The organism is Nocardia sp. NPDC057440, assembly GCF_042802915.1.
Classification (GTDB): Bacteria; Actinomycetota; Actinomycetes; order Mycobacteriales; family Mycobacteriaceae; genus Nocardia.
The window spans coordinates 185831-235076 of sequence record NZ_JBHVDF010000010.1 but is presented as its reverse complement, the minus strand read 5'-3'; the positions used below and the strand labels follow the sequence as shown (position 1 = coordinate 235076).

The window sequence follows — 49246 nt, the reverse complement described above, 5'->3', positions numbered from 1 at the left end:
CACACTGGCGCGGGCCCGACCCTGCTGACACAGCAACACCCCCCCCCCCACACACGCCCCCCACACCGTGGTGTCGCGCCCGACTGCCCCCCCCCTCGATACCCGGGTCAGGCCGGGGTGGGATGCGCGGTGGGTGGCGCGGATTGATGGTCGTTCCGGCGGCCCGCCAGCGCGCGGCCGATCGCAACGCCGAGCAGCGCGGGCACGAAGATCAGCAGGATGATGAACGAGGCGGAGGCGGTCAGCTCGAAGAGCAAGCCATTGTCACCGAGGTCGAAGCGTGGCAGCCAGTCCAGGATCCAGGCGACGAGGCCACTGCCGAGGCCACCGGCCACCGCGGCCTTCAACCATAGGATGGTCAGGTCGGAGCCGCGCTCGGGGTCAGGGTGGGCGACGCGATCCTTGCGACCGTCCAGCACGCCCCAGAACACGACGACGCCGAGCAGGCCGACCAGCGCCAGCATCCGCATCCACCCGCCCTGGGTCGGCCAGTACACCATCGCAAATCCCAGCACGGTACGCAGCACGACAACCAGCGCACCGAGAAGTGTGGCTCGCACCACCCAAGCAATCATGGTCAACACCATAGCCTCGAGTCTGCAAAGGGTCGACCAGTTCACTGACTGCCCGTCGAGCTCAGGTCAAGCGGGAGCGGGCGTGAACTGGTTGGTGGCGACGCGGGCGGAGAGGGCTCGGCCGACACCGACGCCGATGAGGGCGGGGATGAAGATCAGCAGGACGATGAACGACGCGGCTGCGGTGAGTTCGAAGAGCAGGCCGTTGTCGCCGAGATCGAACTTGGGGATCCAGTCCAGCATCCAGGCGCCGAGGCCGCTGCCGAGCCCGGCCGCCGCGGCTGCCTCGAGCCAGACCAGCGCCGGGTCGGTGCCGCGTTCCGGATCGGGCCGGGCCGACCGTCGCCCGTCCAGCACACCCCAGTACAGAACGGCGGACACCAGAACGATCAGGCAGAACAGCCGCATCAACACCCCCCAGGTCGGCCAGTTCACCATCGCGAACCCGAGCATCGTACGCAGGAAAACAACCAGCGCACCGAGCGCCATCGCGCGCAACACCCAAGCATTCATGCCGACACCATAACCCCGACCAGGACAAAACTAGAACCCGTATCAGTTTTCGTAGCCGTCGCTCGCCAATGCCGCCGCCATGTCCGCACGCGGTGCCGGGCAGCCGGTAAACAGCTCGACCTGTCCGTATGCCTGGTTGAGCAGCATCTGCAAACCGCTGACCACCGTGTGTCCTGCGCGCGCCACCGCCTCGGCCAAGGGGGTCGGCCAGGGGTTATAGATCGCATCGAGGACCACCGGGGCCAGCGCAACCGCGTCTGCGATCTCCACGGCCGCCGTAGCCGGGATCGTGCTGACCACGGCACCGGCTCGCTCGCACAGCCCGGCGAGTGCGGCAGGGTCGAAACTGGTCACCGCCGCGTTGATGCCGAGCCGCTCGGCGAGATCGATCATGCCGCTTGCCCGCCCGGCGTCCCTGGCGATGACGGTCACCGTCTTCGCGCCGAGTTCGGCGAGCGCGAGCAGCGCGGGCCGCGCGGTGCCACCCGCACCGAGCACTACCGCCTCGGCCACATCGGTGACACCACCGCCGCGGAGCGCGCCGAGCACGCCATCCACATCGGTGCAGTCAGCCAGCCAGCCTGCGTCGGTGCGGACCAGGGTGTTGGCCGAGCCGACCAGTACCGCCCGCTCGGTGCGCTCGGCGGCGTAAGCGAGCGCGGCCTCCTTACCCGGCATGGTCACCGAGAGCCCGACCCATTCCGGCCCGAGCCCGTCGACCAACCCGGGCAGCTGCTCGGCCGTACATTCGATGCGCTCGTAGCTCCAGTTCAACCCGAGCGCACGATACGCGGCCAGGTGCAGCTGTGGCGATCGCGAGTGTGCGATCGGCTTGCCGAGCACCGCCGCCTTGCGACTATCGGCCACCGTTGTCCTTGGAACTGTCGAGAATGCCGCTGCGCTGCGCCCGTGCGATCAGGCGCAGATGCTCCTGGTAGTCGTCGGTGAACACGGTCGTACCCTGCTTGTCGACGGTGACGAAGTACAGCCACGGCCCCACGTCCGGATTCTCCATGGCACGCAACGCGTTCAACGACGGCGCGGCGATCGGGGTCTTGGGCAGGCCCCGCATCGCGTAGGTGTTCCAGGCGGTCTTCTGGGCGCGGTCGGCGTCGGTGGTCGCCACCTCGGTGCGGTCCAGCAGGTAATTCACCGTCGAGTCGAACTGCAGCATCTGATCGATCTGCAGCCGGTTCACGATCACTCGTGCCACCTTGCCCATATCCTGGGGTTTCGCCTCGCGTTCCACCAACGAGGCGGCGACCAGCGTCTGATAGGGCGTCAGTTTTGTGTCGGCGCCGGACTGCAGCAGTCCGGTGGATTCATAGCTCTTCGCGCTCGCAGTCACCAATTGCCGAAGGATCTGCTCCGGTGTGGCGCTGGGATCGAAATCCCATGTGCCCGCAGCGATCAGACCTTCCAGCTGCCTCGTCCGGTCCGGGCAGTCCTTCACCCCCTGTGCCGCCCACCCGGGCACCCCGAGCGCGGACAGGTCAAGGCTCGCGCCCGCGGCATCGAGCTGTTCGTAGGTCACACACTTCTGGTTGGCACCGATGCCGATGCAGCTGGCCTCCGCGATCTTGCGGTAGATGCCGTCATACCGCCCGTTGGTACTCATATCGTTTTGGTCGTGCAGCAGCCGCCCCTCGGAGACGACCAGGTTGCCGACGCGCGACTCCTTGCCGACCAGTGCTGTCACCGCCTGCATGGCGGGAACGTGGCTCGGTATCGCGTAGTAGCCGGGCTGCACCGCGTTCATGTTCGAATTCCGCACGGCCGCTTCGATGAACGCAGCACTGCTCGCGACAACGCCCTTGGCCACCATCGCATTCGCGATCTGGTTGGAGGTGTCGCCCGGCTGCACCTGCACCACCACCAGCGGTCCGGCCGGTCCCGCGTAATCCTCGGCGGGCCCGAAGGCGGATTTCACCCAGTTGTAGCCTGCGAAGCCCGCGGCGGCGACGAACAGCAGCACGAACACACTTGCGATGGCCCACAGATTCCGCCGACGGCGCTTGCGCTCGGCCGCCTTACGTGACGCGACACGGGTGCCCCGCCGCCGCGATCCACCACGCGAGTTCGCCGACCGCGACTCGGCCGCGCGGGGTTCCGAACGGCGGCCACGTGGCCGCCGTGGCTCCGGCAGTTCCTCGTCGTCATGCTCCGGCGCGGCGCGGCGCGCGCGCTGGCCACCGCCACGGGTCGGCGCCGGCGGCTCCAGCGGCTCCTCGTCGGTGTAGCGCGGGATGACCGTCGTGTCGTCCTCGTAGGCAGCCCAGGCGGCATCGTCTCGCTTATAGCGGCGAGACTCGACCTCACGCTGCCGAAAGCGTTCCTCGGCCTGCGTCCATCGATCCGTCATGCATCGTCCCCGGACGACGCGGGACGCACCGCTCCATGCCGCTGGTGCGGCACTTCAGACGCAGTTTCGACCGACCTCAACACCGCACTCCGTTCGTCCAACCATCCTTGCAGGATCGATACGGCCGCCGCCTGATCGATCACCTGCCGCTGGCCACGCGCGCGAACTCCACTGTCCCGCAATGCACGTGCAGCTGACACCGTAGTCAAACGTTCGTCGGAAAGTCGGATAGGCACGGGGGCAATCGTGGTCCGCAAATGATCCGCGAACGCCATCGCCAGGGTGGCCGCGGCGCCCTTTTCGCCGCGCAATGTGCGCGGCAGACCCACGATGACCTCGACGGCTTCGTATTCCCGCACAATTTCGGCAATTCTGGCTATGTCAGGCGCCAGACCGCCGCCGCGGGGATTCGGCTTGGCTCGAGGGACAGTTTCCACGGGCGTGGCGAGGATGCCGTCCGGGTCGCTGGCGGCGACGCCGATCCGGACACTGCCGACATCGACGGCAATACGCCTACCGCGACCGGGATCGGTCGCCGCGGCGGGCCGTTCGGCGCCGGGACTCTCCGAGTCGGACATCACCCGGCGAGTTCGACCACCCGGGCACGGACCGAAGCTAGGCCGACTTCGATACCCGAGGGATCCGAGCCCGCGCCCTGGGCCATCTCGGGCTTGCCGCCACCGCGTCCGGCGATGCTCGGCCCGAAGCTGCCGACCAGATCGCCCGCCTTGACACCGAGATCCTGGGCGGCCTTGTTGACGGTCACCACGAACGGCACCTTGCCATCGGCGTTGCCGAGCAGCACCACGACGGCCGGGCTGCTGCCGAAGCGGCCACGGATATCGGTGGCGAGCGTGCGCAGATCGCCCGCGGCGACGCCCTCGGGTGCGGCGGCGGCGACAAGCAGCACGCTGCCGACCCGCTCGGCCTCCTCGACGAACTTGCCCGCGGAGGACAGCACAGCGGCGACCTTGGTGCGCTCGAGTTCCTTCTCGGCCGCCTTCAACCGCTCCACCAGCTGCTCGACGCGACCCGGCACCTCTTCCGACGGCACCTTCAGCGACGACGCCACACCGGCGAGCAACGCCCGCTCCTTGGCCAGGTACTTGTAGGAGTCGAGGCCCACGAACGCCTCGACCCGACGCACACCGGAACCGACCGACGACTCACCGAGCAGCGTGATCGGGCCGATCTGCGAGGAATGCTCCACGTGGGTGCCACCGCACAGCTCCATCGAGAACGGGCCGCCGATCTCCACGACGCGCACTTCGTCACCGTAGTTCTCACCGAACAGCGCCATCGCGCCCATCTGCTTGGCCTTGGTCAGGTCGGTGACAAAGGTGTTCACCGGGAAGTCCGCGCCGACCGCGTCGTTGGACACGGCCTCGATGTCGTTCTTCTGCTGCTCGGAAAGCTGCCCCTGCCAATTGAAGTCGAAGCGTAGGTAGCCGGGCTTGTTCAGCGAGCCCGCCTGCACCGCGTTCGGGCCGAGGATCTGGCGCAGCGCGGCGTGCACCATATGCGTGCCGGAGTGGCCCTGGGTGGCGCCACGCCGCCACCCGGGATCGGCCTGCGCGAGCACGATATCGCCCTCGGTGAGCTGGCCCTGCTCGACGGTGGTCTTGTGCACCCACAGCTTCTTGGCGATCTTCTGCACATCGTTCACGCGCAGCTTGACCCCGGCGGCGGTGATCGAGCCGCGGTCGGCGATCTGGCCGCCGGACTCCGCGTACAGCGGGCTGCGATCGAGGATCACCTCGACGTCCTGCCCGACCGTGGCGACGGGAACCCGGACGCCATCGACGATCAACGCCAGCACGTGCGCCTCGGAGGTCAGCTCGTCGAAGCCGGTGAACTCGGTGGCGCCACGGTCGACGAGTTCCTTGTAGACCGACAGGTCGGCGTGCGCGTGCTTGCGGGCCTGCGCGTCGTCCTTGGCGCGCTTGCGCTGCTCGGCCATCAGCGAGCGGAAGCCGTCCTCGTCCACCGCGAGACCGGCCTCGGCGGCCATCTCCAGGGTGAGGTCGATCGGGAAGCCGTAGGTGTCGTGCAGGGTGAAGGCATCCGAGCCCGCAATGGTGTTGCTGCCCTTGGCCTTCACGGCCGCGGCCGTGTTGTCGAACAGGGTCGAGCCGGTGTTCAGCGTCTTGAGGAACGCGGTCTCCTCGCCGACCGCGACGGTCTCGATGCGGCGGAAATCGGTGGCGAGCTCCGGGTAGGACGGGGACATCAGGTCGCTGACGACCTTCATGAACTCGCCCATGACCGGCTTCTCCGCGCCGAGCAGCCGAGCCGAGCGCACGATCCGGCGCAGCAGCCTGCGCAGCACGTAGCCGCGGCCGTCGTTGCCGGGGTTGACGCCGTCGGCGATCAACATGGCGCCGGTGCGAGCATGGTCGGCGATTACGCGGAAGCGCACGTCGTCCTCGTGCGTGACGCCATAGGACCGGCCGGTCAGTTCCTCGGCCTTGTCGATGATCGGGCGCAGTAGATCGGTCTCATACACGTTGTCCACGCCCTGCAGCAGGAACGCGACGCGCTCGACACCCATGCCGGTGTCGATGTTCTTCTTGGGCAGCGGGCCGAGGATCTCGAAATTATCCTTGCCGGTGCCCGCGCCACGCTCGTTCTGCATGAAGACGAGGTTCCAGATTTCGAGATAACGGTCCTCGTCGGCCTCGGGACCGCCCTCGATGCCGTACTCGGGGCCGCGGTCGAAGTAGATCTCCGAGCACGGGCCGCACGGGCCGGGAATGCCCATCGACCAGTAGTTGTCGGCCATGTCGCGGCGCTGGATGCGCTCGGCGGGCACGCCGACCTCGAGCCAGATCTGCTCCGCCTCGTCGTCGTCGAGATAGACGGTGGCCCACAGGCGTCGCGGATCGAAGCCATAACCGCCGTCCTCGACGCTGCCGGTCAGCAGCGACCAGGCGAAGGTGATCGCCTCGCGCTTGAAGTAGTCGCCGAAACTGAAATTGCCCGCCATCTGGAAGAAGGTGTTGTGCCGGGTGGTGACGCCGACATTCTCGATGTCACCGGTCCGCACGCACTTCTGGACGCTGGTCGCGGTCGCGTAGGGCGGAGTCTGCTGCCCGAGGAAGAACGGAACGAACTGCACCATGCCTGCGTTGACGAACAGCAGGTTCGGGTCGGCCAGGATCAGCGAGGCACTCGGCACCTCGGTATGGCCGGCACGGACGAAATGGTCCAGGAAGCGCCGTCGAATCTCGTGGGTCTGCACAGGTATCCAGCCTACCGGTGTGCCGCATCCGAATTTTCAGGGACCGGGGTGGTCGGCGCCATCATCCGCCGATCCCGGCGAACCGGCGACCCCATCAGCGTTCGACCAGGTCCAGCGCGGCCCGCAGCACGGCTGACCCCTTCATCACCTCGCGGGCCTCGCGGGCCACCGACCGCTGCATCGAACGCGCTGATCATCGCCTCGAGGCTGTCGACCTGCATGTTCACCATGGTGAGTCGGGGCAGTGCGGCGGGTTGGAGAGTTTGCGCACGGAGTGCCGGCGCGGTGCGCGTGATGTCGAGGCGGGCCTGGCCGACGGCGGCTCGCGGTCGGCGATGTCGGAATACCCTCCACCCAGCCCGCGGGCGGGTCGGTGACCGGCTCCCGGCGCGGGGCGTAATGCTCCAGGAATACCTGGCCGACGAATTCGCCGCGGGTGCGGACGCTGGTCTTGGCGAAGATCGACTCGAAGTGATCCTGGACGGCGTCAGCGGATACGCCGAGCGCCCTGGCGATGTCTTCGGTGGCGCGGCCTTGGATGCGGAGCAGGGTCACCTGGCATCCGCATGGGCGACAATCCACAGGCGAGAGCGACGACGGGACCCACCTCCTGCGGTGTTGCGGGCTGGATGATCACCGTGGCACGGTCGTCCGCGCCGCCGGCACAGAGGTTGAGTGTTGTCGTCGCCACCGCGAAGTGAGCGGCCGGTTCTGGGACCGCCCCCGATCGAGCAGGGGCGCGCGGCTGGTCGCGGCACGACGACGAGGCCTACGCCACCGTGTGACTAGCCTCGTTTGCCTGCGCGTATGCCCCGGACGATCCGCCGGAGCCGGCCCACCCGAGCCTGGATGTCGCGCTCCACGCCGTGATCGGTCGGGTGGTAGTAGTCGACACCGACCAGTTCGTCCGGCGGATACTGTTGCGCGAGAACACCATCCGGATTGTCGTGCGGGTACTTGTAGCCCTGGGCGTTACCGAGCATCGCGGCGCCCGCGTAATGGCCGTCACGCAGGTGTGGTGGCACCGCGCCCGCCTTGCCCGCGGCGACATCGGCCATCGCCGCGCCGATCGCGCCGATGACGGCGCCCGACTTCGGGGCGGTAGCGAGGTGGATCGTGGCCTGCGCCAAGGCGAGTCGCCCCTCGGGGAGACCGACCAGCTGGACGACCTGGGCTGCGGCGGCCGCGGTCTGCAGAGCGGTGGGGTCGGCCATGCCGATGTCTTCGCTGGCGTGGATCATCAAGCGGCGGGCGATGAAGCGGGGATCCTCCCCCGCACTGAGCATGCGCGCGAGGTAGTGCAGGGCGGCGTCCACATCGGAGCCGCGGATGGACTTGATGAACGCGCTGATCACGTCGTAGTGCTGGTCGCCGGCACGGTCGTAGCGCACGGCGGCCTTATCGATGCTGGCCTCGACGAGATCCACGTCCACAGTGCCGTCCAGAGAGGACTCGGCCGACGCCTCCAGCGCGGTCAGGGCACGGCGGGCGTCGCCGCCCGCGATGCGCACAAGGTGATCGAGCGCGGCATCGGTCACCTTGTACTCGCCGTTGAGGCCGCGCTCATCGCCGATAGCGCGCTCCAGAACCAGCCGGATATCGGCCTCGGTGAGCGACTGCAGCTGCAACACCAGCGAGCGCGACAGCAGTGGCGACACCACCGAGAAGGACGGATTCTCCGTCGTCGCACCGACCAGCAGCACGATCCGGTTCTCCACCGCGGCCAGCAGCGCGTCCTGCTGGGTTTTGGAGAAGCGGTGCACCTCGTCGATGAACAGCACAGTCTGCTCGCCCGCGGTGAGCCTGCGCCGCGCCACGTCGATGACCGCGCGCACCTCTTTCACCCCCGCCGACAGGGCCGACAGCGCCTCGAAGCGCCGGCCGGTGGACTGCGAAATCAGCGAGGCGAGGGTGGTCTTCCCGGTGCCGGGCGGCCCGTACAGCAGCACCGACGCCGCGCCCGACCCCTCGATCAACCGCCGCAGCGGTGACCCAGGGCCGAGCAGGTGCTGCTGGCCGACCACTTCGTCCAGCGAGACGGGCCGCATCCGCACGGCGAGGGGCGCGCCCGCGTCGCGGCGCACCACACTCTCGATGGTGTGCTCCGCCGGCGCGGCATCTCCGGGCACGTCGAACAGGCCTTCGCTCACGCTGAGCAGGTTACCGAGACGCACCGACAACGCCACGGCGCAGCCGTTGCCGCCGATATTCGCCGTGACGCCGGGCGGTCCGATTTGCGTGTCGACCGGACATCGGATGTGATCACTACCCGTGGCTGAAAACACGGTCGTTTCAGACCCTGGCTCCCTCGGATCCCTCGCCCGGCGCACCCTGCTGAAGGGTGGCGCCGCGGCAGCGGCCGCCGCCACCACGCTGGTGGTCGCCGCACCGGCGCGCGGCGCTGCCGAACCGGTGTTCCGGCACGGCGTCGCCTCCGGCGATCCGCTGCCCGACGCCGTGATCCTGTGGACACGCGTCACCGTGTCCGATGCCGCGACACCGGGTTCCGGCGTCGGCGAAGCTGCCGCAGTGCGCTGGGAGGTCGCCGCCGACGAACGGTTCGCCTCGCTCGTCACGGCCGGAACCACCACGGCCACAGCGGATTCCGATCACACAGTCAAGATCGACGTGAGCGGGCTCGCGCCCGGCACCCGCTATTACTATCGCTTCACCGCGTTCGGGGTGACCTCACGGGTCGGGCGCACCCGCACCGCACCCGCCGCCTCGGCCACCCCCGACCGCCTGCGGTTCGGCGTGGTCTCCTGCGCGAACTGGGAGGCCGGATACTTCGGCGCCTACCGGCATTTGGCGGCGCGCACCGATCTCGATGCGGTCGTACACCTCGGCGACTACATCTACGAATACGGGCGCGGCGCGTACGGCGGCCGCAACGGCTCCGTCCGCCCGCACGACCCCGCGAACGAGATCGTCACACTGGCCGACTATCGGATCCGACACGCGCAGTACAAGACCGATCCGGACCTGATGACCCTGCACGCGCTCGTGCCGTTCATCTGCACCTGGGACGATCACGAGTCCGCCGACAACTCCTGGTCCGGCGGCTCCAGCCACCACAACCCCGCTCTGCAGGGCGACTGGCAGGACCGGCGCGCGGCGTCGGCGCGCGCCTACCTGGAATGGATGCCGGTCCGCACCAGCGGCTCCGGCGCCGACGTGCAGATCTACCGGCGGCTGCGTTTCGGCACTCTCGCCGAACTGTCGATGCTCGACCTGCGCAGCTACCGCGATCAGGAGTCCAAGCCCGGCGCGGGCTGGCGCGAGGTGGACAACCCGGCGCGCACCATCACCGGCAAGGCCCAAATGGAGTGGCTCACCGCCGGTTTGGCGTCCGCACCGGTGCGCTGGAAACTGGTCGGCAACTCGGTGATGATCGCACCGCTGGTCTTCCCGCCCCTGGAGCCGGCCACCACCGGGGCCGTCACGACCATGATGGGCGTACCGCAGGCGGGCATTCCGGCCAACAGCGACCAGTGGGACGGCTACACCGCCGACCGGCAGCGGCTGTTCCGCGCGATCACCGACCAGCAGGTCGGCGATGTGGTCTTCCTGACCGGCGACATCCACTCCTCCTGGGCCGCGGACCTGCCCGTCGACGCCGCGAACTACCCGGGCGGACCGACCGTCGGCGCGGAATTCGTCGTCCCCTCCGTCACCTCCTCCAGCCTCGGAGAAATCATGAAGGCGCCACCACGCACGGTCGCGGTTCCGGTGGAGGAGTCGATCAAGAGCGCCAACCACCACCTGCGTTACGTCGAACTGGATTCGCACGGTTACGGCGTGCTCGAGGTCAACCCCGACCAGACCCAGATGGACTGGTTTTATCTCACCGACGTCGCGGACCCTAATTCCGGCGTCCACCACGGCGCCTCCTACGCCGTCCGTTCGGGCGGCCGGATCGAACCGCGTCCGGCACTGCTGCCCTGACGACCGTCGTATCGAGATTCACCCGGCAAGTCGCGATACGCGAACCACGAATCGGGGCAGAATTCTTTCCGACGGTTGTCGATTTCCGTCGAACTCGCTCGTCGGGATGAGTACGGGACCCGAACGGCGGGTCCCGCTACCGAAGGAGCGTTGTCATGAGCCAGTATCTGGTGCTGATCTATGAAGACGAGAATGCCTACGCGACCGCCTCACAGGAAGTCATGGGCGCGGTCTACCAGGACCACGTGACGTTCCAGGAGATCGCGGGCGACGCGCTGCAAGGCGGAAACGCTCTGCAGCCGACCCCCACCGCCACCGCGATACGCAAGAACGGCAACGGCGATTTCACCGTGACCGACGCGCCGTTCGGCGAGGCCAAGGAGGCGCTCGGCGGCTACTACCTGCTCGAGGCTCCTGATCTGGATGCGGCGATCGCGCTGGCCAAGCAGGTGCCCGCCCGATTCGGCGGTGTCGAGGTGCGCCCGATCATGGTGTTCGAATAGACCGAGCGCGGGCAGGGAACGGGCGGTCGATGTCGATCCACCTCCCCGCGGCCGAGCGGGCGGCCGCGGCCGTCGAGCGGGCGCACCGTCGCGAATGGGCCTTCGTGCTCGCCGCGACGGTGCGGCTGGTCCGTGATTTCGATCTGGCCGAGGAGTGTGTGCAGGACGCCTACGCCAAGGCGCTCACGGAATGGGCGGCCGACGGCGTGCCTGCGAAACCCGGCGCCTGGCTCACCACCGTCGCCCGGCGGCGCGGCCTCGATCTGCTGCGCCGCAATTCGACCATGCGGCGCAGCCTGCCGCTGCTGGTCACCGACCACATCGAAGGCGACACAGCCGATCTCGCACTCGCCGCCGTCGACGCCGCCACCGATATCCCCGACGACCGGCTCCGGCTGATCAGCACCTGCTGCCACCCGGCGCTGGCCCGCGAAGCACAGGTGGCGCTCACCCTGCGCCTGGTCTGCGGCATCACCACCGCGGAGGTCGCGCGCGCCTTCCTGCTCAGCGAGCCGACCATGGCGGCGCGAATCACGCGCGCCAAGAAGAAGATCGCGCTGGCAGGCATCCCATACCGGGTACCGTCGGTGCGGGAACTGCCGCAACGCCTCGACGCCATCTGCGCTGTCATCCATCTGCTGTTCACCACCGGCCACACCGCGCCCTCCGGCGATGCGCTCGTCCGTTCCGATCTCGTCGAGCGCGCACTGCAATTGGCGCGGATGATGCACGCGCTCGTGCCCGACGATCCGTCGATGACCGGTCTGCTGGCACTGATCCTGCTCACCGACGCCCGCAGGGCGGCACGCGTGACCGTGGACGGCCAGCTGTGCACTCTCGCACATCAGGACCGTGCCCGGTGGGACCGTGCGGCCATCGCCGAGGGCGTCGCACTGGTGAAACACGCACTGCCGCATACCGACCGGTTCACGCTGCAGGCCGCGATCGCGGCGGTGCACGATGAGGCGCCGAGCTGGGAACAGACCGACTGGCGGGAAATCACCGGCCTGTATGTGCTGCTGCTTCGGGAATGGCCGTCCCCGGTGGTACGCCTGAATTATGCGGTGGCGGTGGGGCTTTCCGGCAATCCGAGCCGCGCGCTCGCCCTACTGGACGATCTTGCCGCCGAGCCCGCCCTGGCCACCTACGGCTACCTCGAGGCCTCTCGCGCGGCGTTCCTCGCCCGGCTCGGCCGGACCGCAGATGCCGTGACGGCCTATGAACGGGCGCTGCTGCTGACCGAGAACACCGTCGAACGCGCCTACCTCGAGAAACGTGCGGCCGAACTCGACCCGTGACCACGGCACCGTCCTCGAAGGCCGGCATGCACCCGGACGAATCCTGTTCGGTCCAGACCCTATTCGGACCGGTCGTTCACTCGGACCAGCGCTCTTCGAGCATGGCCGAGACGTCCTCGGCGAAGTCGCCGACGGCATCGTCACCCGTGCAGCGCGCGTCCTCGGCCAGCGCCGCCCAGCGGTTGATCAACGCCTCCGAGCGCGGCACCGAGAGCCCGTGCTCGCGAGCCGCGGCGATGCGGGCGTGATCCGCGGGCAGGAACCAATAGGTCGACAGCCACACCCAGATCAGTCGGGCCTCCAGGATGCGCTCGGCGAGCACGTCGTCGTCGGCCAATGACTGCCAGACGCCGACGACCTCCGAACGCCACGCCTCGACCATCTGCCGTGCGCGTTCGCGGGAGAGTTCGAAGTCGCACAGGCATCCGGGGAACGACACCAGCGCGTAGGCGATGTCGAGGGTGGCATCGCGGAAACCGCCCCATTCGTAGTCGAGGAACCGCGCGCCCTCTTCGTTCAGGATGACATTGTCCGGGCACAGATCCGACGGACTGAAGGCGCGGTAACGTCCTGCGGAGAACAGGCGGTTACCGCGCACGATCCGCTCGGCGATCTCACCGGGCACCTCGATGCCGAGTTCGCGCTGCAGCATGCCGGGCACCTCGGAGATGGCGGCCTCGGCCTGCTGCGCGATGCCGTCGACCCGGTGCACCACATCGACGCGGCGCAGCAGCGCGACAAAATCTGCTTCGCGCCCAACGGTTGCCGCGTGCATTCTGCCGAGCGCCTGCGCGAAGGCCATCAACCCGTTGCGGATCGCAGGCTCCGAGCCGGACTGCAGTACCGCGGTGATGCTGGCGTTGTCACCGAGGTCGCTGAGAATGAGCAACCGGTCGGGCAGACTGTGCGCGATCAGGTAGGCGCCGGGGCGTTGCTCGCGACTGAGCGCAGTCGTGAACTGGTAGGACACCGCTTCGCGAAGGAACGCGGAGTCGATGCTGGCCACACCCGGCGCTAGTCCTCCGGTGCGGCGATCCTCTGCGGAGCCACGGACCTGCTTGATAATCAGCGTCCGCGGCAACGAAAAGGCGTTCTCTGAAACACGTACGCGTAGGACTGTTGTCCTGCCACTGCCGCTGAGCTCGATCGGATCGCTCAGCTTCACCGGAGCACCCATTCGCTTGGTAAGCAACTGTTGCGCTGCGGACACGACTTCGGCGGCGCGTTCGGCTAATAGTGCGGTCATCGCCATTCAAGCTACTCGCACCGGGTCACTTCTAGCGAGCAGTTACACAACCTTTCCGCGTCGTTCGGCGTGTCTCGGTCGAGGTTGCGGAACGGGCGCTCCTTGCTTGACACCATTGCGCGCGTCCGGTTTTCTCATCGTCAACTGCCGTGCGCCACACCGCAAACCAGTTGCGTCGAAAGGTCTACGACAATGGCCGACACACCGTCTTCCACACCGAACGATCCAGCTGGCGAGTCTCCCGAGCACAGCGGTGGCGAGAAGTTCGCCGCGCAGCCGGGTCAGCACGAGAGCTCCGACCCGCAGTCGCCGGGCACCGGCACCGAGCACGCCCGCCACGAGATGGCGGGTTCCGCCGGGTACCCGCAGTTCGAAGGCCCGGGCGCGGCGCAGTACGGCAGCGAACCGGTGGAGCCACCGCTCGCTGTCGCTCCGATGCCGCAGGCCCCGCCTCCGCAGCAACCGCCTGCGCCGCAGCCGACCTACGGTCCGCCGGGAACCGGTCCGGTGGGTCCGCAGCCCGGCATGATGCCGCCGCCAGGGATGCCACCCTACCCCGGCGCAACGCCGCCACCGCCCAGCATCATGCCGCCACCGCCCGGCGGGCCGCTGCCGACCTACGGCTATCAAGCCGCCGACAACGTCCCGCGCAGTCTCGACGTCGGCAACGCGTTGAGCTACGGCTGGGAGAGGTTCCGGGCGAATCCGCTGCCGTGGCTGGGCACCACCGCGGTCGGCGTACTCATCTATCTCGCGTTCGTCCTCGTCGTCCGGGTCACGAACCCGACGTCCATGCTGCCCGTACTGCTGATCTTCCTGGCCGTGATGGTGGGGATCTGGCTGCTGCAGGCCGCGCTCGTCCGCGGCGCGCTGTATGAAACCGACGGCTACAAACCGGTTTTCGGGTCGTACTTCCACTTCGTGAACGCGGGCAATGTGCTGCTGACCGCGCTGCTGGCGTTCGTGCTCACGGGGATCGGTTTCGCGCTGTGTGTCCTACCGGGGCTCATCGCCGGGTTCCTGTGCATGTTCGCGCTGCATTATGTCGTGGATCAGGATCTTGGCCCGTTTGCCGCGATCAAGGCCAGCGCCACCCTTGTCGTCACCAATGCCGGGCCGGTCCTGTTGCTCGCTCTCGCGGTCATGGTGCTGACCGTCGTCGGCGCGATTCTGTGCGGTCTCGGTTTGTTCATCGCCGCCCCGGTGGCGACGATCGCGGTGACCTTCGCCTACCGCACCCTGACCGGCGGCATGGTCGCGCCGCTCTGACCGCCGGACCGTGCGGTCGCCAGCCAACCAGCGACCGCATTCCCCTGCACCCGCCATGCGTTCAGGACTGATTTGGGTCGGCCGCCACTGCGGGCACTTCCCGGCAGATCCGGCAATTCTGCCTTCTCGACGCGAGAAGTACCCGCTGAGTCCGTCACGGGCACGGGCTGAGCATCAGTCGGCGGACTACTCTGCGGCGGCCCCGCCGGTGGCGGCGTCGCCCTTCGCCTCGGGGGCTATCTTCTTCTCCGGTTTGAAGTCGAGCCCGGCTTCCTTGCGCTGCTGCGGGGTGATCGGCGCGGGCGCGTCGGTCAGCGGGTCGACGCCGCCGCCGGTCTTCGGGAAGGCGATCACCTCGCGGATCGAGTCGAGCCCGGCGAGCAGCGCGGTGATGCGGTCCCACCCGAAGGCGATGCCGCCGTGCGGGGGCGCGCCGAAAGCGAAGGCGTCCAACAGGAATCCGAACTTCTCCTGTGCCTCGTCATGGCTGATGCCCATCACCTTGAAGACGCGCTCCTGGACATCCCTGCGGTGGATACGGATGCTGCCGCCGCCGATTTCGTTGCCGTTGCAGACGATGTCGTAGGCGTAGGCGAGCGCGGAACCGGGATCGGTGTCGAAGGTCTTGATGGACTCCGGCTTCGGCGAGGTGAACGCGTGATGCACCGCCGTCCAGGCCGAATAACCCAGCGCCACATCACCGCTCGCGGTCGCATCGGCCGTCGGCTCGAACATCGGCGCGTCCACGATCCAGACGAAGGCCCACGCGTTCTCGTCGATCAGGCCGACCTTGCGCGCGATCTCCCCGCGGGCCGCACCGAGCAGCGCGCGCTGTGCCTTGGCCGGACCGGCCGCGAAGAACACACAGTCACCGGGCTCTGCGCCGACGTGCTTGGCCAGGCCATCGCGCTCGGACTCGCTGAGGTTCTTGGCGACCGGACCGCCGAGTGTGCCGTCCTCCTGCACCAGCACGTACGCCAGACCCTTCGCACCGCGCTGCTTGGCCCATTCCTGCCAGGCGTCGAGCTGCCGCCGTGGCTGGCTCGCGCCGCCCGGCATCACGACCGCGCCGACGTACTCGGCTTGGAACACCCGGAAGGGCGTGTCCTTGAAGTACTCCGCGCACTCGGTGATCTCGACGCCGAACCGGAGATCCGGCTTGTCGCTACCGAAGCGGCGCATCGCCTCCGCGTAGGTCATGTGCGGAATCGGGAAGGGGATCTCGTAGCCGACCAGCTTCCACAGCGCCGCCAGAATCTCCTCCGCGACCAGGATGACGTCCTCCTGGCGCACGAAGCTCATCTCGAGGTCGAGCTGGGTGAACTCGGGCTGACGATCGGCGCGGAAGTCCTCGTCGCGGTAGCAGCGCGCGATTTGGTAATAGCGCTCGATCCCGCCGACCATCAGCAGCTGCTTGAACAGCTGCGGGCTCTGCGGCAGCGCGTAGAAGCTGCCGGGTTGCAGCCGGGCGGGCACCACGAAGTCGCGAGCGCCTTCCGGCGTCGAGCGGGTCAGCGTCGGGGTCTCCACCTCGACGAATTCGTGGGAAGCCAGCACCGTGCGAGCGGCGGCGTTGACCTTCGATCGCAGGCGAATGGCCTTGCCCGGCGTCTCACGACGCAGGTCGAGGTAGCGGTACTTGAGGCGGGCCTCGTCACCCGGCTGTTCGTCGAGCTGGAACGGCAGCGGGGCGCTCTCGTTGAGCACCTCGAGCTCGGTGACGTTCACCTCGATGGTGCCGGTCGGCAGCTCCGGGTTTTCGTTGCCGTCCGGCCGCGGCTCGACCACGCCGGTGACCCGCACGCAGTACTCGGCGCGTAGCCGGTGTGCCTGCGCGGCGGGCTCGCCCTCACGGAACACCGCCTGGGCCACACCCGACGCATCGCGCAGATCGATGAAGATCACGCCACCATGGTCACGCCGCCGGGCCACCCAGCCGGTGAGGGTGACGGTCTGACCGGCGTGCTCGCTTCGCAGCGAACCAGCCAAGTGGGTGCGCAGCACGGGATTCCTTTCGACGAATGTGACACCGGAAAGGCCACCCGGTGCGGTTGCCATCGTAGTGAGACACATTCCCGGAGTGAAAACCGATATCGCCGGACCCGTGCCAAGCTATACCGGCGGGGTATGACCGAGGCGTACGGACGAGCAGAAAGCGACGGCGATGACCTTCAACGAGGGCATTCAGATCGACCCGGACGCAGTCAGGTCCGGTGGTCCAGGCATGGGTGGCAAGCTTGCCCTCGGCGGCGGCGCGGGCGGTCTCATCTTCCTGGTCATCACACTTCTGCTCGGCGGCGACCCCGGTTCGCTCTTGGGTGAGTTCACTGGCGCGCAGGACCCACAAACCCAGGTCAGTTCCGGCACCCCGGATCGGTGCAAGACCGGCGATGACGCCAACAGGTACGTCGACTGCCGGGTGGCCTTGACCGCGCAGAGCCTCAACGCCGTGTGGTCTGCCGAGTTGCCCAACCAGACCAATAAGAAGTATTCGAAGCCACAAGTAGTTCTCTTCTCCGGCGCGATAGCCACCGCCTGCGGCAACGCGACCTCGGCAGTCGGCCCGTTCTACTGCCCCGCCGACCGCACGGCCTACTTCGACACCAGCTTCTTCCAAGAACTGGTCGACCGCTTCGGCTCGAGCGGCGGACCGCTCGCGCAGGAATATGTCGTCGCTCACGAGATCGGCCATCACATCCAGAACCTTCTCGGCGATATCGGCCGGGCGCAGCGCGATCCGCGCGGGCCCGAGTCCGGCGCGGTTCGCACCGAGCTACAGGCTGACTGCTACGCCGGTATCTGGGCTCACTTCGCGGACAAGCTGCCGGCCCCAGGAAGTAGCCAGCCATTCCTCAAGCCACTGTCGGACAACGACATACGCGACGCGCTTTCCGCCGCCGCAGCGGTCGGCGACGACCGGATCCAGCGTGCCGCCCAAGGCCGTGTCAATCCCGAGGCATGGACGCACGGGGCGTCCGATCAGCGGCAGAAATGGTTCCTCACCGGATACAAGACAGGCCAGGTGCGCGCGTGCGACACCTATTCAGCACCGGACCTGAGCAACCCGCCGAACTTGCGATGACGAAGAGCCGCGACGACAGGGACTATCCCCGCGCCGATGCTACTGTCGTGCCTCTACGATGAAAATTGTCGAAACATGGGGAGGGTCAATGACATTCAACGATGGTGTCGAAATCGATCCGCGCCGGGCATCCCGCGTCATGTCACCCTTCGCGACCACGAGCGTCTACGACCCGCCGCGCGCCCGTCGATCCCCTGTACGCAAGGGGCGGGCCGGCTGAGGTTCGTCTCTGGACCTTGTTCGGCCGATATCCTCGGCAGGCCTCGGTCCAGGCCTTTCATCACACTCCAACCCTCCGTCGGGTAAGCGCCGGAGGGTGCGTATCTATGCTGGATAGGTTGATCGACGTCGCGCTGCGCGGGAATCGCTCGGAACCCGCGCAGCGCGATGTTCAATGGCAGATGTCCTGTGGCGCACAGTAGATGGGGATTTCATGCGGAGAACGAAGTCGGCACTGATGGTTCTTGTAGTGGCGCTCGCAGGCAGCTGGGGCACAGCCTCCGCCGACCCCGCGCCCGACGCGCCATCACCCGCGGCGCCTGCCGTCGCCCTGCTCACGCTGACGACCATGCCCAGTGGCTGGCAGAGCCGCATCGACCTGCGCCCGGCGCTGGAGGTGTACCCCGACGGCCGCGCGATCAAGACGCCGGACGCCACGGCCGCCGATCGGGTCCCCTCTACGCCGCCGCAACGACTGAACGGGACGGTCTCGCCGGATGTGCTGAACGCGGCGCTTGCCGAGATCAGGGCATTGGCGACGCTGGATCTCGGCATACCGAACGCCACCGATCAGGGCACCCAGATCATCGATGTCATGCCGCAGCAGCCGGACCAGGACGTGCACGTGATCCTGTACGCGCCGGAGCTCACCGAGGGCCTGACGACCGAGCAGCAGGCCGCCCGGCGGCAATTCGCCGACCTCTACCGCAAACTGCTGGAGTCCTTCGTGCAGGGTTGATCGCGGCACACGACGCTACCGGCCTCCCCGATTCTCGCGGCGGAGGCCGGTAGCGTTTCCGATGGCACACGAGTCTCCAGCCGGGCGACAGCGTGCGAGCGATCGTCGAATTCCGCTACGACACAGGCAAACTGCCGCATAACAGACGCAGTCAGAGCAACGCACCCTCACCTGGTTTCGGTCGGCCACCCAGCTCGTCGACAACCGTGCCTACCTCCCGCGGCCGGGAGGTAGGCACGATCGCGAGATGCCGTACCGGCGCTGGCTCAGAACTGATCCTGTTCATAGTCGGAGCTGACCATCTCGTCCGAATGCGTCGCACCGATGACGTCCGGCGTGGACTCACCGAGCGGTCCCGTGAGGTCGTCGTTGCCGGTGCGGCTCTGGTACGGGTCCACGTTGCGCGAGTGTTCCTCGTTGTCGTTGCCGCGCTGCCCGCCCGCGGCGGGAGCGCCGCCGCCCATGAAGCTGGAGTTGCCTGCTCCGGCGGGGGTGGTGCTCAGGCCGGAACCGAGCGACGAACCCGGCATACCCGCGACCGGCCGAAGCGCGGGCGGCATCGTGGCACCGGGCAAACCACCCGCCCGCGGCGTCGAGGGTGAGCTCGGGCTGCCCGGTGAGCCAGAACGGCTCGGACTGCCGGAGCGGCTCGGCGAACCGATCGCACCGCCCGGTGAGCCCGTTCCGCTCGGCGAACTCGGATTCGCCGAGGCCGGATTCGTCGAGGCGCCCAGACCTGAACCGCCTGTGTCGAGCGCGCTGGCCGCTTTGGTGCCGGTGTCCTGCGCGACTTCCTGGGCCTGAGCCATGATCGGCTCACCGATGTTCTGCATCACCGCTTGCGCCACTTCTTGCGGCTGCGGCAACCCGCCCGGTGCGATCAGCTGGTTCACCAGGCCGGTCAGCTCGGCCGTCTTGCCCGCCAGGTCGCCGCGGGTCATATTGGCAACGCCCACCGCTTGCCCGAGATGCTCGGTGGCGGTGGCGATCAGCGAAGCCTGCGCGGGCGGGGTCAGGATCAGCGGCGCGAGCGCGGCGGCCTGGGTGGCGAACGAGGTCGCGATCCCGGTCAGCTGCACGTTGCCCTGCTGCACCACCGCGGCGGCCTTCGTGGTCAGATCGGAGATGTCGAAGCCGCGCTGGCTGGTGTCCTGGCCCTCGGTGTTCGCCTCCTGGCCCGCGACCTGCGCATTGCGCGCGGCCTGCCCTTGCCACAGCTGGTCGACGGTCGCCATGCTGCCCTTGCCTACCTGCATCGCCGATTCGATGACCTTGGAAGACTCGGCCAGAATCTTGGTCGGGTCGATGGCGCCGAGGATGCCGGTGCCGAAACTGCCGAGCAGATCGAGGATCGGTTTGAACAGCATGTCGACGCCGGGCAGCGCGGGCAAGGACAATCCGCTCATCAATGCCGCGACCGGATCGGCGGGCAGTGCAGGCAGTGCGGCTATGTCCGGCACCGCCGCGGCAGCCGGAGTTGCGGCGGCCGCCGCACCGGCGCCACCGCCGAGCGCGCCCTGCGCCTGACCGAGCACGCCCTGCGCCGCGCCGAGGACGGGCGCCGCCGCGTGACCTATCGCCGCGTGGGCGCTGTCGAGCATGGTCGACACGTCCGACGGAATGCCGGCGAGAATATCGTTCGGGTCGGCTGCCGGATTGCCGGACAGGCCCGGCATCCCGGCCGGTGCGGCGCCGAGGGTCTGCGAGTCTTCGCTGATCTTGCGCGCGAGGTAGAACTCGGGCGCCTCGATCGGCGGCATGTCGGCGGGCAACTGCCCCAACGGCACGTCGATCAGGCCCGGTGACGGCGTGCTCTGCGCGGCGTTGATCGCCGACTGCTGTGCCGCGGCCGCGGTGTGGTCGACCGCGCTCGCGGTGTGGTCGGCGGGCGCGATGACACCCGAATTCGCCGTGTCCAGCGGCTTCATACCGCGCCGCCGATCTGGTTGCCGAGCGACGCCATCGAGCCCGCGTTGCCGAGATCGGTGCTGTTGATGGTGGCGACCGTGTTGAAGGTTGCCTCCGACAACTTGGCGTACTTCCCCGAGAGATCATTGATATCCCTGGCCTGCAACACCTGCGCGGCGGCGAACGCCACCAGATAGTCGGCGCCGATCAATCCGAAGACTGGCGTCATCGCGGCGACATTGCCGACCGCGTCCAAATTGCCCGCCCCCGCGATCTCGCCGGCGATCCCGGCATTCGTCGCGGCGAACGCCGCAACCCCTTCGGTATCCATCGAGAAATCACTCATCGAGCTGCCCCCCAATCATCCATCGTGAACATCAGTTTCGCGCACTTGGCTCGGTCATCCGTCAACTCCCTGCCCGAGCGGCAATGCCGCTCGGATGGGCTCAATATAGCGGACCCTACCGGCAAGTTTCGAGCCCAACAGGCCCCCTGAAACGAACCGATCGCCGCCGGGAAGGAACTGAAACGTGTTGCAAATTAGAACAAGTTCTATATTCTCGGTGCCATGAAGGTCGCAGTGACCGGCGCAGCCGGCTACCTTGGCACGAACCTGCTCAGCCTGCTCGTCGGGCGCGGGCACGAAGTCGTCGCCATCGACCGCGTGGTCCCCGAGGGCCCCGCGGATCCCGGCGTCACCTGGATGTCGGGCAACGTGCTGGATCCGGATTCGATGCGCACCGTGCTCGCGGGCGCGGAGATCGTGTACCACCTGGTCGCCGTGATCACCCTGGCCGAGAAAAACGACTTGGCGTGGAAGGTGAACACCGAAGGCGTCCGCGTAGTCGCCGAGGCCGCGCTCGACCTCGGCGTGCGCCGGATGGTGCATGCCAGCTCCATCCACGCCTTCGATCAGTACAGCTGCGGCGGCCGCATCGACGAGAGCTCACCGCGCTCCACCACGGACGGCCTGCCCGTCTATGACCGCTCCAAATGGGCGGGTGAGGTCGAACTGCGCAAGGTGATCGACAAGGGTCTCGACGCGGTGATCTGCAATCCCACCGGCGTGTTCGGCCCGGTCGACCACAGCACCCCGCTCTCGCGCATCAACCGCACCCTCAAGGACGCCGCGCGCGGGCGGGTACCCGCGATGATCGGCGGCGGCTTCGACCTCGTCGACGTGCGCGACGTGGCACAAGGCCTGGTCCTGGCCTCCGAACGCGGGCGCACCGGCGAGAACTATCTGCTCGGCGGATCGATGATCTCGATGCTCGACCTGTGCCGCCTCGCCGCGCGCCACGGCGGCAAAAAGGGCCCGAAGTTCACCATCCCGCCCCGCCTCGTCGGTGGCCTCATTCCGGTCCTGGAGCCGATCGGCAAGATGCTCGGCACCGACATCATGTCGCGTGCCGCACTCGGCGCACTGCTCTCGGCGCCCGTCGTCGACCACGACAAAGCGACGCGGGAAATCGACTACCAACCGCGCCCCATCGACGAAACCGTGCGCGATCTGGTGACCTTCTTCGCCGATCCGACCCAGCTGACGCCGCCCGACACCAGGCAGATCGCCTGACCCTCGCGGCTTGACAGGCATTAGAACGCATGTTCGACTGAAGGGGTGCGGTGGCAAAGCCAAACCCTGGACGCCGACGACGGCGCCTTGCCCGGTCTGGACCGGGCCGGGTTCGTGCGCACCGTGCAAACACCGGAATTCGAAGGCATAACCTTTCACGAGGTGCTGTGCAAAAGCGCACTGAACAAGATGCCCGAGGGCGCGAACCTGCCGTTCCATTGGACGATCAATCCGATGCGCGGTTGCTCGCACGCCTGCCGTTATTGCTTCGCGCGCGGCACGCACGAGTATCTGGAACTCGACGCGGGCCGCGATTTCGATTCGCAGATCGTGGTGAAGACCAATATCGCCGCGGTGCTGCGCAAGGAACTCGGTAGACGATCCTGGCATCAGGAACCGGTCGCGCTCGGCACCAATACCGACCCTTATCAACGCGCCGAGGGCCGATATCGATTGATGCCCGGAATCATTCGGGCACTCACCGATTCCGGCACGCCGTTCTCCATCCTGACCAAGGGCACCCTACTGCGCCGCGATCTGCCGCTGCTCACGCTGGCGGCGCGCCAGGTTCGGGTGAGTGTGGCGGTGTCCATCGCGATCCTCGACATCGATCTGCACCGCAGTCTCGAGACGGGTACGCCCCCGAAGGCGCGCCTGGACCTGGTGCGCGCACTGGCCGACGCCGGATTCGACGTGAATGTCATGGTGGCGCCGGTGATTCCGTACCTCACCGACAGCAAGGCCCACCTCGACGAGCTGTTCGGCGAGATCGCCGCGGCGGGAGCCGCTTCGGCCATCGCGTTCCCGATGCACCTGCGCGGCAGCACCCGCGGCTGGTTCCTCGGCTGGCTGGCCGAAGCCCACCCGGCGCTGCTGCGCCGCTACCGGCAGCTGTACGGCCGCGGCGCCTACGTCACGCCCGAGTACTCGACATGGCGAACGCACCCGGCCACTGCTGCAACAGCACGGCCTGAGCCGCGAACAACCTCCGCAACCGCAGGCGCCGCCGCAACGCCCGCCCATGGCCGACGAACAACTGTCGCTGTTCGCCTGAGCGCCATTCTCCTCGAGCACCTGGTCACCATGGCCGCACCGAACAATTCTCAACGGACCGCGCGCTTCACGTTCAATCGCCTGCGCAGCGGAGTAGGTTGGCCAATGGCACCCTCTCACCGACGAGGAAGTGAAGCAGGCATATGGTTTCGCACCAAAATGATGTCGGCACAGCGAAATTGGAAAAGGTCGTAATTCGGTTCGCCGGGGACTCCGGGGACGGAATGCAGCTCACCGGTGACCGTTTCACGCACGAAGCGGCCGCATTCGGCAACGACCTCGCCACCCAGCCCAACTTCCCCGCGGAGATTCGCGCGCCACAGGGCACGCTGCCGGGCGTTTCGTCCTTCCAGATCCAGATCGCCGACCACGACATCTTCACCGCGGGCGACCAGCCCGACGTGCTGGTGGCGATGAACCCTGCGGCCTTGAAGGCCAATGTAGAGGACCTGCCGCGCGGCGCCACCGTTATCGTGAACACCGACGAGTTCACCAAACGCACCCTCGCCAAGGTCGGCTACGCCACCGACCCCCTCGATGACGACTCCCTGTCGGACTTCGTCGTGCACCGGGTTCCGATGACCTCGCTGACCCTGGGCGCCACCGAGTCCACCGGCGTCGGCAAGAAAGACGGCCAGCGCGCGAAGAACATGTTCGCGCTCGGGCTGATCTCCTGGATGTACGGCCGCCCGATCGACGGCACCGAGCGGTTCGTCCGGGAGAAGTTCGCCGCCACACCCGACATCACCCAGGCGAACCTGCTCGCACTGCGCGCGGGCTGGAACTACGGCGAGACCACCGAGGCCTTCGCCACCACCTACGAGGTCGCCCCCGCGGCGCTGCCGCCGGGCACCTACCGGCAGATCACCGGCAACACCGCACTCGCCTACGGACTGGTGACCGCCGGGCAGCTGGCCGGCCTGCCCGTCTTCCTCGGCACCTACCCGATCACGCCCGCCTCGGACATCCTGCACGAGCTGAGCAAGCACAAGAACTTCGACGTCACCACCTTCCAGGCCGAGGACGAGATCGCCGGTATCGGCGCCGCGCTCGGCGCCGCGCTGGGCGGCGCCCTCGGCGTCACCAGCACCTCCGGCCCTGGATTGGCGCTCAAGAGCGAAACTGTCGGACTGGCGGTGATGACCGAACTGCCGCTGGTGGTCATCGATGTGCAACGCGGCGGCCCGTCCACCGGGCTGCCGACCAAGACCGAGCAGGCCGACCTGCTGCAGGCGCTCTACGGCCGCAACGGTGAATCCCCCGTCGCGGTGCTCGCGCCCCGCTCCCCCGCCGACTGTTTCGCGACGGCCGTGGAAGCCGCGCGGATCGCGCTCACCTACCGCACGCCGGTGCTGCTGCTCTCCGACGGGGCCATCGCCAACGGCTCCGAGCCGTGGTCGATTCCGAACGTGTCCGAGCTGGCGCCGATCGATCCGGCGTTCGAGCCGGACGCCGAGGAGGAGGGCGGTTTCCAGCCTTACGCCCGCGACCCCGGCACCCTCGCCCGGCCGCTTGCTGTGCCGGGCACCAAGGGGCGCGCCCACCGGATCGGCGGACTCGAAAAGGCGGACGGCAGCGGCAATATCTCCTACGAACCGGCCAACCACGAGCTGATGGTGCGCCTACGCCAGGCCAAGATCGAGGCGATCGCCGTTCCCGATGTCGAGGTCGACGATCCCGACGGGCGCGCCGAACTGCTGTTGCTCGGCTGGGGCAGTTCGTTCGGGCCGATCGGTGAGGCGTGTCGCCGGGCCCGCCGTCGCGGCGTCCCGGTCGCACAGGCGCACCTACGGCATCTGAATCCGTTGCCCGCCAACCTCGGCGAGGTGCTGCGCCGATATCGCACCGTCGTCACGCCGGAGATGAACGGCGGCCAGCTGGCGATGCTGCTGCGCGCGAAGTATCTGGTGGACGTGCAGCCCTGGACCAAGATCGCGGGCACCGCGTTCTCCGCCCAGGAGCTCGTCGGGGTGATCGATGCCGCGCTGGACGGCTCGATCGAGGAGATGGAAACCGACAAGGCCTTCGCCGCGCGAGCGCAGGCCACCTACCGCGCCACTAGCACCGGGGGCAACGAATGACCATCATGGAAACCTCGCTTGTCGGAACAGATCTGGGCCTGACCGGTCGGTCCGGCGTGCCGGCCGCCGACGGTCCGCAGAAGGTGAAGGAATTCACCTCCGATCAGGAGGTCCGCTGGTGCCCCGGCTGCGGCGACTACGTGATCCTGGCGACCGTACGCAGTTTCCTGGCCGAACTCGGGTTGCGCAGGGAGAACCTGATGTTCGTTTCCGGTATCGGCTGCTCCAGCCGCTTCCCCTACTACCTGGAGGCCTACGGCATTCACTCCATCCACGGCCGCGCACCCGCCATCGCCACCGGTCTCGCGGTGACGCGTCCCGATTTGTCGGTGTGGGTGGTCACCGGTGACGGTGACGCGCTGTCCATCGGCGGCAACCACCTCATCCACGCGCTGCGACGCAACGTGAACATGACGATCCTGCTGTTCAACAATCGGATTTACGGCCTCACCAAGGGCCAGTACTCTCCGACCTCGGAACCGGGCAAGATCACCAAATCCACCCCGATGGGGTCGGTGGACCACCCGTTCAACACACTGTCGGTCGCGCTCGGCGCGGAGGCCGGATTCGCCGCGCGCGCATTGGATTCCGACCGCCCCGGCCTCACCGAGGTATTGCGCGCCGCCGCCGAGCATCGCGGCACCTCGTTCGTCGAAATCCTGCAGGACTGCCCCATTTTCAACGACGGGTCCTTCGATGTACTGCGCCGCGGCGACGCCGAATCCCGGCTGATCCCGCTGCGGCACGGCGAGCCGATCCGCTTCGGCGCCGACGGCGAGTTCGCGGTGGTCCGCAACGGTTTCGCGCTCGAAGTGGCCGACACCGACGCCGTCGCGGAGTCCGACATCGTCGTGCACGATGCCTACACCGACAACCCCGAATACGCCTACGCCCTCTCCCGCCTCTCCGACCAGGACCTCGGCCACGTGGTCACCGGCATCTTCCGCGCCGTCACCCGTCCCACCTACGACGACGGCGTCCGCGCCCAGGCCGCGATAGCCCGCGAACGCAAACCAGTGGATCAGGATTCGCTGCAATCGCTGCTCAACGGCTCCGAGACCTGGACCATCGGCGAGTAGCGGACCAGCTCGGCAGGCGTCAGGCGCGCTTGGCGAAGCCGAGGTCGATGACCGCGTCGCGTTCCTGCTCGAGCTCGGCGACACTGGCGTCGATGCGGGCGCGGGAGAAATCGTCGAGGTCGAGGCGCGGCACGATGGTGTACTCGCCGTCAGTACAGGTGACCGGGAACGAGCTGATGACGCCCTCGGGCACACCGTAGGAGCCGTCCGACGGGACGGCCATGGACGTCCATTCACCGTCCGGGGTGCCCAGAATCCAGTCGTGGATGTGGTCGATGGCGGCGCTGGCCGCACTGGCTGCCGACGAGGCGCCGCGAGCCTGGATGATCGCCGTGCCGCGCTGCTGCACAGTGGGGATGAATTCCTCACGCAACCAGGCCCCATCATCGATGAGGTCGAGAGCGCGCCGACCGCCGACGGTGGCGTGGGTGATGTCCGGGTACTGGGTGGCCGAGTGATTGCCCCAGATCGCGACGCGGGCGATGTCGGATCCTGACGCGCCGGTCTTCTTGGCCAACTGCGCGATCGCCCGATTGTGGTCGAGCCGGGTCATTGCCGTGAAGCGCTCGGCGGGCACGTCGGGGGCGTTGCTCATCGCGATGAACGCGTTGGTGTTGGCCGGATTGCCGACCACGAGCACCTTCACGTCGTCGGCGGCGCTGGCATTGATGGCCGCACCCTGATCGGTGAAGATCGGCCCGTTGGCGTTCAGCAGATCCGAGCGCTCCATCCCGGCAGTCCGCGGTCGCGCGCCGACCAGCAACGCCACATTCGCGCTCTCGAATCCCACCCACGGGTCATCGCTGATGTCGATCGATTCCAGCAGCGGGAACGCGCCGTCCTCCAGTTCCATCGCCACGCCTTCCAGCGAAGCGACGGCGGCCGGAATCTCCAGCAATCGCAGCCGCACCGGCGTATCCGCCCCGACCATCGCCCCGGACGCGATCCGGAACAGCAGACCATAGGCGATCTGCCCCGCAGCTCCGGTAACAGCGACAGTGACGGGCGCGGTGCTCACGACGAACTCCTTGCGGTAGGCGGACACTCGACCCCACCATATCGAGTCTCACCGCTCCCGAACCCAGGTGGTGAGCTACCAGACAGTTGCCCTGCCGAGGCTCTGGGCGCCCTCGTCTGGTTCACCCTCCGCAATTCTCACCGCGGTCGGACAGGGGGTGCGAACGACGCCCCGGACTTCGCGGGAGCCGGCACCGGTCAGCACAACGCCGCGACCTCGGCGTCGGTCAGCACGATCGGCGACACATAGTCCTTCTCCCGCGCCGTCTGCACGGCCCGATACAGCGGCCGTTCCTCGAGCCCCGCGTCGCGCGCCTCGGCGCGGAGCTGGTGGACCAGCATCGACGAAACCGCAACGGCCGCAGCCAATGGGCACGAGGTAAGGGCGTCGGCCAGTTTGCGAAGGCCGATCAGGTGTAGTTCGCGGCCGCTGCCCGTGTCGGTGTACATCGCCAACGGAATGATCTGTGTGTCCGCTCCCGCGGTCACCCGCAGCACGATGCGGCTGAGCCGGGCCGGGAAGACGAGAATCTCGACACCGGTCGCGGCTGCGATGTCGACGCGCCGCGCACCGAACAGTCGCCGCGCGTGAATCGTGGTCCCGGCCAGCCACATTCGCCGCCGCCGCAACGCCATCGCGTACCCGACGGTGGGCGCGCCGACGACAAAGCCGATCAGCACCGCGATCGGCCAGCTCACCAGCAATGCCGCCAGCAGCGCGGCGCCGACCCCGACCCCGACCGCGGCGAGAGCCAGTCGGCGCAGCATGGGCGCATACGTCTCCGGCGCGACCAGGTCGAGTCCGACCGGTGAAGCAGGCTGAGAATCCCCAGGATTCGACGGTTCTACGGTCACGGCAGCACATTCGTACGGGTGGCGGTGTACCCGGGCACCGTACTACTCGGAGCGCGCGAGCGCGGCCGCGACGGCGGTAACCGTCTCGTCCAATGGGATCTGGCGTTGATCACCGGTCGCCATGTCCTTCAGGCCGATCGTGCCTTCGGCCAGGTCGCGGTCGCCGAGAACCAGGGTGAGCTTCGCCCCGGACTTGTCGGCCGCCTTCATCGCGCCCTTCACCCCGCGCCCGCCGTAGGCCAGATCCACCCGGATGCCCGCGGCCCGCAACTGCGCGGACAGCACCACGAGGCGCTGTTTGGCGGCGTCACCCAGCGGCACCCCGAAGACCTCGCAGCGCGCCGGATCGCCCACCGACTTGCCCTCGGCGGCCAGCGCGAGCACGGTGCGGTCGACCCCGAGACCGAAGCCGATGCCCGACAGCGGTTGACCACCGAGCTCGGCCATCAGGCCGTCATAGCGACCGCCGCCGCCGATGCCGGACTGCGCGCCGAGACCGTCGTGCACGAATTCGAAGGTCGTCTTCGTGTAGTAGTCGAGGCCGCGGACCATGCGCGGATTCACCACGTACGGCACACCGAGCGCGTCGAGGTACCCGAGCACCTGCTCGAAGTGCGTCTTCGCCGATTCCGACAGGTGATCGATCATCAGCGGTGCGTTCGCGGTCAGCTCCCGCACCTCGGGGCGCTTGTCGTCGAGCACCCGCAGCGGGTTGATCTGCGCCCGCCGTTTGGTCTCCTCGTCGAGCGGAAGCTTCAACAAGAACTCCTGGAGCAGCTCCCGGTACTGCGGGCGGCAGGTCTCGTCGCCGAGCGAGGTGATATCGAGCCGGAAGCCCGCCAAGCCGAGCGCGCGGAATCCGGCATCGGCGACCGCGATCACCTCGGCGTCCAGCGCCGGATCGTCGACGCCGATCGCCTCGACGCCGACCTGCTGCAGCTGCCGGTAGCGGCCCGCCTGCGGCCGCTCGTACCGGAAGAACGGTCCCGCGTAGACGAGCTTCACCGGCAATTGGCCGCGATCGAGGCTGTGCTCGATCACCGCGCGCATCACACCGGCGGTGCCTTCGGGCCGCAGCGTCACGCTGCGGTCGCTGCGATCGGAGAAGGTGAACATTTCTTTGCTCACCACATCGGTCGACTCGCCGACACCGCGAGCGAATAGTTCGGTGTCTTCGAAGACCGGCAGCTCTACATGCCCGTACCCAGCAAGGCGGGCGGCGCGAATGAGGCCATCGCGCACCGCGACGAACTCGGCCGAGCCGGGTGGCATGTAATCCGGTACCCCCTTCGGGGCGGAGAAGCTGCTGGTCTTGGTCACGATTGTCCAGTTTCCACCACCACCGCCCGTCAAGTCCAACCGGTTAGCCTCGCGCGTCCCTGACATGATCGACTCCGGTCGCCCGCGCCCGGCTCGCCATTCTGGGCGGACTTCGTCCGGCGTGGCAGAACTACACACCACGGGACGGTTCAACCTTCAGCGGAGACGCCGGAACGCTGGACGGCAGCGGCGCACTCTCGCGCACGACACTCCCGTCACATGCGGTCGAGCCAAAGCGCTTCGTGGCCGCCGGAATGCTGACGGTATGGTGACCGCATGAACACACGCATGCTGCGGAATCGCCGCATTTCGTGTGTTCTATTCCGGAAGTAACGGATACGGGAGGAACGTGGTAGTGCCGAGCAACGAACAGCGGCGAGCAGCGGCGAAACGCAAGCTGGAACGCCAGCTCGCCAACCGGGCCGATCGGGCGCGCAAGCGCAAGCAACTCGCGATCGCCGGGTCCGTGCTCGGCGTCGTCGTCGCGGTCGCGGCCGTCACCGGCGTCTATTTCCTGACCCGTGGCGACGACAGCGAGAACAACGCCGCCTCCGAGACCAAGGACGCCTCGCTCTCGGCCGCGGCGCCGCCGGCCGCGCAGGCCAAGCCGGCCTCAGTGAACTGCACCTACCGCGACGGCCAGCGGCCCGCGGACAAGCCGGTGAACAAGCCGCGCACCGAGGGCATCCGGACCGATGGCCCCAACGCCAAGTTGAGCGTCAGCATGGAAACCAGCCAGGGCCCCATCGGCCTCACGCTGAACAACGCCGAGTCGCCCTGCACCGTGAACAGTTTCGCGAGCCTGGCCGGCCAGGGCTACTTCGACGGCACCGACTGCCACCGCATGACCGCGGGCGAAGGCCTGAAGGTGCTGCAATGCGGTGACCCGACCGGCACCGGAATGGGCGGTCCCGGTTACGAATTCGCCAACGAGTACCCGACCGATCAGTACGCGCCCGGCGATCCGGCCGCAGAATCGCAGCCGGTCGCCTACAAGCGCGGCGTACTCGCGATGGCCAATGCGGGCCCCGGCCCCGATGGCGGCGGCACCAACGGCAGCCAGTTCTTCATCGTCTATGGCGATTCCGAACTGCCGCCGCAGTACACCATTTTCGGCACCGTCGACCAGGACGGCCTCGCGACGCTGGACAAGATCGCCAAGGGCGGTCAGGACAACGCGAACGGCCCCGGCGACGGCAAGCCGAAGCTTCCCGTGACCATCTCCTCGATGCGCCTCGACTGAGGCATCCGAACCGTCGCAGGCTCTAGTCCACTGCCCCTCGGCGGTGGACTAGAGCAAGCCAGGGTAGGCGACCCTAATCCTCCGGTAAGGGTGGGCTAAAACAGGAGATCCTCCGGCGCTTTGCGCTACGTGCCGGAATTGTGCGATATATGCTGTTAAGCGGCACGCCCGTACGGATGTGTCGAGCTTTCTCGGGTAATCTCGAAACAAGGAGTTCCCGTAGCGTAGTCGAACCCCTGAAACAGGGTGGCCCCCTTCAGGGAATGCCACGCCACGAGCGCTCTTGGTGTCCGCGTTTGCAGGCGGGGCAGCGTCCAACGGACTACAGTTCGCGTGGCGGTGTCCGTGACGAAGCACCACAACATCCATAGTGATCACTGCAGCATCGGGGAGCAGCCATGTCCGAGGAACTGGACGACATCGGCCGGGAAACCGCGGCCATGGTAAGGACTATGTTGCAGCTCGCGACGCTGGTCGCGCTGCGGGCCCGTGAGCGTGGCCAAAAAGAAGCCGAAGCGCGCGTCAAGGTCACCGAGACTCGCAACAAGGAAGCCAGAGAACTTCAGATTCGTGAGGCCCGCGACGCCAAGGCCAAGGATCCGCGCAACCTGGAACTGGCCAGAATGGTCGAGAAGACGGTGCCCGCCAAGGGAATCTCCTTGGAGAAGGACCGATTCGCGGCGCAGGCCGAGGCCAGCCGCATGGCGGCCACCGCCTCCGCCGCGGCCAAGCCGCTCGTCAGGTACGACTCCGCCGAACGGCGCACGGCCATCGCGGCCCATCTCGCCAGGATCGGCGTGTCACCGGAGTTGGCCGCAGTACGGATGCTCATCGAGGTCGGGCAGGCGCTGCCGCCGGAGGAAGCGGTCCGCGTCCGCAATGAAGAAGCCCGGGCGACCGCGGCCAGAGGCCGGGAGCAGGAATCCCGCGGCCTGGAGCGTGTCCGGCAGTAGGTTATGAGAAAACGCCCGCTGATCCAGCGGGCGTTTCGTCATTCCGCGGACCGGTATGTCCGCTGCGCCTTCAGGATTCGCTCACATTCGGAAATCACCGACTGTCGGATCACCGAACATCCCCTGGGCCGGGGACTTCAGCGGTAGCGGACTCAACATGTCCTTGTGGCCGTTGCGCACGCTGCAGTACTTGAACGGCCCACGGGGATCGAACAGTTTCGTCATATGCGGGTCGGCATGATCAAGGAACCACACGCTCAGCCCGGTGCTCGGCTGCAGCCGGTAGTGCTCCCACGCCCGCCACAACGCATCCAGCCGCGCCACCGCCTCGGCATGCTTCCACCATTCGGGGCACCACACCGTTTCACTGATGTCGGTCACCTGGCGGCGGTAGACGAGACTCAGATAGTTCTCGACGAATTCCACCACGCTGGTGTGAATCATCGGCTGTTGCTGCTGTTCGGTCACAGCGGCCGGACCTCCTCGGATTGGCCGTATTCAGGTGGTGGAGTGACCTTGGTCAGCGAAGGCGAGCCGATCAGGTCGATGATTTCGGTCTTGCGCCCCGGGAGATGGTGCTCGATCGACTTCTTCACGTCGGCAGAGTACTCGCCCTCCCACCAGGGCACGGTGCGGACCAGCACCGCGGGCTGACCGGAGGTGAAGACGACCGCGCGGCCCTGCGGCAGGGTCGCCAACCCGTGCGCGGTGAACGTCTTCGACGAGCCGAGCGAGCGCGAATAACTCTTGCCGCCTTTGGATTCGGAGACCGACGAGGACACGGCATCATATTCGCCGATCGCCTCGGAGCGGTCCCGCAAGAAATTCATATCGTCCACACCGGGACCGAGGACCTTGACGTTGGCCGCCGACCACAGCGCGAGCATGCCTGCGTCTCCCCAGCAACGCGCACCTTGGGCCCAGGACTGCAGCACCGTCATCACCACGATGCCGCGCGACCCGAAGTGGCTGTACTGCTTGGGCAAATCCTTCCAGCGCACGACGTTGGCCGCCTCATCGAGCACCGCGAGCATCGGAATAGGCAGGCGACCGCCCGGCGAGAGCGACGCCTTGCGCATGGCCACGTCGATGACAGCCTCGGTGAGCGCACTCACCAGTGGCGCCGCGGAGCCGCGACCCTCCAGCGAGAGGCTGTAGAGGGTGCCGTTGCCCTCGATGAAGGCGAGTTCGTCGAACTGCTCTCTATTGTCGCCGGGCAGGATCCAAGAGTGCACGTTCGACAGCTGCAGACACCGGATCATCTTCTTCGCGGTACCGAAAATGCCGCTCTTGGTTCGCGGATCGGCGTTGTACTGCATGGCCAGACCCGAGGCCGTGTAGTGCTTGCTGGCATTGCGCAGCAGCTCGATGGGCTCCGAGTCACCGGGATTGGTCACCCAGTCCCACACCTGCACGATCGGCAGGCCGCCGAACGCCGCGGCCAGGAACAGACCGGCCAGCAGATCTTCGGCCTCCGGGTCGAAGAACACATCCGACTTGTTGGCGTCCGAACCGTTGTCGGCGTCGGCGAAGTGCCCGGCCAGTCGCGCGGCCCGCATTTCGGCGCCGTCGTGGTGGGCATCCACCCAGGACAGCGGATCCCAGTACCACGTCGGCGCCTCGCCTGCCACGCCCTGCGGGTCGAAGACGAATGTCGGACTTCCCTTGGCCTTGCGCACATCCCGGGTCGCGTCCACCACGTCCCGCTTGTTGGAGGTGGCAAGGACAGGACCGATCGCGGTCAGGATCGCCGGGATAACCCGTGAGGTCGACTTGCCCTGCCGTGGGCCCCAGATATCCAGGTGCAGATCCTCGTAGGACCCGTAGAGCATCACCCCGTCGGCGACACCGATGCCGATCGGCACACCGGGCGCGTCGTTGTAACCGAGACGCACACCGAGCGTTTCGGCCTTGGCCCGCACGCCTGCCTCGGTGAGCGAGGCGATGGCGCTGCCGTTGCCCATCACGTCGGCCTTGTCGTCGATGGCCAGGCGTCCTTTGCCCTGGCGCTTCTTCAGCTGTTTGCGCACGTAGAGGTAGACCAGCAAGAGCGCGATCACCAGCAGCACGAGCACCGTGGATGCCCGTGGCCAGTGCAGTTTGCCGCGCGCGAGGTCGGCGACGATGGCGATCGGATTGATCGGGATGTCCTGGCGGGTGACCGCCATCGCGTTGCCGAGATGCAGTGCGATCCACAGGGTCCCGAGGATCGCGAAACCGGCGTAGATCATGTACAGGGTGACATCGGGTCCGGCCACGGCCGGATCCAGCACCTTCTTCTTCTTCGCCATGTCTGCCTCCTGTCGGGACCGTGCGGTGTGGTCTGCGCTGGGATCAGCGGTACGCGTCGAGCCGCCAGCCGTCCGAGGTGCGGACGACGGTGGCGATGGCCGTGGCGGGCGGCAGCTTTTCCTTGCGCCCGTTCGGGTAGACGACCGTCTGCTCGATGCCGATCTTGAATTGTTGGATATTCGGGTCCGGGCCTGCCGGCGGCTTGTCCCCTGACGCGAAGGTGAACGCCTCCACGCGCGCCTTCGCCTTGGCCCACTCCGCCCACTGCAGTGTCGCCTTCGGCGTCTCCAGCCCGGTCGGCGCGCTGTCCAGCATCCGAATCATGCTGGGGCCCAGCCATTTCCTGGCCCGGGTCAACGAGGCGCCCTGATCTTCGATGGCAGGCTGCCAGGTATAGATCTCCTTCAGCGCTGCCACCGCGACACCATCCGGCGTCACCGGGTCTGGTGCGGGCGCCTCCTCCAGCAATCTGGTTGTGGACGTGGGTGGGTGTGACGCACCGGAATCCACGTCGCCACCAGCTCCGCGACCGCAGGCGGCACCAAGCATCGCGACGCTCACCACCAGCATCACCACCAGTATCGCGCGGGCTTTCGCTTTGTCATTCAAGACTAATCGGTCATTCAAGGCTAACCGCCGTGATTGATGCGTGGGCGCTCCGACAGCCTCCGGCGCTTCGGCGTGTTCACTCCCCCTGTTGGTCGCGCTGCTCACAGTACCCTCCTGGCTCGCGCGTCGCCGGGCACCGCGACCTCGGTCACGCCACCGCGCGAGCGCGCCTCCGCACCTGGCACCGACTGGATCATTCGTCCATTGCCGGAATAGATTCCGACCTGCGCTGGACCCCGTGGGCCGAAGGCACTGAACACCAGATCACCCGGCGCCAGCTTGCCCATCGCCACCTCGACACCCGCCTCCCACTGCTGTTCGGCGGTCCGCGGCAATGTCACGGTCCCGGAGGAGGCCGCGAACACCGCCGCCGAAGTCAAGCCGGGCCCGTCCAGGCCGCCACCGCTCGGTCCCTGTGGACCACCGCCGCCCCATACATACGGCTGACCGAGCCATTCGTGCGCGGCCTCGACGATGTTCTCCCCGCTGGACCCGTCCTTCGGCGTGAAGCGACCGAGCGAACCCGGCGCACGGTACTGCGGCTCCATCGCGAGGATGTTCGCGACGTAGGGCCTGGTCTCGGAGTAGTGCGCTGCCACCTGATTCGGCATGCCGCCGGAGGCGAGCACCGCGCCCTCACCGGCGTTGTAGGCGGCCAGGGTCAACGCGGTGATGTCGCCGTGCACGCGCCCCTGGGCCTGCCAGGCCATGATCTTGTGCGCGATGGCGCACATATAGCGGCCCTGACCGATGATCGCATCGCCGTCGTCCCACACGCTGGCAATGCCGTTGCCGTCGGCGTCGACGATATACGGGCGGCCATCGTCGGGGTTCGTGCTCGCCGCGGTGCCCGGCAGGAACTGCGCGAGGCCCTGCGCACCGGCCGGCGAGTTCGCGCCGCGCTGGAATCCGGACTCCTGCCTGCCCTGCGCGGCCAACAGCGACGGGGTGATCTGCGGGCACAGCGAACCCGCGCGGCGATACCAGATTTCGAGCTCAGGGGGCACTTTACCCGCGGCCAGCGCGCCACCGGCGGTGCCGAAGCCGCGGCTGCACCGTGGATCGTTCGAAAACGCCCGCGCACCACCGACATCCGGCGTCGGTGCGCCGTCGAGCCATGGCATCGGGTCGATCTGCCGACCGCCGGTGAAGCGGCCGCCGGGCACGATCTCGAAATGCAGATGCGGACCACTGGATTCACCCGCCGAGCCCACCTGAGCGATCGGCTGGCCCGCGGTCACCGTCTCGCCGACGCGCACGTGCACACCGCTGTCCCACATGTGGCCGTACACCGCCGAATACGAACGGCCGTTGGTGTCGACCGAGTCGACGACGATCCAGTTGCCGAAACCCGATGCGGGACCGGCCGCCACGACGCGCCCCTCGGACACCGAGTAGATCGTGGTGCCGTCGGTGGCGGCCAGGTCGATGCCGAGATGGGCGCCGCCGCGCGCACCGAACACATCGGACACGGTGAAGGTGCCCACCGCCAGTGGCAACGTGCGACGGATCGGCCCGCTACCAGCCGCGAGCGACGGCGTCCCGGTCGCGGCCGGGTTCGTCTGCGTCACGGAAGGATTCGTCGCCGTGGAGGTGCCGATCGAGGCCGCGGCGCGGGGATCGCCCGGCGCGGAACCACCCAGCGGCGGCAGCGCGGTCTGCGACGGCCCGAGCACCGAGTAACCCTCGCAGTCGTCGTCCACCGCGGGCATCACGATCACCACGACGAGGGTCATCAGCGCCAGCACCGCGCCGAGGGCAAACCATAGGATCGAACGGCCGGTCACCGCGACTCCCGCACAGCCGGATTCGACACCCGTCGAGGTGGATCCGGCACTACCTGCGCAGACCGCAGCGGGACCCGCACGCAGGGGCAGGTCACCGTCGGCGCCTGGATTCGTTGAGGGTATCGGCGAGGGTGCGATTCATTTCGGCGGCCGCGGCCAATTGCTGTTGCAGCAGTGCCACTTTACGGCGCAGCGCGGTCGCGTCCAGCCGTTCCAAGCCCGGTCCTTCGGCAGCGCGCACCCAGTTGCGCACCGAATTCGTGTGCACGCCGATCTGTTCGGCGACCACCCTGCATGCCTCCGATTCGCTGCGCAGCTTGCCTGTCAACGCCATGACCTGCTCCACCGCGGCATTGCGCACCTCCGGCGACACTCTCCGATAGGACCGATGCGGCATCATGCGGCCCACCTCCCGCTCACACGCACAGGTCTGCACCATCTCGCGGCCATCGCACCAACTCTCATGCGGCACTCCCGCTCGGCGAATTCGAGCCACGCGTGGTGGATTCGGTGAACTCACTGAACCGCTGGTTGGTGTCGTGGATTCCACTTTCCTTCTCCGAGAGGGTGAACTCCATATGGAAGGGGATGCCGGGCCGACGATCCTCACCGATTTTCAGGAGGAACTTGCCGGTGCCCGGTGGTGACGGCCGTTGCTGGCCGGGCTTGAGCGCCTCGCCCGTCAGCGCCTGCGGCGCCGACCATCCGGTCACCATCTCCTCCTCGGCGGACGTGAAGGGAATGGTGCTGTCGAGGCGTTTGATCTCTTCACCGGGCAGCGCGCCGAAAATCTTGGCGCGCGCCCGCTCCAGGAAACCCAGCGCCTTGGCAATCGCCGCTTCCGATCCGAGTGCTTGCAGGTCCTTGATGGTGTGGCTGATCATGATCAGCGCGGTACCGATACCGCGCTGCAGGCGGGTGAGCTCGTCGACCCGATCGATCATGAAGTCGCCGAGGCCGAGCACCTGCCACAGCTCGTCCATCACCACCTGGAAGTAGCGCTGCGAGCCGAGTTCGGCGTCGGCGAGCACGTGCGCGGCCTCCACCGAGGCGAATCCGTCCGCCCAACAGGCCAGCATCACGGCAGCCTTGAGCTTTTTGTCGCCGGTCGGGATGTGCGAGACATCGATGCAGACCGCGACCGCGCCGGTGTCGATCGGCACAGTGGTCTGGCCGTTGAAGATCGCGCCGAACGGGCCCTGGGTGAGCGCACGCAGGGAACGGCGCAGACCTTTGATCGAGACCTGGTACTCGTCGGGGTTGTCCGCGCCGGCGTCGAGCATCAATTCCTCACCGCCACCGACGATCACCTCGAGCAGGTTCTCCATGATGGGCGGCTGGTCGGGGGTGTAGCCGCTGCCCGGCCGGTAGAGCACGCGCAGCGCGGTGGAGATCAGTGTCTCCTCGTAGTCGCGCACCCGCGCGCCGCGCACCAACTCGACCAGACCCGCGACCAACGTCACCTGCCTGGCCCGCAGATCCTGCAGCACCTGGGTCTGCAACGCAGGCAGCGCGTCCAGCCGCGGCACCACCGAACCGAGCACGCCCGCAGCGAGCGGATTGAGTTTGCCGTGCCCGTAGCCGAGGTCGATCACCTGGCCGCCGACCAGTTCCACCATCTTGCGGTAGTCCGGTTTCACATCGGCGAGAATGAGCGGAGTGATGCCCTGCGCGATGCCGCCGAGCACGATCCGGCGCACCAGCGAGGACTTGCCGAAACCATTGAGCCCCAGGACGAAAAGGCTCGGTGCGGTGATGAAGCTGCCGCGCATGAACCAGTTCATCGGATCGAAGCACACCGGCGCGCCGGTGTGCAGGTGCGATCCGAGCGGGGTGCCGATCAGCGGCGCGCCCGCGCCCACCGACCACGGCCACAGGCCAGCGACCTGGGCGGTGGTAGCCCGGTATTCGACCGGGCGGCCGACCACGTTCATGCGGCCGCCGCCCGGACCTGCGTAGCCGCGATCAGTGAGTTGCGCAGTGCTGCGGTCGAATCCGTCCTCGAAGGTCTGCTCGGCGCGGGCGGCGTAATTGCGGCGTCGGATCTCGTCGGTGCGCAAACGGAAGGTCGCCCACGCCGCGCGCAGCCCTGTCTGCTCGCGGCTGATCCCCTCCAGCCTGGTCCTGGTGACATCGTCGAGCAGCTGCGGACCGGACTGCTTGCGCTTGTCCGCCTTCAGCTTCGCCCGCTCCATCTGTGGCGTGCCCATCGCACGGTCGGCGACCCGGTCGGCCTTGACCGGTCGTGGCACACCGCGTCCGACCCGCTCGCCCCTGGCGCCTGCGCGATCCGCCGCTGCGCCGGTCCGCTGGGACGGCACCGGCCGATTGCCGCGCACCGGACGTTCGCCCTCGCGCGGGCGCGGCGGCCTGCCCTCGGCACGATCCGCGGAAGTGCGCTCGCCACGTCCGTTCTCCGCATGGGGCCGATCGGCGCGCACGCGATCGGTGTGCGCCCGCTCGGGACGGGCGCCGTCGGCGCGACCGGCTCCGGCCCTGGCGCGACGCTCGGCCGCCTCCCGTGCCGAACGCCGTTCCCGATCGGCTGTTTCCTCCAGGCCCGACCGATCGTCGCCGGTCACCCGCGCCGCGTCCCGTGCGGGGCGACGCGGACGGTCGGGCATTTCCTCCAAGCCGTTGCGTTCGCCGCCGTGTTGTGGAGCGCCATCGCCGCCACGCGGCCTCGCGCCATCCGCACCGCGCCCGCGCGCGGTATCCCCGGCAGGACGCTGCTGGGGCGCATCGACCGCGGGCCGGTGCGCCCAGTCGTGCTCCCCTTCCGGCCGCCGCGCGCCGCGGCGAGCCGGCGTCCCGTCCCGTTCCCGTACGGGTGGCTCGTAGTCACGTGCCATGAATCGCTCACCCCGCAAGTGCTTTCGGAATTGTCGCGTGTTCCGGCAGGATCACACCACAGCCGAGCGAGGCCGCGAAAGCCGCCGACTGATAGCGGTAACACCGTCGGATCTTCAGCCGCGCCTGCGTGGACAGGTCGCGCGTGATGGCTTCGATGCGCGGCAGATCGCCGCGCAGTGGCTCGGTGATGGTCACCAACGCTCCGAAGCGGGTCACACCGTGACCCCTGGCTTGCTCCTCGCGGGCCTGCTGGGTGGCCCCGACCCGCAGGGTGGCGGCCGCCGAGACGACCCCACGTTCGCTCTGCTGAGCGACGAGTGCGTTCTTGAAATCGTCGTCCACGATCTCGGCGGCGTCGGCGGCCGAGTGCGGACGATAGACGATGGCGATGCGTTTGCGCGGCACTTCGGGATTCGGCGCGAGCAGCCGCTGCAACACGCGCTCGTCCACCGCGCCTTCGGGGGCGGCGTCCATCTCCCAGGTGACCGAGCGGCCACCGTCGTGCACCAGGTGATCCCACTTCTCGTCGTGCGACACCGGCCCGGCGTCGGCCCAATCCAGGCCGTGCCCTTCGGGTTCGCCCGCCGCGACCTCGAGGTCGGCCTGCGAGGCAGGGTCGTAGCTGCGCCGGATGAACGAGATGACTTCGTCGGCCGACATCGGCTGTGCCCGCACACCGGCCTCGGCCAGCGCGGCGCAGATGCCGGGCAGCCTGCGGCCGATCTCGACCGCCTCTTCGGCCGGGTTCTTGCGGCGCTCGGCAGTAGTGGCCTTGAAAGTGATCGCCACCCGTGGCAGCAGCTGCACCCGCTCCTGCGGCAGCTCGGTGGCCAGCTCGTACATCACCTGCTGGGCGAGCTCCGGCGCATCGGGCCTGGTGATGGTGGAAACCTCGGTGAGCAAACGGTTTCCGGTCTCCGGCACGGTGTCGATGACCGGGACGACGGCGACGATGTCACTGGTCTGCCCCACCGAGGCGAGGAAGGTACCCCACGCCGACACCCAGCGGTCGATGACCGGCTGGTCGACCGCCTCGTGGCCCTGCGGCCAGGCGCGTAGCACCACCGTGTACTGCGCGAACTGCGGTAGGTGGATCATGCCGAAGCTGTAGCCACCCGCGTCGATGCCCTCATACAACTTCGAGGGTGCGAGCAGCCCGGGCAGCCGGGTGACGCCACCGGGAATCCGGGAGAAACGGCCACCGCGGTACACGTGCTCGCCACGCTTACGCGAGCGCATCCAGTTGAACATCATTATTCCGTTCTCGTAGCCGGAGCGGCCCCCCGTCCGCCACACCAGTGGAACCATCACGACAACGCCGGTGCCGCCCACGATCAGACCCCATGTGAACCCGCCGACCATGGCGCAGATCAGGGCCGTGATCACGACGACGAAGCCGAGCACGGTCTCCTCCCAGCGCAGGCCGAAAAGGCCTGCGCTGCGAGGTTTCTGCCACAGTCCGTACGCGCGGCGCTCGTAGGTATCGCTCGTCGTCATCGTCATCGCGGAATGGTGCTCCTCCCGAGGTCGGGTGAACGATTGGCCCAGCGGTCGCCGGCCACGTCACCCATTGCTTGATCGGCCCCGGTCAGCGGAGCGGTCATGGCGCGTGCCGCGCCGACCCGGCCCGCCGCTCTGGCCGCACCGGACGGTACTCCCGCCCCGCCCGCGGGCCCGGAGGCGCGCGGTGCGCCGCCCGGGGCGCCACCGCCGCCGCCACCACCACCGCGCGGCGGGGCTGGACGCGGCCCGCCACCACCACCTCGGGTGGGCGGCGGACTTCCCGCACCGCCGACGTAGCCCGCCGAGCCGGGGGCAGCCGCGCTCTTGACCGCAACGGCCTTGGTGCCCATGGCCCCGAGACCCGCGACGGCGAGCAACGTACCGCCGGTCGCGGTGAGACCGGAACCGCCGCTGCCGACGACCGCGATCGCGGGCGTGACAAGACGCATCAGCGCGGGCAGCACGAACGCGACGCTGCACAACAGCACGATAGCGACCAACATCCGTTGCGCCTGTTCACCTTCGGGCAGTCCGGAGGTGTCGGTCAGCGAGTCCACATGCCCCGCGGTGGTGAACGCGATCATGTAGACGATGGCCGCGACCGGTTTCCACAGCATGAACGCGATGATCCAGCCGACCAGCTTCTGATAGGACGTCTTGCCGACGTTCATGCCGGAAGCCGCTGCGGCCAAAGGCAATACACCCGCAGCGATGATCAGCAGACCTTGCCTGACGATGGCGAGGATGATCTGCGCGAGCGCGCCGAGCAGTCCGACGATCGCGATGATCAGCACCAGGCCCGGTGAAAATGCTTGCAGCTTACTGGTTTTCACCATCAACTCGGCCAGGTCCTTGGCATTGCCGTCGGTCGAGTCGTTGATGATCCACTCGGAGAACTTGTCCGAAGCCTGGGTGCCCGCGACGATCACGGCGCCGAGCATCCAGGAGCTGAACACCACTCGGGCGAACATTCGGAACGATTCGGCCGCTTCGTTCATCACGGCGCCGCGTCTGGCCTCGGCCAATCTGGCGCCGGAGAGAATCACCGAGGCTATCAAGAGCAATATCTGCGCCTGATAGGTGTAATCGTTGATCTTGGTGAACAACGACCCCCCATCGCTGGCCACCTCGTTGGGCACCTTCATCCAGAACGTCAACGCCAGAATGATGGCCTCGCCGAGGCCCTTCATCAGCGAATCGACGACCTTGCCGAAGGTCGAATCCCAGGCCTTGTCCTTGACCGCGTCGGCCGCGCTGCGGGGATGCGAGGCGGCATTGCCCGCCTTGCATGCGGCCGACGCGGCGTCACCGAGCGAGATCCCGGGCAGACCGACGTTGTCGAGCGTGTCGTGCAGTTCGTTGCACGTCTGATCGAAACCGTAGGTCTGGCCGTAGGCCACGGTCGGTGTCGCGATCATCACCGTGAAGATGACCGCGAGAATTGTGACGACACGTCTTACCATTGTGTCCACCCCTCGATGCTTCGCAGGGAATCAATCTGGACTTGCTGTTCGCCGCTCACCGCGGTGAGCTTCCAATCTCCGTCTCGCCACACGACTGCCAGGCGCATGCCCACCCATGTTGGTTGGCCATCAACTGTTTCTCGGGCCTTTCTCGCAAACTGAATGAGCGCGATTTCTTCTGTGTAGCTTTCGATTCGGAAAGCGTCCGAAGCGAACAGCAGTGGTCTCAGCTTCTCCGGCAGTCGATCCGACACCTTTCCCTCGGCGACCAGGCGGTCGTAGTCCGCCAGATACTGCGGTGTGACCTGGACCAGGCGCACCAGCATGTCCCGGTCCCGCGGATTCGCGTTGGTACGCCAGTAGATCTGCTCGGCTGCCAGTGCGGCCCCCTGCGGCGTATGGGCGAATCCGACGGCGGCCTTACCTTCGATGCGTGCGGGACCATCGGACGTCGAGAACCGAACCACGGGGCCGCCGAATACTCGCTGCCACACCCCTTCTCCGGTCGCAGGCTGCGGCGCAGCCGTCAACCAATCAGGTGCGTCAGGCCGCTGCTGCGCGGCCGGATTCTGTTCCAGCGCAACACCTGCCGGGTTGTCCGGGACGTCAAGCCGGCGGCCGAATACATCGACATCGGATGTGCCGAATCCAATCGGCCCGTTCGGATTTCGGACGGGAACACGCTCCGATGTGGTGCCCGTCTTCGACACCTGGTCACCCTCCGCGGCATTGTTGCGCACCGCACCCACGGTCACCACGACCGCGATCAGCACCGCCAGCACCGCGCCGAGACCGACCAGCACCACGGGCGAACGCTGAGGATCCGGCCCGGATCCGGGCCCCGACGTCACCATTTCGTCCACCCCGCCAGCGATTCGATGTATTCGGTCTGCGCGCCGTTGGAGGTGGCGGGCTTGAGCCGCCAGTCCCCCGCGTCCCACACCATCACCAGTCGCAGGGCCGCCCACAGCTGCTTGCCGTCGACAACGGGCCCGCGCGAGGCGAGCCGAATGATGGCAAGGTCGTCGGCATAGTTCTCCACCTTGAACGCATCGGAGGCCACGAAGTACTTGGTCACCTTCTCCGGCTGCTGTTCCGGCAACCGGTCCTGTGCCAAGGCCTTGTCGTAGGCGGCGATCTGCTGGGCCGAGACCCGCACCTGGCGGACGTACAGATCGCGGTCGGCGGGGCGGGCGTTGAGCCGGTAGGTGATCTGCGCCGCGGCGAGCACCGAGCCCTGCGGGGTATGCGAATAGCCAACGGCGAGACCGTCTTCGATGCGTGTGGGTCCGTCGGAGGTGGAGAACGGCACCGAGGCCCCGTACACCCGCTGCCAACCATGTGGCACGGCCGTGCCGATCGGCGCCGCGGTCAGCCAATCCGGGTCCGTGGACTTGCGCTGATCGCTCGGTTCCTGCGGAAGTGGTTGTCCGGCAGGGTTGTTCGGGACATCGACGCGCCTGCCGAAGATATCGATCTCGGGTTCTGCGAATCCCTCGGCACCGGAACCCCCGGACGCGGCCGCCCCACCGCCCGAACTCGAATCATCGCGACCCAGGTATATGACGAGACCGACGATCACGATGAGTGCGAGCACCGCCGCCGATGCGACGGCACCGAAGGAGACGCGATCGCGCGCGTAGGACTCCTTCTCGGTCACGACGCCACCTCGCCGACACTCGGCTCCGTCATGCCCGAGGGTCGCCGCGATGTGATTCGCTCGCTGCGCTCCCTCATGTAGGTGCCTCCAATTTCACGATGTCGGTGGGCAATTCGTCGACCGCCTCGATGGGACGTGCGGTCGATTCCGGGTCGGGCAGTCGTAACCTCCAGTCGTTACCGAACCACTCCACGATGGTGTGGTTCACCGCTCTCGAGTTGTCCGAATATTGGGTGTATACGTCGACGCCGGACTTCTGCTCGGTATATTCGGTGATCGTGTAACCGAGCAGCCGCGGCGCGTATTCGGCCGAGGCGGGCCCGGTAATCGATAACTGCACCCGGTTGACCGACCACTCGTCTCTGGCCCGGCCAGGCACGACTTCCACGGCGACCACTTTCGACCACTGGTTGTCCGCGGCGACCGACAATCGCACTGTGTGGACGATCGCGGCGAGCGCTGCGCCGGGCGGCGAATGCTCGAAACCCGTTGCGGCGCCGTCGGATTCCTTCTTCGGACCTTGGTCCGCGTGTGGCAGTGCCACGCCCTGGAACGGCTGCCAGCGCACGTGCGTTGGCCTCGCGACCAGGTCGGGGCCCGACTCGCCGTCACCGCCGCAGCCGACCGCCGCCATCAGCAACGCGACACCGACCGCACCCGCGGCAGGCACGCGGGTGCCCCGCCGCGGCGTACGGGCGGGGTGCCGAGTCGCGATCTGCCGCGGACGCATCGCTGTGGAGTTCATCGCAGGGCCGTTCCCATCCCCAAACCGGTCGTTCACGTCGGTAGGAAGGCCAGCGCGATCCCGGACGCGGTGCTCGCCACCGATGCGCCGAGCAGGCTCATCAGTACGCCGTGCGAGGCGTCGTTCATCGCGAGATCGCTGCGGAACGCGTTCCACAACCGGCCCGCGGACACGATCATCCACGCGAGGCATACCAGCAGCACGAACCAGAGCAGCCAATTCAGCAGGTGCATCAGGGGTTGCAGCACCTCGGCAGGCATCTGCTTGTAGGCGAGCACCTCGCCTGCCGACATTCGCACGGTAGACATCGCCGACATCAGGTGCCGATGACGGCGTTCATGATGGTGCCGGCGCTGGTGGCGACCACACCGCCGATCATGGCGCCCGCCACCATCTTCGGCGACTCCAGCCCACCGCCGGTCCACTTCTCCCACGCGAACTTGCCGCCCGCGTAGGTGATGCCGCAGATGCCCGACAGGAGGACGAACCAGGTGAGGTACCTGACCAGCTGCAGTATCTTCTCCGAGCCGGGAGGCGCCTCCGGTGTCGGGTTACCGACTTGAGCCAGGACAGTGCCGTACGTGTCCTGCACGGCGAGGAGGATCGTGCTCATCGGGTGCCTTTCTCGAAAAAGTGTGCTGTCAACGGTCCGGTACGGCGCTGAATATCAACATTATTCTGGCCCTTCGTCGAAAGATGAAGCGGCATCCAGGTTTTCGCGCACCACAGCAACGATGTCGGTGCCGAGTTCCCGGACTTCGAGTGGGACCTCCTCGAGCGGGTCGATCTTTCGCTTCTTCTGCGGAAGTGCGTCACCCGGCGCCCACACCGGCAGTTGCTCCGGCTCGACGAGCGTCCACTCCTCGTACCACGGCACGTCCCACACCTGTCCCGCCAGCGATCCGACCACGTCGCGATAGCGCCGGATCTCGGCGGGCAACCGGCCGGGCCGGGCCGCCACCGTGATGAGTCCGAGTACCTCGGCGGCGCCTGCGAACCCCGAATGATGTTGGCGCAGTAAGTCGTGGGCGCGGGTCAGTCCGGCGATGGTCTCTCTGGCGACCAAGACGACGAAGGGCGATTCGCGGTCGAAGACGCCGGGCCAGCGGCGGCCCGAATCCGCCGCGGGCGCAAGCACATGCGCGAGGGTACTGGCTCCAGCACCACCGTGCACACCCAGCAACCACACCAGTGGCGCCCTGCCGATGCCCGGCACCGGACGTTCCCAGATCAGGGCGCGACGCGACTCCGGTGGGGCGACTACGCCGGCTTGCGCGGGCTCGGGCTGACGACGAAGTTTCATAGCGGCGGTCATGATGCCACCCCGGCCAGCAGGCGCGCATACGCCCGGCGCGTCTCCGCGGCCAGCGACGTGTGCCGGACGAGTTCACCGCGGGCCAGGTGCGGGTCGTACGGAATCTCCCTGATGTCACGGACCCAACCGGACAGATGCGAGCGCAAATGGTCGGCAACCCGCGACTCGCCGCCCGGCTGCTGGTGTGAGACAACGATCGTCGTGTCACCGACGATGCCGCTGCCCTGCCCCTGCGCGGAGTCGCCGAACTGGTCGTCGAGCCATTCCAAGGTCACCCGCAGTCGGTTGGCGGCGTCGGCGCGTGCCGGAATGGCAAGTACCAGAGCCACATCCGAGTCGTCGAGCAGCGGCCGCAGCTGACGTCCGGCAATCGGGCTGCCGCCGTCGTAGACGCCGGTGAAGCCTGCGTCGTAGATCGCCCGCGCCACGGTCAGATAGGTGGCCCTGCGACGCAGCGGCGCGGCATCGCGCCACAGCAGTCCGACCCCCGAACTCGCCTGCGACATACACTCCTTCAACGGCGCGGGCTCGTCGTTGCCGCGTCCGTACAACCACGATTGCAGGCTGATCGGGTACAAGTGCTCGTCGGCGCCGCGCAGCGCGAGATCACTGCCCGCCGCTGTCGAATCCACCGCGACCGTGGGGTTGCCCCCCATCGCGAGCTCGCCCGCGATCCCGAGCACCGTCGTTGTCGTCCCCGCCCCGCCGCAGCCGCCGACCACCAGAATCGGCCGCTGTGCGGGTTCCGCTGACTCCGCACCGCTCTCCGCGCGCTTGCCGCGCCGTAACCGCACTACCGGAGCCCTCGTGCGCGCAGGCCGGCTCGCCGATTCGCCCTCTGCGGGCGCCTCGTCGAGCCAGCGGCTCCAGTCCTCTCCCATCGCCTCAGCTCTCCCTTTTATCCGGCCGCGATACCCGTGATGAGGGTGCGGCCGTCGACCACCGCTGTGGTGACCGTCTGCTTGTTGTACGTGGCGGGCACACCGCCGGGCCGATACTCGGTGATCTCCACCGAGTATCGGGTGTCGGTGAGCGTCACGATGCGCACGCAGTGCGTGGTGCCCACCGGGATGGAGTCGATACCGCGCTGGATCACCGACGCGGGCGAGACGGTGGCCTCCGGCGCGACCACTTCCCTGGCCCGTTCACCGGAGCGTTCCACGTAGTAGCCGTACTGGAATGACAGCACCGCATCCGGCCCCGACGCGGTGCCGCCGGATTCGGCGCTGCGCACAACGCGATCGGCACGTTCGGTGGGGCAGGCGCCGGCCGGGCTCGCACCGGTGCCGGGTTGCGGCCGGGTCGCGTAGACCGGCTTTGCGCCGACGTCGTCGACCTGGAGGCTGCCCGCGGCGAAATGCAGGGGCGAGGACGCGGGTCCGGCCGCGCCGTGATCGTCGGAGGAGTTCAGCAGGAACAGCACACCCGCCACGGCCGCACCGAGCAGCACCACCGCGACGACCAGCACCGCGATCACCCTGGCGCGGCGTGCGGCCGGACGATCGCGAGCCTCCTGGCGCAGTGCGCGCGAGGCCGCCGCGGCGGCCCACTGCGCGTGGTCGTCGTCGAATTCGTCCTCCGGCCACGGGAAGCGCACGACGCCACCGTCCAGCGGCGGTGCGTAGTCGTCGTCGGGGCCGGGTGCGCGGCCGGACACCCAGTCCGACCAGCCGCCGATGAATTCGCTACGGCCCGACGGAAGATCGGTCGGCACGTCGGCGCGGGCACGGATCTCGTCGGGATCGTCGTCGAGAATGTAGTGCGGATATCGCGAGGGCCCGTCGTCGTCGAGGACGGCTGCACCCACTTCGTCTGTGTAGGCCGGGGCGGCCGAATCCGTCTCGGGCTCCAGCGGGCCGTACCAGCGCGACAGCTGTTTGTACGACTTCAACATTCCCCCCGTCCCGCGGAGCGAGGCACATGGCGCATCGTCAGACCCTCTCGGCGTTCAGTTCGTGGAGAACGGATAGGTGTTGGCGGTGCCGGGTCGAACGGCGGGGGGCACCGAGGTCTCGCCTCCGGATGAGGCGCCATCGGCTCCCGTCCCAAACGGAAATTGTCCCGTACCGGACGAATTCGGCACAGTCGACGCGCCGGAGCTTTCTCCGAAGAATCCGGTCGGCGGCCTGTCGCTGCCGCCCTGCGGCGTGGCGCCGCTGCCGAACGCGCCTGCGACATCGCGTGCGACCGCGGCGAACCAGTCGGCGACGAACTGCGTCGGCACTTCCCCGTTCGCGGACATCGCCGCGGTGCTGTATCCGGTGTGGCGCTGGACGGTGTCCCAGTACCGCGTCCAGGTGGTGATATTGAGCAACTCGCTGTTGTCGGTGATGTTCTGTACAACCGCGTCGAAGGCCTGCGTGACAAGACGAACGCCGGTGGTGGGCGGAATCAATTGTGGAACGGCGCCGATCAGCTTCGTTCCCAGCAGCAGCAGACCGGACACCGGATCCGACAGTCCCGCGCCGGCGAGCTCACTGATGCTCGCCGGATCGAGGACCGCCCTGACCACAGCGACGACGGAGTTGACACCGATCATGCCGACCTTCAGCACGCCTTGGATCGCACCGGGAATGTCCAGCGGGGTGCGCGGATCGGCGGCGTCGGCCAGCCGCTGGGAGATCGACTTCTGCGGCGAGAGCGACAGATTCGCGATCGAAGCGCCCTGGATGTCCTCGCCCGCGACTGTGGTCGCCGTCTTGATCGAGGTGAACGCCAGCGCCTGCGCGATCGACATCAACGAGGCGATCGGGTCGCCGCCACTGAGCTTGGCCTGCCCGACGACATTGGCGACAGCCTTCAGAATGGGCGCACCCTGCGGTGCGTCGCACGCGAGGTCGCCGGCCGCGCAGAAACTCGCGACGCGGCCGGTCAGTGCGCCGAAATTCGCCGCCCGGTCCCGGTCCGGACCGATACCGCCACCCGCCGCGGGCATGTGGGGCAGC

The 49246-nt window shown here is 67.7% G+C and carries 43 protein-coding genes and 1 pseudogene (1 of these 44 only partly in view); 13 read left to right on the top strand and 31 right to left on the bottom strand.

Annotation, left to right across the window (positions count from 1 at the left end; all coding sequences use genetic code 11):
- Positions 1-107: 107 nt before the first annotated feature.
- Genes ACFU4Z_RS22095 through alaS form a run of 6 tightly spaced genes read right to left on the bottom strand, consistent with a single transcriptional unit; the run spans position 108 to position 6691 of the window.
- Complete coding sequence (locus ACFU4Z_RS22095; RefSeq protein WP_379065840.1) at positions 108-587, bottom strand: B-4DMT family transporter; 480 nt, start codon at positions 585-587, stop codon at positions 108-110.
- 54 nt (positions 588-641) lie between these two features.
- Positions 642-1088 (bottom strand): B-4DMT family transporter, encoded by a 447-nt coding sequence (locus ACFU4Z_RS22090; RefSeq protein ID WP_379065838.1) that lies wholly within the window; start codon positions 1086-1088, stop codon positions 642-644.
- Positions 1089-1130: 42 nt separating this feature from the next.
- A complete protein-coding gene (locus ACFU4Z_RS22085; RefSeq protein WP_379065836.1) occupies positions 1131-1955 on the bottom strand; it encodes a shikimate dehydrogenase in 825 nt (274 codons plus the stop codon).
- Positions 1945-3450 (bottom strand): endolytic transglycosylase MltG, encoded by a 1506-nt coding sequence (gene mltG, locus ACFU4Z_RS22080; protein ID WP_379065834.1) that lies wholly within the window; start codon positions 3448-3450, stop codon positions 1945-1947. The genes ACFU4Z_RS22085 and mltG overlap by 11 nt, the downstream gene beginning before the upstream one ends.
- Entirely contained in the window at positions 3447-4028 is a 582-nt protein-coding gene (ruvX, locus tag ACFU4Z_RS22075; protein ID WP_379065832.1) for a Holliday junction resolvase RuvX, read from the bottom strand. Before ruvX ends, mltG begins: the two co-directional genes overlap by 4 nt.
- Positions 4028-6691 carry an alanine--tRNA ligase gene (gene alaS / locus ACFU4Z_RS22070; protein WP_379065830.1) on the bottom strand — a complete coding sequence of 888 codons (2664 nt, stop codon included), beginning with the start codon at positions 6689-6691 and terminating at the stop codon, positions 4028-4030. Before alaS ends, ruvX begins: the two co-directional genes overlap by 1 nt.
- Positions 6692-7090: 399 nt before the next feature.
- Between alaS and ACFU4Z_RS22065 the strand changes: the two genes are divergently transcribed.
- On the top strand, positions 7091-7324 hold the full coding sequence (locus tag ACFU4Z_RS22065; RefSeq protein WP_379065828.1) for a hypothetical protein: 234 nt from the start codon (positions 7091-7093) through the stop codon (positions 7322-7324).
- A gap of 152 nt (positions 7325-7476) precedes the next feature.
- Here the strand turns inward: ACFU4Z_RS22065 and ACFU4Z_RS22060 are convergent, their stop codons facing one another.
- Entirely contained in the window at positions 7477-8841 is a 1365-nt protein-coding gene (locus ACFU4Z_RS22060) for a replication-associated recombination protein A (protein ID WP_379065825.1), read from the bottom strand.
- A 121-nt stretch (positions 8842-8962) separates the two neighbouring features.
- Here ACFU4Z_RS22060 and ACFU4Z_RS22055 point away from each other — a divergent pair, with 121 nt between their 5' ends.
- The 3 genes from ACFU4Z_RS22055 (at position 8963) to ACFU4Z_RS22045 (ending at position 12437) form a co-directional block, all read left to right on the top strand.
- A complete protein-coding gene (locus tag ACFU4Z_RS22055) occupies positions 8963-10636 on the top strand; it encodes an alkaline phosphatase D family protein (protein ID WP_379065823.1) in 1674 nt (557 codons plus the stop codon).
- 155 nt (positions 10637-10791) lie between these two features.
- Positions 10792-11139, top strand: a complete 348-nt coding sequence (locus ACFU4Z_RS22050; RefSeq protein WP_379065821.1) for a YciI family protein — start codon at positions 10792-10794, stop codon at positions 11137-11139.
- Between the two features lie 29 nt (positions 11140-11168).
- Positions 11169-12437, top strand: a complete 1269-nt coding sequence (locus tag ACFU4Z_RS22045) for an RNA polymerase sigma factor (RefSeq protein ID WP_379065819.1) — start codon at positions 11169-11171, stop codon at positions 12435-12437.
- Positions 12438-12513: 76 nt separating this feature from the next.
- Here the strand turns inward: ACFU4Z_RS22045 and ACFU4Z_RS22040 are convergent, their stop codons facing one another.
- Positions 12514-13683 (bottom strand): phosphotransferase family protein, encoded by a 1170-nt coding sequence (locus ACFU4Z_RS22040; protein WP_379065817.1) that lies wholly within the window; start codon positions 13681-13683, stop codon positions 12514-12516.
- 192 nt (positions 13684-13875) lie between these two features.
- Here ACFU4Z_RS22040 and ACFU4Z_RS22035 point away from each other — a divergent pair, with 192 nt between their 5' ends.
- On the top strand, positions 13876-14952 hold the full coding sequence (locus tag ACFU4Z_RS22035) for a hypothetical protein (RefSeq protein ID WP_379065815.1): 1077 nt from the start codon (positions 13876-13878) through the stop codon (positions 14950-14952).
- Between the two features lie 186 nt (positions 14953-15138).
- On the opposite strand, the gene aspS is transcribed toward ACFU4Z_RS22035, so the two are convergent.
- Positions 15139-16956, bottom strand: coding sequence for an aspartate--tRNA ligase (aspS, locus tag ACFU4Z_RS22030; RefSeq protein WP_379065985.1), 1818 nt, complete (start codon positions 16954-16956; stop codon positions 15139-15141).
- Between the two features lie 160 nt (positions 16957-17116).
- Between aspS and ACFU4Z_RS22025 the strand changes: the two genes are divergently transcribed.
- Together ACFU4Z_RS22025 and ACFU4Z_RS22020 are read left to right on the top strand one after the other, a co-directional pair.
- The gene (locus ACFU4Z_RS22025) at positions 17117-18034 is read left to right on the top strand and encodes a neutral zinc metallopeptidase (RefSeq protein WP_379065813.1); all 918 of its coding nucleotides are present in this window, start codon (positions 17117-17119) and stop codon (positions 18032-18034) included.
- 433 nt (positions 18035-18467) lie between these two features.
- Positions 18468-18992 (top strand): hypothetical protein, encoded by a 525-nt coding sequence (locus ACFU4Z_RS22020; RefSeq protein ID WP_379065811.1) that lies wholly within the window; start codon positions 18468-18470, stop codon positions 18990-18992.
- Positions 18993-19258: 266 nt separating this feature from the next.
- Here the strand turns inward: ACFU4Z_RS22020 and ACFU4Z_RS22015 are convergent, their stop codons facing one another.
- A complete protein-coding gene (locus ACFU4Z_RS22015; RefSeq protein ID WP_379065808.1) occupies positions 19259-20920 on the bottom strand; it encodes a hypothetical protein in 1662 nt (553 codons plus the stop codon).
- A complete protein-coding gene (locus ACFU4Z_RS22010) occupies positions 20917-21246 on the bottom strand; it encodes a type VII secretion target (RefSeq protein ID WP_379065806.1) in 330 nt (109 codons plus the stop codon). Before ACFU4Z_RS22010 ends, ACFU4Z_RS22015 begins: the two co-directional genes overlap by 4 nt.
- Before the next feature lie 222 nt (positions 21247-21468).
- Here ACFU4Z_RS22010 and ACFU4Z_RS22005 point away from each other — a divergent pair, with 222 nt between their 5' ends.
- From ACFU4Z_RS22005 to ACFU4Z_RS21990, 4 genes and pseudogenes are all read left to right on the top strand, one after another.
- Positions 21469-22473, top strand: coding sequence for an NAD-dependent epimerase/dehydratase family protein (locus ACFU4Z_RS22005; RefSeq protein WP_379065804.1), 1005 nt, complete (start codon positions 21469-21471; stop codon positions 22471-22473).
- Between the two features lie 45 nt (positions 22474-22518).
- Positions 22519-23527 (top strand): annotated as a pseudogene (locus ACFU4Z_RS22000) (Rv2578c family radical SAM protein).
- A gap of 142 nt (positions 23528-23669) precedes the next feature.
- Positions 23670-25607, top strand: a complete 1938-nt coding sequence (locus tag ACFU4Z_RS21995) for a 2-oxoacid:acceptor oxidoreductase subunit alpha (RefSeq protein ID WP_379065802.1) — start codon at positions 23670-23672, stop codon at positions 25605-25607.
- Positions 25604-26686: a 2-oxoacid:ferredoxin oxidoreductase subunit beta gene (locus tag ACFU4Z_RS21990; RefSeq protein ID WP_379065800.1), complete on the top strand. Its 1083-nt coding sequence runs from the start codon at positions 25604-25606 to the stop codon at positions 26684-26686. Before ACFU4Z_RS21995 ends, ACFU4Z_RS21990 begins: the two co-directional genes overlap by 4 nt.
- Positions 26687-26705: 19 nt before the next feature.
- Here the strand turns inward: ACFU4Z_RS21990 and ACFU4Z_RS21985 are convergent, their stop codons facing one another.
- From ACFU4Z_RS21985 to hisS, 3 genes are all read right to left on the bottom strand, one after another.
- Positions 26706-27704, bottom strand: a complete 999-nt coding sequence (locus ACFU4Z_RS21985) for a malate dehydrogenase (protein ID WP_379065798.1) — start codon at positions 27702-27704, stop codon at positions 26706-26708.
- A gap of 197 nt (positions 27705-27901) precedes the next feature.
- Entirely contained in the window at positions 27902-28558 is a 657-nt protein-coding gene (locus ACFU4Z_RS21980) for a hypothetical protein (RefSeq protein ID WP_379065796.1), read from the bottom strand.
- A gap of 42 nt (positions 28559-28600) precedes the next feature.
- The gene (gene hisS / locus ACFU4Z_RS21975) at positions 28601-29878 is read right to left on the bottom strand and encodes a histidine--tRNA ligase (protein WP_379065794.1); all 1278 of its coding nucleotides are present in this window, start codon (positions 29876-29878) and stop codon (positions 28601-28603) included.
- A gap of 355 nt (positions 29879-30233) precedes the next feature.
- Between hisS and ACFU4Z_RS21970 the strand changes: the two genes are divergently transcribed.
- Both ACFU4Z_RS21970 and ACFU4Z_RS21965 read left to right on the top strand, forming a co-directional pair.
- Positions 30234-31121, top strand: coding sequence for a peptidylprolyl isomerase (locus ACFU4Z_RS21970; protein WP_379065792.1), 888 nt, complete (start codon positions 30234-30236; stop codon positions 31119-31121).
- Positions 31122-31519: 398 nt separating this feature from the next.
- On the top strand, positions 31520-32074 hold the full coding sequence (locus ACFU4Z_RS21965) for a hypothetical protein (protein WP_379065790.1): 555 nt from the start codon (positions 31520-31522) through the stop codon (positions 32072-32074).
- A gap of 81 nt (positions 32075-32155) precedes the next feature.
- On the opposite strand, the gene ACFU4Z_RS21960 is transcribed toward ACFU4Z_RS21965, so the two are convergent.
- The 17 genes from ACFU4Z_RS21960 to ACFU4Z_RS21880 form a co-directional block, all read right to left on the bottom strand.
- Positions 32156-32542 (bottom strand): DUF4913 domain-containing protein, encoded by a 387-nt coding sequence (locus ACFU4Z_RS21960; RefSeq protein ID WP_379065788.1) that lies wholly within the window; start codon positions 32540-32542, stop codon positions 32156-32158.
- Complete coding sequence (locus tag ACFU4Z_RS21955; RefSeq protein WP_379065786.1) at positions 32539-34365, bottom strand: type IV secretory system conjugative DNA transfer family protein; 1827 nt, start codon at positions 34363-34365, stop codon at positions 32539-32541. The genes ACFU4Z_RS21960 and ACFU4Z_RS21955 overlap by 4 nt, the downstream gene beginning before the upstream one ends.
- Before the next feature lie 43 nt (positions 34366-34408).
- Positions 34409-34975 (bottom strand): hypothetical protein, encoded by a 567-nt coding sequence (locus ACFU4Z_RS21950; protein ID WP_379065784.1) that lies wholly within the window; start codon positions 34973-34975, stop codon positions 34409-34411.
- A 101-nt stretch (positions 34976-35076) separates the two neighbouring features.
- Positions 35077-36762, bottom strand: a complete 1686-nt coding sequence (locus ACFU4Z_RS21945) for a peptidoglycan DD-metalloendopeptidase family protein (RefSeq protein WP_379065782.1) — start codon at positions 36760-36762, stop codon at positions 35077-35079.
- A gap of 91 nt (positions 36763-36853) precedes the next feature.
- Positions 36854-37162, bottom strand: coding sequence for a transposase (locus tag ACFU4Z_RS21940; RefSeq protein WP_379065780.1), 309 nt, complete (start codon positions 37160-37162; stop codon positions 36854-36856).
- A 61-nt stretch (positions 37163-37223) separates the two neighbouring features.
- Positions 37224-39614 carry a hypothetical protein gene (locus tag ACFU4Z_RS21935; RefSeq protein ID WP_379065778.1) on the bottom strand — a complete coding sequence of 797 codons (2391 nt, stop codon included), beginning with the start codon at positions 39612-39614 and terminating at the stop codon, positions 37224-37226.
- 7 nt (positions 39615-39621) lie between these two features.
- Positions 39622-41112: an SCO6880 family protein gene (locus tag ACFU4Z_RS21930; protein ID WP_379065983.1), complete on the bottom strand. Its 1491-nt coding sequence runs from the start codon at positions 41110-41112 to the stop codon at positions 39622-39624.
- Between the two features lie 2 nt (positions 41113-41114).
- Positions 41115-42581 (bottom strand): hypothetical protein, encoded by a 1467-nt coding sequence (locus ACFU4Z_RS21925; RefSeq protein ID WP_379065981.1) that lies wholly within the window; start codon positions 42579-42581, stop codon positions 41115-41117.
- On the bottom strand, positions 42575-43387 hold the full coding sequence (locus ACFU4Z_RS21920; RefSeq protein ID WP_379065775.1) for a hypothetical protein: 813 nt from the start codon (positions 43385-43387) through the stop codon (positions 42575-42577). The genes ACFU4Z_RS21925 and ACFU4Z_RS21920 overlap by 7 nt, the downstream gene beginning before the upstream one ends.
- A 41-nt stretch (positions 43388-43428) precedes the next feature.
- Positions 43429-44241: a hypothetical protein gene (locus tag ACFU4Z_RS21915; protein WP_379065773.1), complete on the bottom strand. Its 813-nt coding sequence runs from the start codon at positions 44239-44241 to the stop codon at positions 43429-43431.
- 73 nt (positions 44242-44314) lie between these two features.
- A complete protein-coding gene (locus ACFU4Z_RS21910; RefSeq protein ID WP_379065771.1) occupies positions 44315-44986 on the bottom strand; it encodes a hypothetical protein in 672 nt (223 codons plus the stop codon).
- A gap of 32 nt (positions 44987-45018) precedes the next feature.
- Entirely contained in the window at positions 45019-45294 is a 276-nt protein-coding gene (locus tag ACFU4Z_RS21905) for a hypothetical protein (RefSeq protein ID WP_379065769.1), read from the bottom strand.
- An 8-nt stretch (positions 45295-45302) separates the two neighbouring features.
- On the bottom strand, positions 45303-45599 hold the full coding sequence (locus ACFU4Z_RS21900) for a hypothetical protein (protein ID WP_014351788.1): 297 nt from the start codon (positions 45597-45599) through the stop codon (positions 45303-45305).
- A 60-nt stretch (positions 45600-45659) separates the two neighbouring features.
- A complete protein-coding gene (locus tag ACFU4Z_RS21895) occupies positions 45660-46301 on the bottom strand; it encodes a DUF6668 family protein (RefSeq protein ID WP_379065767.1) in 642 nt (213 codons plus the stop codon).
- Positions 46298-47182: a MinD/ParA family protein gene (locus ACFU4Z_RS21890; protein WP_379065765.1), complete on the bottom strand. Its 885-nt coding sequence runs from the start codon at positions 47180-47182 to the stop codon at positions 46298-46300. Before ACFU4Z_RS21890 ends, ACFU4Z_RS21895 begins: the two co-directional genes overlap by 4 nt.
- Positions 47183-47199: 17 nt before the next feature.
- Complete coding sequence (locus tag ACFU4Z_RS21885; protein ID WP_379065763.1) at positions 47200-48195, bottom strand: hypothetical protein; 996 nt, start codon at positions 48193-48195, stop codon at positions 47200-47202.
- 54 nt (positions 48196-48249) lie between these two features.
- Positions 48250-49246, bottom strand: the 3' portion of a protein-coding gene (locus tag ACFU4Z_RS21880) for a cutinase family protein (RefSeq protein WP_379065761.1). 638 nt of this gene lie beyond the right edge of the window; the window shows 997 of its 1635 coding nt (coding positions 639-1635); its start codon lies beyond the right edge, outside the window; the stop codon is at positions 48250-48252.

Coding starts and splice junctions, on each gene's coding strand:
- ACFU4Z_RS22095 (WP_379065840.1), bottom strand. CDS start 587: ATGGTGTTGACCATGATTGCTTGGGTGGTGCGAGCCACACTTCTCGGT.
- ACFU4Z_RS22090 (WP_379065838.1), bottom strand. CDS start 1,088: ATGAATGCTTGGGTGTTGCGCGCGATGGCGCTCGGTGCGCTGGTTGTT.
- mltG (WP_379065834.1), bottom strand. CDS start 3,450: ATGACGGATCGATGGACGCAGGCCGAGGAACGCTTTCGGCAGCGTGAG.
- ruvX (WP_379065832.1), bottom strand. CDS start 4,028: ATGTCCGACTCGGAGAGTCCCGGCGCCGAACGGCCCGCCGCGGCGACC.
- ACFU4Z_RS22065 (WP_379065828.1), top strand. CDS start 7,091: ATGCTCCAGGAATACCTGGCCGACGAATTCGCCGCGGGTGCGGACGCT.
- ACFU4Z_RS22050 (WP_379065821.1), top strand. CDS start 10,792: ATGAGCCAGTATCTGGTGCTGATCTATGAAGACGAGAATGCCTACGCG.
- ACFU4Z_RS22045 (WP_379065819.1), top strand. CDS start 11,169: ATGTCGATCCACCTCCCCGCGGCCGAGCGGGCGGCCGCGGCCGTCGAG.
- ACFU4Z_RS22040 (WP_379065817.1), bottom strand. CDS start 13,683: ATGACCGCACTATTAGCCGAACGCGCCGCCGAAGTCGTGTCCGCAGCG.
- ACFU4Z_RS22035 (WP_379065815.1), top strand. CDS start 13,876: ATGGCCGACACACCGTCTTCCACACCGAACGATCCAGCTGGCGAGTCT.
- ACFU4Z_RS22025 (WP_379065813.1), top strand. CDS start 17,117: ATGACCTTCAACGAGGGCATTCAGATCGACCCGGACGCAGTCAGGTCC.
- ACFU4Z_RS22020 (WP_379065811.1), top strand. CDS start 18,468: ATGCGGAGAACGAAGTCGGCACTGATGGTTCTTGTAGTGGCGCTCGCA.
- ACFU4Z_RS22015 (WP_379065808.1), bottom strand. CDS start 20,920: ATGAAGCCGCTGGACACGGCGAATTCGGGTGTCATCGCGCCCGCCGAC.
- ACFU4Z_RS22010 (WP_379065806.1), bottom strand. CDS start 21,246: ATGAGTGATTTCTCGATGGATACCGAAGGGGTTGCGGCGTTCGCCGCG.
- ACFU4Z_RS22005 (WP_379065804.1), top strand. CDS start 21,469: ATGAAGGTCGCAGTGACCGGCGCAGCCGGCTACCTTGGCACGAACCTG.
- ACFU4Z_RS21995 (WP_379065802.1), top strand. CDS start 23,670: ATGGTTTCGCACCAAAATGATGTCGGCACAGCGAAATTGGAAAAGGTC.
- ACFU4Z_RS21990 (WP_379065800.1), top strand. CDS start 25,604: ATGACCATCATGGAAACCTCGCTTGTCGGAACAGATCTGGGCCTGACC.
- ACFU4Z_RS21965 (WP_379065790.1), top strand. CDS start 31,520: ATGTCCGAGGAACTGGACGACATCGGCCGGGAAACCGCGGCCATGGTA.
- ACFU4Z_RS21955 (WP_379065786.1), bottom strand. CDS start 34,365: ATGGCGAAGAAGAAGAAGGTGCTGGATCCGGCCGTGGCCGGACCCGAT.
- ACFU4Z_RS21940 (WP_379065780.1), bottom strand. CDS start 37,162: ATGATGCCGCATCGGTCCTATCGGAGAGTGTCGCCGGAGGTGCGCAAT.
- ACFU4Z_RS21935 (WP_379065778.1), bottom strand. CDS start 39,614: ATGGCACGTGACTACGAGCCACCCGTACGGGAACGGGACGGGACGCCG.
- ACFU4Z_RS21930 (WP_379065983.1), bottom strand. CDS start 41,112: ATGACGACGAGCGATACCTACGAGCGCCGCGCGTACGGACTGTGGCAG.
- ACFU4Z_RS21925 (WP_379065981.1), bottom strand. CDS start 42,581: ATGGTAAGACGTGTCGTCACAATTCTCGCGGTCATCTTCACGGTGATG.
- ACFU4Z_RS21910 (WP_379065771.1), bottom strand. CDS start 44,986: ATGAACTCCACAGCGATGCGTCCGCGGCAGATCGCGACTCGGCACCCC.
- ACFU4Z_RS21905 (WP_379065769.1), bottom strand. CDS start 45,294: ATGTCTACCGTGCGAATGTCGGCAGGCGAGGTGCTCGCCTACAAGCAG.
- ACFU4Z_RS21900 (WP_014351788.1), bottom strand. CDS start 45,599: ATGAGCACGATCCTCCTCGCCGTGCAGGACACGTACGGCACTGTCCTG.
- ACFU4Z_RS21895 (WP_379065767.1), bottom strand. CDS start 46,301: ATGACCGCCGCTATGAAACTTCGTCGTCAGCCCGAGCCCGCGCAAGCC.
- ACFU4Z_RS21890 (WP_379065765.1), bottom strand. CDS start 47,182: ATGGGAGAGGACTGGAGCCGCTGGCTCGACGAGGCGCCCGCAGAGGGC.
- ACFU4Z_RS21885 (WP_379065763.1), bottom strand. CDS start 48,195: ATGTTGAAGTCGTACAAACAGCTGTCGCGCTGGTACGGCCCGCTGGAG.